Source organism: Kribbella kalugense (assembly GCF_004365875.1).
Taxonomy (GTDB): domain Bacteria; phylum Actinomycetota; class Actinomycetes; order Propionibacteriales; family Kribbellaceae; genus Kribbella; species Kribbella kalugense.
Window position 1 is genome coordinate 1,738,971 of the sequence record NZ_SODF01000002.1, and the last position, 57,069, is coordinate 1,796,039.

The 57,069-nt window shown below is 67.6% G+C and carries 51 protein-coding genes (1 of these 51 cut by a window edge); 26 read left to right on the forward strand and 25 right to left on the reverse strand.

Features of this window, described 5'->3' with window-relative positions:
- Positions 1-379: 379 nt before the first annotated feature.
- Positions 380-1,870, reverse strand: a complete 1,491-nt coding sequence (locus tag EV650_RS26275) for a class I SAM-dependent methyltransferase (protein WP_134121661.1) — start codon at positions 1,868-1,870, stop codon at positions 380-382.
- Between the two features lie 63 nt (positions 1,871-1,933).
- Between EV650_RS26275 and EV650_RS26280 the strand changes: the two genes are divergently transcribed.
- A complete protein-coding gene (locus EV650_RS26280) occupies positions 1,934-2,719 on the forward strand; it encodes a hypothetical protein (RefSeq protein ID WP_134121662.1) in 786 nt (261 codons plus the stop codon).
- Here the strand turns inward: EV650_RS26280 and pseI are convergent.
- Together pseI and EV650_RS26290 are read right to left on the reverse strand one after the other, a co-directional pair.
- Positions 2,716-3,765 carry a pseudaminic acid synthase gene (gene pseI / locus EV650_RS26285; protein WP_134121663.1) on the reverse strand — a complete coding sequence of 350 codons (1,050 nt, stop codon included), beginning with the start codon at positions 3,763-3,765 and terminating at the stop codon, positions 2,716-2,718. The two genes, EV650_RS26280 and pseI, sit on opposite strands and share 4 nt — an antisense overlap.
- On the reverse strand, positions 3,762-4,274 hold the full coding sequence (locus tag EV650_RS26290; protein WP_134121664.1) for a GNAT family N-acetyltransferase: 513 nt from the start codon (positions 4,272-4,274) through the stop codon (positions 3,762-3,764). The genes pseI and EV650_RS26290 overlap by 4 nt, the downstream gene beginning before the upstream one ends.
- An 84-nt stretch (positions 4,275-4,358) precedes the next feature.
- Between EV650_RS26290 and EV650_RS26295 the strand changes: the two genes are divergently transcribed.
- On the forward strand, positions 4,359-5,936 hold the full coding sequence (locus EV650_RS26295; protein ID WP_134121665.1) for a glycoside hydrolase family 10-like protein: 1,578 nt from the start codon (positions 4,359-4,361) through the stop codon (positions 5,934-5,936).
- Positions 5,937-6,191: 255 nt separating this feature from the next.
- Here the strand turns inward: EV650_RS26295 and EV650_RS26300 are convergent, their stop codons facing one another.
- Positions 6,192-8,660 (reverse strand): hypothetical protein, encoded by a 2,469-nt coding sequence (locus tag EV650_RS26300; protein WP_202874913.1) that lies wholly within the window; start codon positions 8,658-8,660, stop codon positions 6,192-6,194.
- Positions 8,661-8,775: 115 nt separating this feature from the next.
- On the opposite strand from EV650_RS26300, the gene EV650_RS26305 reads away from it, so the two are divergent.
- The 4 genes from EV650_RS26305 to EV650_RS26320 are packed head-to-tail and all read left to right on the forward strand — an operon-like array spanning position 8,776 to position 11,197.
- Positions 8,776-9,015 (forward strand): hypothetical protein, encoded by a 240-nt coding sequence (locus EV650_RS26305; protein ID WP_134121666.1) that lies wholly within the window; start codon positions 8,776-8,778, stop codon positions 9,013-9,015.
- A gap of 4 nt (positions 9,016-9,019) precedes the next feature.
- On the forward strand, positions 9,020-9,223 hold the full coding sequence (locus EV650_RS26310) for an acyl carrier protein (RefSeq protein WP_238174459.1): 204 nt from the start codon (positions 9,020-9,022) through the stop codon (positions 9,221-9,223).
- Positions 9,220-10,461: an AMP-binding protein gene (locus EV650_RS26315; RefSeq protein ID WP_134121668.1), complete on the forward strand. Its 1,242-nt coding sequence runs from the start codon at positions 9,220-9,222 to the stop codon at positions 10,459-10,461. Before EV650_RS26310 ends, EV650_RS26315 begins: the two co-directional genes overlap by 4 nt.
- A complete protein-coding gene (locus EV650_RS26320) occupies positions 10,451-11,197 on the forward strand; it encodes an SDR family NAD(P)-dependent oxidoreductase (protein ID WP_134121669.1) in 747 nt (248 codons plus the stop codon). Before EV650_RS26315 ends, EV650_RS26320 begins: the two co-directional genes overlap by 11 nt.
- Here the strand turns inward: EV650_RS26320 and EV650_RS26325 are convergent.
- Entirely contained in the window at positions 11,194-12,570 is a 1,377-nt protein-coding gene (locus tag EV650_RS26325) for an FAD-binding oxidoreductase (protein ID WP_134121670.1), read from the reverse strand. The two genes, EV650_RS26320 and EV650_RS26325, sit on opposite strands and share 4 nt — an antisense overlap.
- Before the next feature lie 154 nt (positions 12,571-12,724).
- On the opposite strand from EV650_RS26325, the gene EV650_RS26330 reads away from it, so the two are divergent.
- Positions 12,725-13,930: a DUF2786 domain-containing protein gene (locus tag EV650_RS26330; RefSeq protein WP_238174460.1), complete on the forward strand. Its 1,206-nt coding sequence runs from the start codon at positions 12,725-12,727 to the stop codon at positions 13,928-13,930.
- Positions 13,927-14,451 (forward strand): dTDP-4-dehydrorhamnose 3,5-epimerase family protein, encoded by a 525-nt coding sequence (locus EV650_RS26335; protein WP_134121672.1) that lies wholly within the window; start codon positions 13,927-13,929, stop codon positions 14,449-14,451. Before EV650_RS26330 ends, EV650_RS26335 begins: the two co-directional genes overlap by 4 nt.
- Here EV650_RS26335 and EV650_RS26340 read toward each other — a convergent pair.
- A complete protein-coding gene (locus EV650_RS26340) occupies positions 14,432-15,010 on the reverse strand; it encodes a TetR/AcrR family transcriptional regulator (protein ID WP_134121673.1) in 579 nt (192 codons plus the stop codon). The two genes, EV650_RS26335 and EV650_RS26340, sit on opposite strands and share 20 nt — an antisense overlap.
- A 124-nt stretch (positions 15,011-15,134) precedes the next feature.
- On the opposite strand from EV650_RS26340, the gene EV650_RS26345 reads away from it, so the two are divergent.
- Complete coding sequence (locus EV650_RS26345; protein ID WP_134121674.1) at positions 15,135-16,613, forward strand: MFS transporter; 1,479 nt, start codon at positions 15,135-15,137, stop codon at positions 16,611-16,613.
- On the opposite strand, the gene EV650_RS26350 is transcribed toward EV650_RS26345, so the two are convergent.
- The 4 genes from EV650_RS26350 to EV650_RS26365 form a co-directional block, all read right to left on the reverse strand.
- A complete protein-coding gene (locus tag EV650_RS26350; protein ID WP_134121675.1) occupies positions 16,602-17,582 on the reverse strand; it encodes a GNAT family N-acetyltransferase in 981 nt (326 codons plus the stop codon). The two genes, EV650_RS26345 and EV650_RS26350, sit on opposite strands and share 12 nt — an antisense overlap.
- 40 nt (positions 17,583-17,622) lie before the next feature.
- Entirely contained in the window at positions 17,623-18,651 is a 1,029-nt protein-coding gene (locus tag EV650_RS26355) for an alpha/beta hydrolase (RefSeq protein ID WP_134121676.1), read from the reverse strand.
- A 12-nt stretch (positions 18,652-18,663) separates the two neighbouring features.
- Positions 18,664-20,346, reverse strand: coding sequence for an arginine--tRNA ligase (argS, locus tag EV650_RS26360; protein WP_439648801.1), 1,683 nt, complete (start codon positions 20,344-20,346; stop codon positions 18,664-18,666).
- 117 nt (positions 20,347-20,463) lie between these two features.
- Positions 20,464-22,701 (reverse strand): bifunctional glycosyltransferase/CDP-glycerol:glycerophosphate glycerophosphotransferase, encoded by a 2,238-nt coding sequence (locus EV650_RS26365; protein ID WP_134121677.1) that lies wholly within the window; start codon positions 22,699-22,701, stop codon positions 20,464-20,466.
- Between the two features lie 24 nt (positions 22,702-22,725).
- Here EV650_RS26365 and EV650_RS26370 point away from each other — a divergent pair, with 24 nt between their 5' ends.
- Complete coding sequence (locus EV650_RS26370; protein WP_134121678.1) at positions 22,726-23,499, forward strand: Fic family protein; 774 nt, start codon at positions 22,726-22,728, stop codon at positions 23,497-23,499.
- Between the two features lie 269 nt (positions 23,500-23,768).
- Here the strand turns inward: EV650_RS26370 and EV650_RS26375 are convergent, their stop codons facing one another.
- On the reverse strand, positions 23,769-24,563 hold the full coding sequence (locus EV650_RS26375) for an HAD family hydrolase (RefSeq protein ID WP_238174461.1): 795 nt from the start codon (positions 24,561-24,563) through the stop codon (positions 23,769-23,771).
- A 416-nt stretch (positions 24,564-24,979) separates the two neighbouring features.
- On the opposite strand from EV650_RS26375, the gene EV650_RS26380 reads away from it, so the two are divergent.
- Positions 24,980-26,659 carry a chitinase gene (locus tag EV650_RS26380; protein ID WP_134121680.1) on the forward strand — a complete coding sequence of 560 codons (1,680 nt, stop codon included), beginning with the start codon at positions 24,980-24,982 and terminating at the stop codon, positions 26,657-26,659.
- Between the two features lie 2 nt (positions 26,660-26,661).
- Positions 26,662-27,570 carry a helix-turn-helix transcriptional regulator gene (locus EV650_RS26385; RefSeq protein WP_134121681.1) on the forward strand — a complete coding sequence of 303 codons (909 nt, stop codon included), beginning with the start codon at positions 26,662-26,664 and terminating at the stop codon, positions 27,568-27,570.
- On the opposite strand, the gene EV650_RS26390 is transcribed toward EV650_RS26385, so the two are convergent.
- Both EV650_RS26390 and EV650_RS26395 read right to left on the reverse strand, forming a co-directional pair.
- Positions 27,567-28,016 (reverse strand): aminoacyl-tRNA deacylase, encoded by a 450-nt coding sequence (locus EV650_RS26390; protein WP_134121682.1) that lies wholly within the window; start codon positions 28,014-28,016, stop codon positions 27,567-27,569. The genes EV650_RS26385 and EV650_RS26390 overlap by 4 nt on opposite strands.
- Complete coding sequence (locus EV650_RS26395) at positions 28,017-29,225, reverse strand: MFS transporter (RefSeq protein ID WP_166678274.1); 1,209 nt, start codon at positions 29,223-29,225, stop codon at positions 28,017-28,019. It lies immediately after the preceding gene.
- A 71-nt stretch (positions 29,226-29,296) separates the two neighbouring features.
- Here EV650_RS26395 and EV650_RS26400 point away from each other — a divergent pair, with 71 nt between their 5' ends.
- Complete coding sequence (locus EV650_RS26400) at positions 29,297-30,184, forward strand: LysR family transcriptional regulator (protein WP_134121683.1); 888 nt, start codon at positions 29,297-29,299, stop codon at positions 30,182-30,184.
- Positions 30,185-30,272: 88 nt separating this feature from the next.
- Entirely contained in the window at positions 30,273-31,058 is a 786-nt protein-coding gene (locus tag EV650_RS26405) for an SGNH/GDSL hydrolase family protein (RefSeq protein WP_238174462.1), read from the forward strand.
- Positions 31,059-31,093: 35 nt separating this feature from the next.
- Here the strand turns inward: EV650_RS26405 and EV650_RS26410 are convergent, their stop codons facing one another.
- On the reverse strand, positions 31,094-32,641 hold the full coding sequence (locus EV650_RS26410) for a cellulose binding domain-containing protein (RefSeq protein ID WP_134121684.1): 1,548 nt from the start codon (positions 32,639-32,641) through the stop codon (positions 31,094-31,096).
- Between the two features lie 28 nt (positions 32,642-32,669).
- Positions 32,670-34,409 carry a glycosyl hydrolase family 18 protein gene (locus EV650_RS26415; RefSeq protein ID WP_134121685.1) on the reverse strand — a complete coding sequence of 580 codons (1,740 nt, stop codon included), beginning with the start codon at positions 34,407-34,409 and terminating at the stop codon, positions 32,670-32,672.
- A 205-nt stretch (positions 34,410-34,614) separates the two neighbouring features.
- Between EV650_RS26415 and ssd the strand changes: the two genes are divergently transcribed.
- From ssd to EV650_RS26450, 8 genes are all read left to right on the forward strand, one after another.
- Positions 34,615-35,682, forward strand: a complete 1,068-nt coding sequence (gene ssd / locus EV650_RS26420; RefSeq protein WP_134121686.1) for a septum site-determining protein Ssd — start codon at positions 34,615-34,617, stop codon at positions 35,680-35,682.
- 34 nt (positions 35,683-35,716) lie between these two features.
- Entirely contained in the window at positions 35,717-36,961 is a 1,245-nt protein-coding gene (locus EV650_RS26425; protein WP_134121687.1) for a TadA family conjugal transfer-associated ATPase, read from the forward strand.
- Complete coding sequence (locus tag EV650_RS26430) at positions 36,958-37,773, forward strand: type II secretion system F family protein (protein WP_134121688.1); 816 nt, start codon at positions 36,958-36,960, stop codon at positions 37,771-37,773. The genes EV650_RS26425 and EV650_RS26430 overlap by 4 nt, the downstream gene beginning before the upstream one ends.
- A 24-nt stretch (positions 37,774-37,797) precedes the next feature.
- A complete protein-coding gene (locus EV650_RS26435; protein ID WP_238174463.1) occupies positions 37,798-38,514 on the forward strand; it encodes a type II secretion system F family protein in 717 nt (238 codons plus the stop codon).
- A gap of 108 nt (positions 38,515-38,622) precedes the next feature.
- Positions 38,623-38,841 (forward strand): DUF4244 domain-containing protein, encoded by a 219-nt coding sequence (locus EV650_RS26440; RefSeq protein WP_134121689.1) that lies wholly within the window; start codon positions 38,623-38,625, stop codon positions 38,839-38,841.
- Positions 38,842-38,902: 61 nt separating this feature from the next.
- Positions 38,903-39,361 (forward strand): TadE family type IV pilus minor pilin, encoded by a 459-nt coding sequence (locus tag EV650_RS26445; RefSeq protein WP_134121690.1) that lies wholly within the window; start codon positions 38,903-38,905, stop codon positions 39,359-39,361.
- Positions 39,358-40,137 carry a pilus assembly protein TadG-related protein gene (locus EV650_RS40460; RefSeq protein WP_166678275.1) on the forward strand — a complete coding sequence of 260 codons (780 nt, stop codon included), beginning with the start codon at positions 39,358-39,360 and terminating at the stop codon, positions 40,135-40,137. The genes EV650_RS26445 and EV650_RS40460 overlap by 4 nt, the downstream gene beginning before the upstream one ends.
- Before the next feature lie 276 nt (positions 40,138-40,413).
- The gene (locus EV650_RS26450) at positions 40,414-41,034 is read left to right on the forward strand and encodes a response regulator transcription factor (RefSeq protein ID WP_238174464.1); all 621 of its coding nucleotides are present in this window, start codon (positions 40,414-40,416) and stop codon (positions 41,032-41,034) included.
- A 66-nt stretch (positions 41,035-41,100) separates the two neighbouring features.
- On the opposite strand, the gene EV650_RS26455 is transcribed toward EV650_RS26450, so the two are convergent.
- The 10 genes from EV650_RS26455 to EV650_RS26500 all read right to left on the reverse strand — a co-directional run bounded on the left by EV650_RS26455 (position 41,101) and on the right by EV650_RS26500 (position 52,228).
- Positions 41,101-41,493: a hypothetical protein gene (locus EV650_RS26455; protein WP_134121692.1), complete on the reverse strand. Its 393-nt coding sequence runs from the start codon at positions 41,491-41,493 to the stop codon at positions 41,101-41,103.
- 86 nt (positions 41,494-41,579) lie between these two features.
- A complete protein-coding gene (locus tag EV650_RS26460; protein WP_134121693.1) occupies positions 41,580-41,990 on the reverse strand; it encodes a hypothetical protein in 411 nt (136 codons plus the stop codon).
- Between the two features lie 247 nt (positions 41,991-42,237).
- Entirely contained in the window at positions 42,238-43,485 is a 1,248-nt protein-coding gene (locus EV650_RS26465) for a CehA/McbA family metallohydrolase (protein WP_134121694.1), read from the reverse strand.
- Between the two features lie 52 nt (positions 43,486-43,537).
- On the reverse strand, positions 43,538-44,644 hold the full coding sequence (locus tag EV650_RS26470; RefSeq protein WP_134121695.1) for an ABC transporter ATP-binding protein: 1,107 nt from the start codon (positions 44,642-44,644) through the stop codon (positions 43,538-43,540).
- Complete coding sequence (locus tag EV650_RS26475) at positions 44,644-45,465, reverse strand: carbohydrate ABC transporter permease (protein ID WP_134121696.1); 822 nt, start codon at positions 45,463-45,465, stop codon at positions 44,644-44,646. The genes EV650_RS26470 and EV650_RS26475 overlap by 1 nt, the downstream gene beginning before the upstream one ends.
- Positions 45,462-46,388, reverse strand: coding sequence for a carbohydrate ABC transporter permease (locus EV650_RS26480; RefSeq protein ID WP_134121697.1), 927 nt, complete (start codon positions 46,386-46,388; stop codon positions 45,462-45,464). The genes EV650_RS26475 and EV650_RS26480 overlap by 4 nt, the downstream gene beginning before the upstream one ends.
- Positions 46,388-47,818: an extracellular solute-binding protein gene (locus EV650_RS26485; RefSeq protein WP_134121698.1), complete on the reverse strand. Its 1,431-nt coding sequence runs from the start codon at positions 47,816-47,818 to the stop codon at positions 46,388-46,390. The genes EV650_RS26480 and EV650_RS26485 overlap by 1 nt, the downstream gene beginning before the upstream one ends.
- A gap of 578 nt (positions 47,819-48,396) precedes the next feature.
- Complete coding sequence (locus EV650_RS26490) at positions 48,397-49,164, reverse strand: ricin-type beta-trefoil lectin domain protein (RefSeq protein ID WP_166678276.1); 768 nt, start codon at positions 49,162-49,164, stop codon at positions 48,397-48,399.
- Between the two features lie 316 nt (positions 49,165-49,480).
- Positions 49,481-49,882 carry a hypothetical protein gene (locus tag EV650_RS26495; RefSeq protein WP_134121700.1) on the reverse strand — a complete coding sequence of 134 codons (402 nt, stop codon included), beginning with the start codon at positions 49,880-49,882 and terminating at the stop codon, positions 49,481-49,483.
- Positions 49,883-49,918: 36 nt separating this feature from the next.
- Positions 49,919-52,228, reverse strand: coding sequence for a DEAD/DEAH box helicase (locus EV650_RS26500; RefSeq protein ID WP_134121701.1), 2,310 nt, complete (start codon positions 52,226-52,228; stop codon positions 49,919-49,921).
- A gap of 176 nt (positions 52,229-52,404) precedes the next feature.
- Here EV650_RS26500 and EV650_RS26505 point away from each other — a divergent pair, with 176 nt between their 5' ends.
- From EV650_RS26505 to EV650_RS26520, 4 genes are all read left to right on the forward strand, one after another.
- On the forward strand, positions 52,405-52,764 hold the full coding sequence (locus tag EV650_RS26505) for an STAS domain-containing protein (RefSeq protein ID WP_439648802.1): 360 nt from the start codon (positions 52,405-52,407) through the stop codon (positions 52,762-52,764).
- A 225-nt stretch (positions 52,765-52,989) separates the two neighbouring features.
- A complete protein-coding gene (locus EV650_RS26510) occupies positions 52,990-55,293 on the forward strand; it encodes a sodium-translocating pyrophosphatase (protein ID WP_134121702.1) in 2,304 nt (767 codons plus the stop codon).
- 126 nt (positions 55,294-55,419) lie between these two features.
- Positions 55,420-56,622: a DUF4142 domain-containing protein gene (locus EV650_RS26515; protein ID WP_134121703.1), complete on the forward strand. Its 1,203-nt coding sequence runs from the start codon at positions 55,420-55,422 to the stop codon at positions 56,620-56,622.
- A 270-nt stretch (positions 56,623-56,892) separates the two neighbouring features.
- Positions 56,893-57,069: the 5' end (the start) of an ABC transporter ATP-binding protein gene (locus EV650_RS26520; protein WP_134121704.1), read on the forward strand. Its footprint extends 816 nt past the window's final position; the window shows 177 of its 993 coding nt (coding positions 1-177); its start codon is at positions 56,893-56,895; the stop codon falls past the right edge of the window.

The following is a 57,069-nucleotide window of genomic DNA, read 5'->3' on the forward strand; positions in this document are numbered from 1 at the left end:
CCGCGCCGCCTCGTGCCGCGCCGCCTCGTGCCGCGCCGCCTCGTGCCGCGCCGCCTCGTGCCGCGCCGCCTCGTGCCGCGCCGCCTCGTGCCGCGCCGCCTCGTGCCGCGCCGCGCTGCCCCGCGCCGCGTCGTGTCACTTTGTGCACCAGTGCCGCATTGCCGGCGCTGAAATGTACGGCGCCGGTGCACAAAGTCGGCCTGGGTGGGGTGGTGAGGCGCTCGAGCGACCCGTGCAGCGGCAGGAGGGTGGTTGGCCCCTGGGGCGGTCGGTTGCGGAGGCAGATTCTGGGCGGCCAACTGTCCAACCCGGGGGTTGACCCCTGGGAGGGACGGGTTAGCGGCGTGCGACCCGGGGGTTGACCCCTGAGAGGGGCGGGTTAGCGGCGGGCGACCAGGAGTTGGTGGGTGATGGGCCAGTCGACGGGGGTGCCGGTGGGGGTGGTTATTGCGGCTACGGGGCTGATTCGGTTGGTGATGAGCCAGTCGTTGCGCCAGGCGGTTGAGGCTGGGTCGATGGTGAAGCCGGCGCGTTCGGCGACGGCGGTCCAGCCGGCGAAGTTCAGGCCGCAGAACTGTTCGTGGGTCTCGCTCAGCCAGTTGTCGACGTAGTCCTTCCGGGTGAGGAAGTCCATCGCGTCGGCCAGCCGGAGTACGAGGCCGTCGCCGCGTACGTCGTACTTGAACGGGACCTTCGCGTTCCGCCGGAAGTCGTGGGCGAACTGGAAGAACCGGGCTCGCGTCGACAACTTCCCGACGTACGCCGCGGGGTCGTCGAGCGCCTCGAGTTCGGCGACGGTGGACGGGTTCTCGCCGTCGCTGTCGTCCAGCCGCAGTACGACGGGGCGGTCGGGCTCGTCGGGTCCGCAGACGTCGGAGTTGATCCAGACGCCATGCGGTGCGGTGTGCGCGAAGAGCGCGTCGGCGAACCGTTGGACCGTGTCGGGGCGCGAGCCGTCGGCGTACGACCAGATCTCGTGGGTGAGCGCGAGGGTCAGCGTTGTGTCGATCGATCGCGGCGGGAAGACGGCCGAGCCGAGCATGTTGCGCTGGTAGAAGTAGACGTTCGGGTTGGTGAAGAGACCCTGCTCCTTCTTGTGGACGCACTCGGCGTACAAGTGCCGCGCGACCTCGACGCCGATCAGATCCGACTCGTGAAAGCGCGGATCCGCATCGATCAGTTGCAGGGTCGCTCCGGTCGCGCAGCCGATGTCGAGAATCCGGCCGGGACGGACAAACCCCTTGATTTGTTGCCATTTCCGGTCGGCGGCGGTCTCGAAGGCATCGGCGTACGTCTTGTAGTCGCGGGTCGTGGTGAGCCCGCCGTCGTCGCCGACCACCGGGTCGTTCACGCACCGCGCGACGTGCGCGTCCAGGGCGTACCGCTCGAACACATCGACCGTCGCCGGGTGCGCCAGCTCCTTCCACTGCTCGTTGCCGGCAGCAATCATCAGCAGGACGTCCCACGGCCGCGCCGTACCTTCGGGCTCGACGCCGATCACGTCGAACCCCAGCTGCTCGTACAGTTTGCTCACCTCCGGCGTCGAGCAGGCGACCACGGTGTTTGCCGGCGTCAACCGAACGAGATCGTCGGTCCCGGCCTCGATCGCCTTCACCGTTACCTCGGCGAACTCGTCCGTCGGCGGCGTATCCACCACCCCGACCACCAGCGACCGGATCCCGTTCGCCACGCTGAACCGCTCGATCGCCGCCTCCCGCCGATCGAACGCCACCGGATTCCGCTTCGTCGTCTGATGATTGGCCGACGTCACCGCCCACACCACGGTCCGGTCCGCAAACTTCCGCAGAAACTCGCCCTGGAACCGCGTCAAGACATGATGCCGCCCCGGAAACAACAAATACTCGGCCACGTCCCGAACCTTCCCTGCGTAGCATGCATCAGACAGAACATGATCCCAGGGGGAGGGGCTGCGGTGAGTCGGTGGGCGGTCGTGACGGGGTGTCTGGTGCTGGCGCTGGCCGGTTGTACGACGTCGGACAAGGCAACGGATCAGGTGGCGCCGCCCACCACGCCTCCCTCGAAGCCTGCAGCCACCCCGTCGGGATCGACGTACACCCTGGTCCCGCGGGTGAAGACGACCCCGACGCCGGCCAAGTTCCGGTACCTGGCCGGCGATCTGCTGTTGGCGCTTCCGACGGTGTACGGGACGCACACGCTGGAGACGTCGCTGTACATCTATCCGCCGGGGCCCGACCCGACCCGGCGGCCGGACCCGTTGGCCGTCTGGAAGGTCGAGCCGGCGATCTGCCGGGACGTCATCCGGTACTCGGGCGTCCCCGGAATACCCGGCGACTTCATCGCACCGACCACACCGTCGGCCGTCGCGAAAGATTCCCTCGGGCAGGGGATCGGCAATGAGCAGCCGTTCGTCAGCGCCAACGTCGTCGAACTGGCCGGCGCCCTAGGCGACAGACTCCTCGACCAGCGCCTACCGACGCCGCCCGAGTGCGCGCACATCCTGATCGACGGCAAGGATCGTGCCTCGGTGGTCGAGCGTTCGCTCCCCGGGTTCGGTGCCCGTTCTCGTTACATCGTCCGCACCTATCCGGTCGGCACCCAGACCTACACCGAGCGGACGCTTCAGTACCGCACCGCGACGTACGTCGTCCTCGTCCGCCTGGACGCCTTCGCCAACCCGGAAGCGTCTTTCCTGGCCTTCGCGGCGAAGACCCGGGACGGACTGAAAACGCTGGGCTAGAGCAGGTCCCAGGTCAGGGGCGTGCCGGCCTTCGCATCCACCCGGAACGGGCGGCCTTCCACCTGCGTGAAGAGGTCCGGCGCCAGGCCGCCGGCTGGGCGGATGGAGCGGACGTTTTCGAAGGTGATGGGGTCGCCGGCCCGGACGTCCTGGGTGACGAAGAGGGAGCGACGGAAGCGGAGGACGTTTTGTTCGGCCTGCTTCGGGCCGATGACCGGTTTGCCCAGGGCCAGTTGGGCTACCCGGGTGCTCTCGACGAGCATCTCCAGCTCCCATGGCTCGAGGGAGAACGCGGAGTCGACGCCGCCGTCGACGCGCTTCAGCGTCACGTGCTTCTCGATGACCGTCGCGCCGAGAGCCACCGCGGCCACGGCGGCGCCGATGCCCATGGTGTGGTCGGACAGGCCGACCTGTACGCCGAGGGCATCACGCAGGACCGGGATCCCGCGCAGGTTCGACTCCTCCGGCGGCGCCGGGTAGCTCGCGGTGCAGGACAGCACGATGATCTGCTCGTTCCCGGTCGAACGCGCGGCCCGAACCGCGGCGTCGATGTCGGTGAGCGTCGCGGAGCCGGTGGAGATGATGATCGGCTTGCCGGTCTCGGCCATTCCGCGGACCAGCGGCAGGTCGCCGATCTCGTTCGACGCGACCTTGTACGCCGGGACGTTGAGCTTCTCCAGGAAGTCGATCGCGGTCTGGTCGAACGCGGACGAGAACGCGACCATCCCGAGCGAGTTCGCCAGCTCGAAGATCGGCTCGTGCCACGCCCACGGCGTGTGCGCCTCCTGGTAGAGGTCGTACAGCCGCGCCTCGCTCCACAGCTCGTGCTCCACCGGCAGCCGGAACGCCGGCAGGTCGAGGTCGAGCGTCATCGTTTCCGCGGTGTACGTCTGCAGCTTCAGCGCGTGCGCGCCGGTCTCCGCGACCGCGCGGACGATGTCCAGCGCTCGCGTGAGATCGCCGTTGTGGTTCCCGGACATCTCGGCGATGACGAACGGCTGGTGATCCGGCCCGACCTTCACGCCGCCGATCTCGATCGTGCTCATGACTTCTTCCCTTGGGCTCTACGGTCCTGCTTGCGCAGGCTGATCGGAATCACGGTGAGCTCGCGGCCATCGGCGTACCGGACCTCCGGCGTACCCTCGACGAACCGGAAGCGGCGGTTCATCTGCCGTACGACGGTGTTGTGCTCCAGCACCTCGCCGGTGAGGCCCTCGAGGCCGAGCTCGTCGAACGCGTACGCCGTCGCCTCGCGCATCACCTCGATCCACGCCGGCAGTGTCTCGCCACGCTCGGCGAGTCCGTCGGCGTCGAGGAAGAATCCCCAGGCGCCGGTCGGTCCTTCGAGGTCGAAGAAGTTGACGACGCCGGCCGTCGTACCGCCGCGTTCGTAGATCAGCACCCGCCGGGTCGGGTCGACCGAGGTCTTCGCCCACCACCCCGCGTGCTCGTCGGCGGTGATCTCGTGCGAGTTGATGCTCACGTCGCGATTGGCCCGCTGGTTCCGCAGCCGCCGGATGATGTCGACGTCGTCGTCAGTCGCAGCGCGCAGCATGTACCTAACCTAGCGTCTTCTCTTAGGGTGCCTGAATGTGTAAACATCTTTCGACTTCACCTTGAACCACGGTCGGAGAGTGACATGAGAGTCTGGCGAGTCATGGGTGTCCTGGGTGCGACGGCAGGTCTGTTGCTGAGCGGTGTCTCCGGTACGGCGTCTGCCGCGCAGACGCAGTCCGATCAGCAGAACTGCGCGCCCAACGCGTCCACTCCGCTGCGGCAGTTCCGGGCGAGCTGGATCTCGTCGGTGGTGAACATCGACTGGCCGTCGAAGACCGGTCTGAGCGCCGCACAGCAGCAGGCCGAGCTGATCGGCTGGCTCGACGACGCGGTCCGGCAGCACCACAACGCGGTCGTCCTCCAGGTCCGTCCGACCGCCGATGCCTTCTGGCCGTCCAAGGTCGAGCCCTGGTCGCAGTACCTGACCGGCACGCAGGGCGGCGACCCCGGCTACGACCCGCTGGCCTTCGCGGTCACCGAGGCGCACAAGCGCAACCTCGAACTGCACGCCTGGTTCAACCCGTACCGCCTGTCGATGGGCACGGACCTCAACGCCCTCATCCCGACGCACCCGGCGCGCCTGCACCCCGACTGGGTCGTCACATACGGCGGGAAGCTCTACTACAACCCCGGTATCCCGGCCGCTCGTCAGTTGGTCGAGGACGCGATCATGGACGCGGTCTCGCGGTACGACATCGACGGCGTGCACTTCGACGACTACTTCTACCCGTACCCGGTGGCCGGCCAGACGTTCGACGACGCCGCGACGTTCGCGCAGTACGCCGACGGCTACACCGACCTGCAGGCGTGGCGGCGGCACAACATCGACCTGCTGATCCACGAGCTGAGCCAGAAGATGCACGCGATCAAGCCGTGGATCAAGTTCGGCATCTCGCCGTTCGCGGTCTGGCGGAACAAGGCGACCGACCCGGAGGGCACCGACACCACCGCCGGCGTGCAGACGTACGACGACCTGGCGGCGGACACCCGGAAGTGGGTCCGCGAGGAGTGGATCGACTACATCGTCCCGCAGGTTTACTGGGCCGGTGGGTTCGCGGCCGCCGACTACAACAAGATCGTGCCGTGGTGGGCGGACCAGGTCCGCGGTACGCACGTCCACCTCTACATCGGCGAAGCGACGTACAAGGTCGGTACGTCGACACAGTCGCCGGACTGGTCGGACCCTGCTGAGCTGAGTGACCACCTGGCGTTCGACAGCGCGATCCCCGAGGTGAAGGGCAACATCTACTTCTCCGCGAAGGACGTCCGCGCGGACCGGCTCGGTGCGACCACGCTGCTCAACAACAACTGGTACACAAGGCCGGCGCTGATCCCCGCAATGCCGGCCCTCGACTCCCGGCCGCCCCTTCCGGTGCACGCGACCCGTGCGAAGCGCACTGCGGGCGGCGTACAGCTCACCTGGTCGCGGACCTCGAAGGACACCACGTCGTACGCCGTCTACCGTCGTGAACTCCTCGGCGGCGACCACTGCCCCGACAACGACGCCCGCAACCTGATCACCACCCTCCGCTCGACCGGCACCACCCAGTCGTACGTCGACCCCACCGCAACGCCCGGCAAGACCTACATCTACACAGTCACCGCCCTGGACCGCCTCGCCAACCAAAGCATCGGCATCCCGGCAGTCGCCTTGCGGTAAGTCGTCGGGGTCGGCACACCCCGGTTGCATTTGGACAGGAGGTGTCGGGCGGCCGGGTAGTACACCTGAGCGTGATCGCGTACGCGCGTACGGCGTATCGCGGGTGTACTACCTGTCCAGCTGCCGACCATGTGCCCACCCGACTCCCCAACCAGCCCCTCCGAGCCGGTCCCATGGCGGGATATTTCAGCGGTGTCGTCCTGTAACCCGCCACGAACTACATAACCCGCCAGCCCTCAACGCGACCCCACGACCTCAAGGGGTCCTGAGGCTCGGCGTGGTGGTCAGCTGCGTCGGGATCGGGCTCGTGGGGAAGGTCGGCGACGGGAGACTCGAGGTCTGGGTCGGGAAGGTGCCGGTGGGGAGACTGCTGGTCGGGAGGCTGCCGGTTGGGAAGGGCTGGGTTGGTTGGGTCTGGCCTGAGGAGTCAGTGGGTGTTGGGAAGCTCGGCGTGCTGGTCGGGAAGCTCGACGTCTGGGTGGGGAGGCCCGTAGTCGGAGTGCCCGTCGGGGATGGCGTCTGCGTGGGGAAGGGGTTCTCTGGGGGCGGCGGATAGATCTGGTAGACGCGGACGCTGCCCAGCTGGAATCTGAGTTCGGTGAGTTTGTCCAGGTTCGTCGGGGGTGCGCTGACTCGTTCGTCGAGCAGCAGCCACTGGACGTCGTACTTCGTTCGTAGCGTTTCGATCAGCTGGCGGGTCGGGTTGCTGAAGACCTCGTCGTTCAGCTGGAGCTGTTCCTGGTTCCAGTACGGCCCTTGGGCCTGGTCCGGGTACGTGTCGTCGACGCGGGCCTGGTACGACCACCCCTCGACCAGCACGCGCCGCTCCGCGTACCCGGCGATCCAGTACGAGCCGGCCTGGCAATGTGACGCTCGCGCCTGGTGACAGTGCACGTTGGTGGCGATCCGGTCGTCCTGCCCGGAGTTCCGCCGGATGAACCGGGCCGCCTCGATCCCGCCCGGTGCGATCGACTCGTACGACGTCAGCGGCGGCTCGGCGAACTTCCGGATCGACGCCAGCGTCGGCGACACCGTCGTACCCACCAGCACTGCCACCGCGATGACAGCCCAGGTACGCCGTGAGCCCCGCAACACCAACCCGAACACACCGATGCCGAGAGCCGCGATCGCCAGAGCAACAACCAGTCCCTGTCCGAAGCAGCTGCTCGACGTACACGAACGATCCGAGCGATAACGACCCCAGTAGATGGCCGCCACCCCGATCGCGAGCGCGACCGCGGCGATCCAGTACTGCCGCCGCTCCAGCGACCCAAGCCCCCACGTCGCGAGCAGCACCCCGAACACGAACCCGGTCCGGATAAAGAACAGTTGCGTGTCACCGCGGTCAGCCAACAGCGACGCACCCAGGACGGCCGCGACGAAACCGGCCACCAGGAAGACCACCATCGGGTCCCGCCTGAAGCGTCGCTTGATCAGCAACGCGCCGACCACCGGCATGACCCACCCGACCACGACCACCGCCGCGATCACCGCGACAGCGGACCCGCCACCCATCCGATCCGCCAGGCTGTCGAACGCCGCCCCCGGATCGAACCGCACACTCGACGCGGCCCCACGCAGTACGAAGAAGAACGTCAGCGCATAAGCCGCCGCAACCCCGACACCCAGCACCAGCGCACGCAGATTCAGCCGCCCAGCCCGGACCGTCAGATAGATCCAGGCAACCGCCAGCCCGGTCGCGTAGACAGGTAGTGCAGTCGCTTTCGTCAACGCCAGCGCGGCAACCAGCACACCGGCCGCGATGAAGAGTCGCAGCAACTCGGCCCGCGTGGTACCCGGTCGTCGCCGCAGCAGCAACGCAGTGACCGCGATCAGCGGCAACAGCAACACCGTCGAGAACGCCTGCGGCGGATTGGTCAGCTGCCCCAGCGAAAACGGCCCGTCCGCGAACACCCGATCGGACACCGCCCACGGCCAAGCAACCAGATCGCCTCCCGCGACCACGAGCCCAGCAGCGATCGGAGCGGCAACCGCCCGACCGGTCAGCACCATCCCGACCGCGGCCGCACCCAGCACCGTCAACAGGATCCAGGCGAACGGCACCATCCGCTGCGTGAGTACGTCGAGCGGCACGCTAGTGATCCAGTGCACCGACGCGATGTGGTCGTACGCCGCCCAGTGGCTCGTCAGCCAGCCACCATCGGCGTACGGAACCCGCGGTGGGAAGTGGTGCGTCAGCTCACCCGCCAACGCAAGGTTGTGCGGGGCGTCCGAATTCGGCCGCAACGCCTCCGGACCGTCCAGCGGAATGAGCCGCGAGCCGACCCGCACGAACCACGCGGCCGCGACTCCGACCGCGACCATCACGCCGGCCGTCGACCACCACGGCGTCGGCCGTTCGACCGGCTTGTGGCGCGGCAACGCCCGCCACATCCCGAACGCCAGCGCCGGCATCAGCAACGCCGCGAACGGCATGTCGAAGAGCATCCCGAGCGGATAGAGCACAGCCTCGCCGGCCAGCCCGAACGCGGTCCCCAGGACCACATCCGCCGAGAACCACCCGACCCCGCCGGTCAGCCGCCGCCAGAACATCGTGCCCGGTACGACGATCACGACCAGGAGATAACCGAGGTACACAGCAGGCATCCACGGCGGATGATCCTGCAGCGCAACGAACCAGGCCAGCGGCAGCACCGGCAGACTCGCCAGCGCAGCAGTCCGCTTACCGCGCCCGGCAGCACGGCGCTTCCCCGGTCTGATCATCGCGCAAGTGTATGAGTCCGACGAGTCGGGTTCGGGGCCGGTGAGCCGTTTACCATCGTGAACTTCGCCTTTACACTCTGTAATCTCCCAGACCCCGCAGTCTTCGGGAGGTCCGATGGTTGTCCAGCACATCGCCGGGCTGCCGGTCGAGGAGGTCCTGCTGGCGGCACTGGCCGCAGCAGCCCCGGTGATCGCACTGGCCGGCCTGGAGATCCGCAGCCGGATCAAACGACTGAAAGCCTGGGTACGCCGTCGCGGCAATCCACCAGACCCCGATGCGAGCCTCGAAGAGGACGCTAGGCTGCGTGGTTATGAGTTCGGTGGCGCGGGGTCGGGTCAGGGAGTTGATGGGTGAGGTGATGACCGCTCAAGGCCGGTCGTTGCCGGCCGACGACACGGTGGACCTACGCGAGATCGGGTTCAGATCGCTGGACTTCTCCGAGCTGGCCCTCCGGGTGGAGGACGAGCTCGGCGACGAGTTGAACTTCGATGCCCCAGGGCTGCGCCGGATCGCAACGGTCGGCGACGTACTCGACTTCATCGAGCAACTCCAGTCGGCGTGAACGCCCGCCGCAAGACCACCGCCTTGATCGGCGACGACAACACCGTGGTCGTTGCCGGCAAGCGCCTGACCTGGCGGACCCTGCACAAGCTGCCGCAGCTGCCCTCGCCCGCGGCGGTCCTGGTCGACAACGGTGCCGACGCACTCGCTGCTCTCCGTCATCACGCCGTACACGGCACTGAGCTCCTGGTCGCCACCGATTCACGGGTCGATCAACACATGCGCGAGGAACTCGGCGAGTCCGGTTTCGCGGTCGTCCTGCCCGATGGGGCAGTGACTCCGGCCAAACTGAAGCGGGTCGAGGAGTCCGGCCGGGCCTGGCTGCTCACCTCCGGATCGACCGGTCGCCCGAAGCGCATCGGCCACACGCTGGAGACCCTGACCACTGTCACCGCCGACCAGCCGCCACGCACCTGGCTGCTGCCGTACTCACCCGGGACCTACGCCTGGTGGCAGGTCGTCACGCTCTCGCTGACCCAGCCCGACCAGGGCCTGGTCGTGATCGAGCCCGACGAGTTGGACGACTGGCCGGCGATCGCGGCCGAGCACGGCGTGACAGCAGCCTCGGGTACGCCGACATTCTGGCGGCAGGCCATCTACCGCAACGCCGACGCGCTCGGCGCCGTACCGCTGGAGCAGATCACGCTCGGCGGCGAGCCCGTCGACCAGGCGATCCTCGATCAGCTCCGGGAGATCTTCCCGAAGGCCCGGATCTCCTGGATCTACGCGTCCTCCGAGGTCGGTGCGTCGATCGTGGTGCACGACGGCAAGGCGGGGTTCCCGAAGGACTGGCTGGACCGCCAGCCCGATCCGGACCGTCCGATGCTGACCGTCGAGGGCGACGAGCTCGTGATCCGCTCGCCGCACCACGGCGCCGGCCTGGTCGGTGCGGTCCACACCGGCGACCGGATTGAGTACGACGGCGATCGCGTGCTGATCACCGGTCGGCTGGACACCGACGAGATCAACGTCGGCGGGTCCAAGGTGTCGGCCGGCCTGGTCCGCAACGTGCTGATGGGTCACCCGGGTGTCGCCTGGGCGCGGGTGTTCGCGCGCAAGGCGCCGCTGGTCGGCCGGATGGTCGCGGCCGAGGTGGTTCCGAACCGGGCACTCGGCCCGATCACGGACGCCGACCTGGTGCAGTGGTGCTCGACCCGGCTGCCGGACTACGGCGTACCCCGGAGGATCAAGTTCCTCGACGAGATCCCGCAGAAGGAAACCCTGAAGAGTGACGTCTGAAGTCAGTGTCCCCCCGGCCTCCGTCGTTCTGGTCTCGGGCGGCTCCCGCGGCCTCGGCCTGGCGATCGTCAGTGACCTGCTCGCCGCGGGGGTGAAGGTCGCGGCCTTTGCCAGAACAGTGACGCCCGAGCTGACCGCCCTCGGCGAGAAGTACCCGGACCAGCTGTACTACGGCTCTGTCGACATCAACGACGCCGCCGCCGGGCAGGCGTTCGTCAAGAAGGTCGAGACGACCCTCGGCCCGATCGATGCCTTGGTCAACAATGCCGCGATCGGCCAGGACTCCTTGCACGTCCACACGTCCGCCGATCACCTTGCCGAGATCATCCAGACCAACCTGACCTCGCCGCTGGTCCTGACCCGCTTCGTCCTGCGCCGGATGCTCGCCAAAGGACTGAAGGGCCGGATCGTCAACATCACCTCGATCTGCGCCCAACGCGGCTACCCCGGGCTGGTTGCCTACTCGGCCACCAAGGGCGGAATGGACGCGGCCACCCGTTCACTGGCTCGTGAACTCGGTGGCCGCATCCTCGCCAACGCGATCGCCCCGGGCTTCTTCGCCTCGGAGATGTCCGCCGTCCTCGGCCCGACCCAGCTCGACCAGATCGTCCGCCGTACCCCGACCGGTCAACTGACCGAGCCCGACGACGTCCTCCCGATCGTCCGCATGCTCCTACTCGAGAACACGAACATCAACGGCCAGGTCCTGGTCGTGGACGGCGCAGCCTCGATCTAAGGCTTGATGTTCTGGTTGCGGTGGAAGACGTTGTCCGGGTCGTACTTCCGCTTGATCTCGACCAGTCGCTCGTACTTGTCGCCGTACGCCGCCCGCAGTCGGGCCTCGTCCGCCTCGACCATGCCATTCACGTAGCTGCCGATGTTGACCGCGTGCGGCTGGATGGCGTCCCAGAACGTGCGCACCCAGGCGCGCTCCGGCTCGAGCGCTTCCAGCACGGGCGCGGTCCCGATGATGAACATCGAGTACTGCGGGATCCGCTGCCCGCCGAACGCGGTGGCCTCGTCCGCGGTCTCGACGTAGCCCTGGTCCAGGCGGTAGATCATCGTGACCGACATCGGCGACGTCTTCTGCGCCACCTGGGTGGTGATCACGTCGATCGCCCCGTCGGACAGAGTCTCGAGGTACGCGCCCTTCTCGTAGTGATACGTGCCCGCGGCGTTCGCCTCGTCGAGCAGGCCCTGTACGGCGGTGTACGGCATCGGCGTGACGACCTCGAACAACGGCGGCAGCGTTCCCCGGAGCCGTTCCAGCGCGTCGGCATGCTGTTCGGGCGAGCCGAAACCGACCACAACCAAGGCGAAGCCGGGCTTGAAGTGATGCTCCGCCGGGACGAACGGCGCCGGCGGCGCGTTCAGCGCGGCGATCACGACGTTGACCTCGCGCGGCAGCTCCGGAATCACCTCGAGGGCGGCGCGCAGCAGCTCGCCGCCCTGGTCCTGACCCCAGAAGGCCAGCGCGAAGTTCACGATCGGCCCGACCGGGTGCAGCCGGAACTCGAACTCGGTGACCACACCGAAGTTGCCGCCACCGCCGCGCACGGCCCAGAACAGGTCCGCGTTCTCGTCCTCGGCGGCACGCAGGATGCTGCCGTCCGCGGTGACGAGCTGGACCGACTCCAGGTTGTCGATGCTGAGTCCGTGCATCCGGGTCAGCCAGCCCATACCGCCGCCGAGCGTGAGCCCGCCGACGCCGGTGTGACCGATCAGCCCAGCTGGTACGGCGAGACCGTGCTCCTGGGCGGCACCGTCGAGATCGCGCAGTAGCGCGCCACCGCCGACGCGAGCCCGGCGGGTCTCCGGATCGACCGTCACCCGGTTCAGCCGGCTCAGGTCGATCATCAGCCCGCCGTCGACCGACGACATGCCGGCGATGCTGTGGCCCCCGCCGCGGACAGCGATCTCGAGTCCCTCGGCCACCGCGTACCGGACGGCCGCCTGGACGTCCTCGGCCGAATGAACCTGGGCGATCACAGCCGGCTCCCGGACGTGCTCTGCGTTCCACAGCCGGCGTGCCGCGTCGTACCCGTCGTCTTCTGGTGCGAGCACGGCCCCGCTCACTGCCGTGCGCAGTTCCCCCACAGTCTGCGTCATTCCAGTCCCCTCCCCGATGTGTTGCCGCCAGGCTAGGTGCCCGGCTCCGCTTCGTCAGCGTCCTTTCGGGCAGCCTGCAGACTCGCAGGGTTTATCCACAAGGGAACGGATTCCCGTTTGGGCAGGAACTTCGCTGGGTGTCAGACTCGACGGCGTGAGTGACGAGGAAATCCTGCGATTGCTACCGATGACGGCAGCTGTCGTTGCTGTGCGCGACGATCGCGCCGACGAGCATTTGGCCCGCCTGGGTGCGTACGACGAACGCGACCAGGCGCAGGTGGACCGTTGCGTGCAGGCGTTCCTCACCGGTCTGCTCCGCGCCACCTGGGAGCGTGGCTGGGCGCCGACCGACGTCGTCCAGCACGGCCGTCGCATCTTGGACCCGGGCGTCGAGCCGTTGCTGCTGGCCGCGATCTCGGCGGAGCACCGGGGATACCGAGCCACCACGATCGACCCTCGCTGGCTCGATCAGCTGACCGATCTCGGCGTACCGCAGCCCTTCACCGAGCTGAGCCTGACCGCCTGGGCAGCAGGCGCTCGCGTCGGTCGCTACCTCACCCTGCATCACGCTCTGTCTCTAGGCGGTTTCCTTCAGACTCTGCCGGTCCTGGCGCGGCTCTACCCCTTGCCCGGTACGACGGTCCGCCGGCAGCACTCCGCCGTACCGGCTGACGGGAAGATGCTGGCGCGGATCCGCGCTCTGCTCGCGAAGGCGGAGGCGACCGAGTTCCCGGACGAGGCGGAAGCCCTGTCGGGTAAGGCGCAGGAGTTGATGGCGAAGTTCTCGCTGGACCTGGCTCTGGTGGAGGCGGAGGTGGAGATCCCGGACGATTCCGCGGGCCGGCGGCTGTGGGTCGAGACGCCGTACGTCTCGGCCAAGGCGCAGCTGGTCGGAGCGGTGGCCGCGGCGAATCGGTGCCGTACGGTCGTGATCGATGACCTGGCCGTCGTCACCATCGTGGGCGCGGAGGTCGATCTGCAGCACACCGAGATCCTCAGCACTTCTCTTCTGGTGCAGGCGAATCGAGCGATGCTTGCCGCTGGCAAACACATCGGTCATCGAGGCGAGTCCCGGACGCGGTCGTTCCGGCAGTCGTTCCTGATGGCCTACGCGCAGCGGATCGGCGAGCGGCTGGAGCAGACCACGGCCGCGGCCCAGGCCGCCGTACCGGAAGCTGATGCCGGCCGCCTGCTGCCGGTGCTGGCCAAACGGGAGGAGCAGGTGGACGCTCTGTTCGCCCAACTGTTCCCAAACACGACGACCAGACGGACCCGCATCACCAACGGCGCCGGGTGGAACGCGGGCCTGACCGCCGCCGACCAGGCCCAGCTCGACGCCCGCCAGCAGGTACGTCGGTGAGGATCGAGGAGACCGCGATCCCCGGGCTGCTGCGGATCGGGCTGGACGTGAAGCCCAACGACGACGGCTGGTTCAAGGAGAACTTCCATCGCGAGAAGCTCGCCGACCTCGGGATGGACGTCGTCCAGCACAACGTCGCGTACTTCGCCGAACTGGGGATCGTCCGCGGGATCCACGCCGAGCCGTGGGACAAATACTTGTCTCCGTCGTCGGGTCGAGTGTTCGTCGCGATCGTGGATCTGCGCGACAACGAGACGTTCGGCCGGGTGGAGACGTTCGAGTTCGGTCCAGAGCAGGCGCTCTACGTGCCGCGTGGCGTCGGGAACTCGTTCTGCACGCTGACGCCGCACACGACGTACAACTTCCTGGTGAACGAGTACTGGTCGCCGGAGCGCGTCACCGTCGACCTCTTCGATCCCGCGTTGGCGATCGACTGGCCGTTTCCGCGCGCGGAGCTGAGCTACACCGAGCGGGACGCGGCGAACCCGTCGCTCGACCAGGTCAGGACGCAGCGGGCCTGAGCCCGCAGAGCACGATGTCGAGCAGGCGGTTCGCCTGCTCAGGCTCGATGTCACGGCCCATGTTGATGCCGCCGACCAGCCGCATCACGTCCATCAGCTCAAGCTCCGACCTGACCTCACCGGCCGCTTTCGCCTTGTCCAGCAGGAGTTTCCCGGCTTCCTGCACATTGACCTTGCAGACCTGGAAGAACGGCGAGTCTTTGCCCAGGGCAACCGTAAGCTCGCTGGCCAGGCTGCCCTTGGACAGCCCGTAGCCGAGGAAGCTGCGCAACCAGGCGGCCAGCGCGTCGAACGGCTCCAGCTCCCGGTCGAAGTCGTACGCGCGGTCGCAGACGGACTGGATCTCGTCGACGTAGACCGCCTCGAGCAGCGCGGTCCGGCTCGGGAACCGGCGGTACAGCGTGCCGATGCCGACGCCGGCGCGGCGGGCGATCTCCTCGAGTGAGGTGTCGGTGCCGTGCTGGGCGAACGTTTCGCGGGCGGCCGTCACCAGGCGGTCGTAGTTCCGCGCCGCGTCCGCACGGGTCGGCCGTGTGCACGGCAGAGGTTGCGGCGCCATCCGGCCTCCTCGCACGAGTTCGCCAACAATATCGCTTGCAAAGCGGAGGAGGCCTCCGTATCGTATCCGGAGGAGCGCTCCGCTTTCCTCTCACAACTGTAGCCCCTCTGGGGTAAGGAGCAATATGTCGGCAACAGCCGCGGCGCCGGCCGGCGCCAGATCCGGCACGCCCGCTCGGCGGCCGGGGGTAGTTCTCGCAGTCATCCTGGTCACCCAACTGATGGTGATCCTCGACGGCACCGTGGTGAACATCGCGATGCCGCACATCCAGCAGGCCCTGCACTTCACCCCGTCCAGCCTGTCGTGGGTGCAGAACGCCTACGCGCTCGCGTTCGGCGGTCTGCTGCTGCTCGGTGCGCGCGCCGGTGACCTGCTCGGTCGCCGCCGGGTGTTCGTCACCGGTATCAGCATCTTCACGCTCGCCTCGCTGCTCGGCGGTCTCGCGCCGAACGCGGAACTGCTGCTCGCTGCCCGCGTCCTGCAGGGCATCGGCGGTGCGATCGCCGCTCCGGCCGCGCTGACGCTACTCATGCTTACGTACCGCGAAGGCCCCGAGCGGATGAAGGCGCTCGGCTACTACAGCCTGATCTCGTCCGGCGGCGGCAGCGTCGGCCTGGTGCTCGGCGGCATGCTGACCGACTGGGTGTCCTGGCGCTGGGGTCTGTTCATCAACGTCCCGATCGGTATCGCGCTGGTCTTCGCGGCTCGCCGGGTGCTGACCGAGACCGAGCCGGAGACCGGCCGGTTCGACGTGGCCGGTGCGCTCACCTCGACGCTCGGCATCACCTCGCTCGTGTTCGGCTTCATCCGGGTCGCCGAGGAGGGCTGGTCGTCACCGCAGGTGCTGACCGCGTTCGCGGCCGGCGTCGTACTGCTGGTCTCGTTCGTGCTGATCGAGCGCCGGGTCAGCCACCCGATCGTCCCGCTCCGGCTGTTCAAGTCCGCTCAGCGGTCGGCGTCGTACCTGACCATGCTGCTGGTGGTCGGGACGATGTTCGGGATGTTCTTCTTCCTGACGCAGTACCTGCAGGGCGTGCTCGAACTGAACCCGCTGGCGGCCGGTCTGGCCTTCCTGCCGATGACCGGTCTGCTGTTCACCGCGTCGCGCATCGTTCCGAAGTTGGTTGCCCGGATCGACGGCGGCAAGCTCTTGCTGGCAGGGTCCACGCTGGTCACGCTCGGCACGATCTGGCTGACCCGGCTCGGCTCGCACAGCACGTACCTGCACGACGTGGTCGGTCCGCTGCTGCTGTTCGGTGCGGGTGCCGGGATGATCTTCATCCCGCTGGTCGGCCGGGCGATCTCGGGCGTCGCGCCGGAGGACTCGGGTGCCGCGTCCGGCATGCTGAACGTGGTCCAGCAGGTCGGTGGCGCACTCGGCCTGGGCATCCTGGTCACGATCTTCGGTACGGCGAGCCGGAACTCGACGTCGACCGTGCCCCGTGAGGTGCTGGTCGACGGCGTTCATGCCGCGTTCGTCGGGTCGCTGATCTACGCGGCGGTGAGCCTGGTGATGATCATCGTCACGGTCCGCCCGTGGAACTGGTTCCGCTCGGCGCCGGAGCCAGTGGAGGCTCCGGTCGTCGTCGACTCACACGTCTGACGTGATCGGCAGCTTGTAGCTGACGTACTTGCTGTGAACCGTGAAGCCGAGGGACTCGTACAGGCCGAGTGCTCCGGTGGGGTTGTCGGCGTCGACGCCGAGTGACGACCGCTGGTAGCCGGCCTGTGCGGCCTCGGTGAGCACCTTCGCCAGGGCCGCACGGGCCAGGCCGCGGCCGCGGTACGCACGCCGGCTGCCGACCTGGCCGATGTACAGCTCCCGGATCCCGGTCGCCTCGGTGTCCGCTTCCCACTCGTAGCCGTTGACGTACGCCGCGACGGTGCCGCCATCCAGGACGCAGTACGACTGATCGCCGCGGAACGCCCGTGATCCGACGTTCCGGGATCTCCACGCCTCCGTGGTGGGCGGCGTCCAGCCCCAGTGGTCGGAGAAGGCCTCGAAGTGAGCCTCCCGCAACGCATCCTCGTACGACCCGTCGTACGACCTGAGCTGAAGCCCGTCGACCAACGGCGCGTCCGGGACCGGCTGGTCCAGCGGCCGGCGCATTTCGAAGAAGTACCGCTCCTCCTCGAAGCCGAGGTTGCGGAGCATCCGGTTCGCGCCGGCGTTGGCGCTGTTCGCTCCGGCGCTGACCTGACCCGGGGCCTCCGGGTGAGTGGCCGCGTGCAGTTCGCCTGCGCGGTGGATCATCCAGCGCATCACCGCCGTGCCGAGGCCCTGCCGGCGCCACTCCGGGTCGATGCAGCCCTCGGTGTTGACCCGGTCCACGTCCACCACAGCGGTCTTCACGTGCGCGATGCCGTAGCCGATCATCCGGCCGCCGGACCACAGGCTGATGCTGTCCTTGGCCAGATCGAGCTCCGGCCGGTCCAGTTGCTCGGCGAGGTCCTCGGCGCTGTAGTTCTCGCCCTCCTGGTCGACCTTCTCCGTGGCGGCCAACAGCGCCGCCCACACCTCGACGTCGCCCGTGGTCATCGGGCGCGTCTCGATCCCTTCCGGCCAGCTCATGGAACGAAAGTACGGGGTCTGCTGCTCGACTGCATGCCAATTAGCCGAGTTGCTCGGCGAGCCAGCGCACGGCCATCGGATAGCGGTACTCGATGCCGCCGTGCGTACCCTCGAACAGCTCGAAGTGCATCCGCTCATCGGGTACGCCGACCTGCTGGGCGGCCCGGTGGAACGCGGTCGCGCCGAGGTCCAGGAAGTACTCGTCCTGCCGGCCCGCGTCGATCCAGACCGCGCGCAGCGAGCGGAGCGCCTCGGCGTACTGCGGTTCCTTCACCATCTCGACCGGGTCGCGGGACAGCCAGCGGGCCCAGACCTCGGGGACGGTCGCCCCGAGATCGTCGAACGGCAGCAGTACGGTGCCGTCGGCCTCGGCGGAGTACGCCGACGCGTAGCCGTACATCTCCAGGATGTGCAGATCCTCGTTGGTGGTCCGGCCGCGCTTGGTCTCGAGCACCTCGAAGTACTTCTCGTAGCTGCCGTCGTACTTGTCCCGCAGGATCCGGGCGGTCTCGCCGAACCCCGACCGGTAGCAGACGTCGAACAGGGCGTCACCGGCATGCGTCGCGAGTGCGCCGAACACGTCCGGCCGCAGCAACGGCGTCACCATCGCGGTGTACCCGCCGCTCGACTTGCCAGTGACAGCACGATGATCGCGGTCGGCGATCGTCCGGTACTTCGCGTCGACCCACGGCACGATCTCGTCGCACAAGTACGACTGGTACTGCCCGGTCCCCGGCGAGTCGAGGCACTGGCTCCCGCCGTACTTCGTCCACGAGTCGACGAAGACCACGACAGCCCGCGGCACGCTCTCGTCCTGGAACATGGCGTCCAGCAGCTCCGGGTACGGCTGCCGGAACGGCGCCCGGTTGAACCACATTCCGACATGCCCGGTGTAGCCCATCGTCACGTAGATGGATGGGTACCGCTGATCCGAGTCGTCGTACCCCGGCGGCAGGTAGACCAGCACCGGTCGCTCGTGCGGGTCGCCGAGCGGGTTCCCCCGCAGCAGCTCACTGGTGTACGTCGTCTGGTCGATCCGGCCGGCGAGCTCCGCGGACCACGGCAACATGGGCAACCTCCGTCACATGGCGTCCGGGGCCTGGATCCCCAGCAGACTGAGTCCATCCTGCAACACCTTCCGGGTTGCCGTGCAGAGGGCGATCCGGCTTGCTCTGGTCGCGCCTTCACTGCTCAGCACCGGGCACTGCTCGTAGAAGGTGGAGAGGGCTGACGCGACGTCGTACAGGTAGGTGCAGAGTCTGTGCGGCTGGAGCGTCTCTGCGACCTGGGCGACCGTGTCGGCGAAGTCGGTGAGGAGGAGGGCGAGCTGCTGCTCGGCCGGGTCCTTCAGGTCGGTGACCTCACCTGGGGTGCCGGCCTTGCTGAGGAGCCGGGTGAGCCGGGCGTGGGCGTACTGGAGGTAGGGGCCGGTGTTGCCGGTCATCGCGACCATCCGGTCCAGGTCGAACACGTAGTCGTTGCCCCGGTCGCTCGACAGGTCGGCGTACTTGACGGCGCCGATCCCCACCGCCCGCGCGGTCGCCTCCCGATCGACGCCCTCCCGGCCTTCCAGTAGCGAGTCAGCCCGCGCGACCGCGCTGTTGAGGAGCTCGGCCAGCTTCACCGTGCCGCCTGCCCTTGTTTTGAAGGGTTTTCCGGTCGGTCCGAGTACGGTGCCGAACGAGACATGCTCCGCCGGTGTTGTCGATGGCAACCAACCGGCGGTCCGCGCCAGAGTGAAGATCATGTCGAAGTGCAGTGCCTGCCGATGGTCCACGACGTACACGATCCGGTCGGCGTGCAGCGTGCTCACCCGATGCCGTACTGCGGCCAGGTCCGTTGCGCTGTAGCCGAACCCGCCGTCGGACTTCCGCACGATCACCGGCAACGGGCTCCCGTCCCTGCCGGCGTACCCGGGCAGGAACGCGCACATCGCGCCCTCGGACTCGGTCAGCAGACCCTGCTGCTCCAGCTCTGCAACCACTCTCGGCAGGTCGTCGTTGTATGCGCTTTCGCCCACGACATCCGACCGTTGGAGCTTGGATCCGAGCAGTGCGTAGACCTTCTCGAAGTCGTCCATCGAGACGTCGACCATGTGCCGCCAGCTGGCCCGCGTCTCCGGATCACCCGACTGCAGCTTGACTACCCGCAGCCTGGACTTGTCGGCAAAGGTGCCATCGGCATCGAAGTGCTTCCGGCTCCGCTCGTAGAGGTGCTGCAATCCCTCCAGATCAAGGGATTCCGCCGTGATGCCCTCCTCGAGCAGTTGCTCGATCATCATCCCGTACTGCGTGCCCCAGTCGCCGACGTGGTTCTGCCGGATCACCTCGTACCCGACGTACTCGAGCACGTTGCAGAGTGCGTCGCCGATCACGGTCGACCGGAGATGGCCGACGTGCATCTGCTTGGCCACGTTCGGCTGCGAGTAGTCGACGACGACCCGCAGACCGTTGCTACTAAAGGATTGCGGCTCGTTGACGGCCTTGGCCAGGGTTGCCGGCAGCAACGTCAGGTTGATGAATCCCGGGCCGGCGATGGACGGCTTCTCGCACAAGTCGTCTACCTGCAAGGCGTCGACCAGGCGTGCGGCGATGTCCCGCGGCGGTTGGCCGAGGGCGTTGCCGAGCCGGAGTGCGAGATTGCTCTGGTAGTGGCCGAACTCGGGCTTGGTCGCCGCCCGCAACTCGGCGTCGTAGAGCGTACCGAAGGCCGCCTCGGCGGCAGCGGACAGTCTGGTGGCAAGGACAGGCAGAACTGCGGACATGACAGGGTCCTTCAAAGAGACGCGACTGGAACAGGCTGAGGTGTTCAGACAGTGCGTCGTCGTCGCAGGCTGAAGCTCACGCGCAGAGCGTGGGTGGGCTTCCGGCTGATCGACATGTCAGCCATTATGCACGAAGTACGCCGACGGTGCCGGTGACCGGTCCGCCGGCGGCACGATCGCCGGTACGTCGGTCTCGCCCAGGAACACCCGCCGTACCACTCGCTCGGCCGCCTGCCCGTCGTCGAACTCGCAGAACTTCTCCCGGTACAGATGCCGGTGCTTGGCCGCCTCAGGCGAGGCGAACGTGCCGTTCCGCAACGCGGCGAACAGCTCCTCGGACGACCGCGCCACCACCCCGGGCGGGAAGTCGGTGACGTCGAAGTACGTGCCGCGGCGGTCGTTGTAGAAGCCCTGGTCCTCGACGTGCAGCATGATCGGCCGGTCGAGGTTCGCGTAGTCGAAGGTGATCGACGAGTAGTCCGAGATCAGGACGTCGGCCGCCAGCATCAGGTCCTCGACCCGCGGGTGCCGGGATGCGTCGACCACCTTGCTGGACTGGGATTCCGGTGCCTTCGACAACGAGTAGTGGGTCCGCACCAGCACCCGGCCGTGGTCGCCGGCCGCGTTCGCCAGCTGGTCCAGATCGAGCCGGACGCCGGTCCCGCCGAGGTCCTTCAGACCGGTCGGCAGCCGGACCGAGTCGACGCCGTCGCGGAAGGTCGGCGCGTACAGGATGACCAGGTGCGAGTCGTCGTACCCGAACCCGGCCCGGATCGCCCGGACCTCGTCGAGGGTCGCGGTCAGCAGCCGGTCGTTGCGCGGGTAGCCGTACTCGAGCTCCTCGAAGTACGCCGGGTAGGTGCGCTCCCAGATCTCCGAGGAGTACCGGTTCGAGGACAGGTTGTAGTCCCAGCGGTCGACCTGCTGCATCAGCTCCTCGAGGTCGAGACCCTGGCCGGCCAGCGGGAACTTCCGCAGATCGGTGCCCATCGTCTTCAGCGGCGTACCGTGCTGGGTCTGCAGGTGGATCTGGCCCTCGCGCTTGTCCAGCTCCTTCGGCCAGTTCATGTTGCTGACGAAGTACGTCGCCTTGCCGAGCAGCTTCTCGTACGCCGGGGAGTCCGCGACGACGTACTCGACGCCCTCCGGGATCGCGCTCAGGTGATCGTTGTCGACTACCCAGACCCCGCGCAGATGCGGCGCCAGCTCGGCCGCCTTCTCGTAGATCGCCCGGGGATTGCAGGCGTACTGCTTGAACCAGTAGGCCGTGTAGGCCGCCAGGTTCGGGTCGAGCTTGGCGCGGTGCATCAGCCTGCCGACCGTCTTGCGCGCGTTCTGTGCGCGCAGCACCCGGGCGCTCAGTTTGAGTGTCGAGTAGGTGGCGTAGTCGTCGTGGATCAGCAACCAACGCTTGAACCCCCGCGCGGTCCGGTCGCTGCCGTAGCCCTCCGGCTTCCAGCGCTTCGCGAACGCATGCGCCGCGTGGAAGAAGTCGGCCCGGTCGTCGGTATCGATCCGCTCGGGCTTGGCGAGTACGGCGATGATGTGGTCCAGCGAACGGTCGAACGCGAACCGCCGCCAGCCGGCCAGCTCCGGGTCGGACTGGATGAACGCGTGCACCCGGTCGTACTGGTCGAAGATGTCCCACTGCCGGCGACCGCCGGTGGCATGGATGTTGCCGCCGGTCCGGTGCTGCCGGTAGTGCACGACGACCCGGTCCAGGGTGGCGATCCGCTCGGCGGTCAGCATCGTCGAGTAGGTCCAGGGCGCGTCCTCGTAGAAGCCGGACGTGAACGCGAACCCGTGCCGGGTGAGGAACCCGCGCCGGTACGCCTTGTTCCAGACCACCTCGAGGAAGGTCAGGAAGATCGGCCGCTCGGCCGCGGTGAACACACCCGCACCGTCCCGGCCGAACGCGTCGTGCCGCTGACTGCCGACCACCCGGCCGTCCCAGAAGATCCGCTCGTAGTCGAACATCACGATGTCAGCCCCCACGTCATCGATCCGCGCGGTGTTGTCGATCCGGCCGGCGATCGCCTCCAGCGAGCCGGGCAGCCAGAGGTCGTCGGCGTCCAGGAACAGCACGTACTCGCCGCGGCACTCCTTCAGCCCGGCGTTCCGGGCCGGTCCGTGGCCGACGTTCTCCTCCAGGTGCAGCGCCCGTACCCGCGGGTCGGCGGCCGCGTACTCGTCCAGGATCCGGCCGGACCCGTCCGGCGAGGCGTCGTCGACCCCGATCACCTCGAAGTCAGCGAACGACTGGCTCAGCACCGAGTCCAGACACGGCCGCAGCCACGCCCGCGAGGCATGGCAGGGGACCACGATGCTGAACCTGGGGACGGTGCCGAGCGCCATACGACGTCATCCTAGGGTGCAGTCATGAGTACTGACGTGTTCGAGCCGTTGGCCGGTCTGGAAGGGGTCGGGTCGGCGGCGCGGGCGGCCCGGGACGCGGTCGACGTACTGCTCCGCGACCGTGGTCTGCGCCGGGTCGGTTCGGACATGACCGCCGAGGCCCTGCTGCGCGGCGCCCACGCGTCCGCCGCCCTGGCTGGCAGTACAGCGACGCCGGACGAGGTACGCCGTGGTGCCGCCGACGGACTCGCCGCCGGTGCGGTCCGGATGACCGGCGAATTGATGGCGCTGGCGCCCCAGGTGGACAAGGCCCCCGTGCAGGTCTGGACCAGACTGCACCAGTTGGCCGCGGTAGACCTGGGTCCGGCGGCCGAGCTGGGCCACCTGCGGACCGCCGCCGAGCCGGTCCCGGACGACATTCCCGGACTGCCGCCGGCGCCTGGCGCCGACGAGATGTGGGAGCGGTTGAGCGCTCTCGCGCGCAGCCTCACCCGTCCGACCAAGGCGCCCGGTCTGGTCGTCGCGGCGATCGTGCATGCAGAGCTGGCCGTCCTGCGACCGTTCCCGCATGCCAACGGACTCGTTGCCCGAGCCGCCGAACGCTGCCTGTTGGTTGCCCGGGGCATCGATCCGGTCTCGGTCACAGTGCCGGAAGGCGGTCACTATCTGTTGCAGGCGTCCTATGCCAGCGGGCTTTCCGACTACACAGCGCGAGGACTGACCGGCGTTCGTGATTGGTTGCTGCGGTCCTGCGAGGTAGTGACAAAAGGTGCCGAGCTCTCGCCACTTGTGTCCTGAAACCATGCGAACGGCGTTCTCGGATGAGAACGCCGTCGCTGGCACAACCTCCTGGTTACCATGCGTGCACCGGTTTGCCGCCACAGGCCGGAGCCTGGGTCGCGCTGCCCGTTTGGGATGGGCTGGTCGCCGCGTGGGTGCCTGGTTGCCGTGCAATCTCTACTGGATCCGAAGATCCTTTGTGGTTCCTTTGTACTCCTGAAACCCCTTTCTGGGAAGGGGATGCGGAGCCTTCATGGAGTTGAGAACAATGAAGCTATCTTCAGCTTTCAAGCAGTCCGGGAGCGTCGGCGCGACGCCAGCAACAGGGCTCCCGCGGCAACGGCCGCGACCACGCCGACGGCTACAGCAGGTCGTCGTACGCCGCTCCGGTTGGGCTGCTGCGGTTCGGCGAACTCCAGCACCGGCCAGCCTCGCTCGACCGCGATCCGCCGCAACGCCTTGTCCGGGTTGACCGCGAACGGGTGCCCGACCGCGGCCAGCAACGGCTCGTCGGTGATGGAATCCGAGTAACCGTAGGAGGTTGACAGGTCGTAGCCCTCGGTCGCGGCCAAGGCCTCGATCGCGGTCACCTTGTTCGGACCGTACGCATACTCGGCGATCTCGCCGGTGTACTTGCCGTCGGCAACTACCATCCGGGTGGCGATCACCTTGTCCGCACCGAGGATCGCGCCGATCGGCTCGACCACCTCGGCACCGGACGACGACACGATCACCACGTCCCGGCCGGCCGCGTGGTGCTGCGCGATCAGCTCGACCGCCTCGGTGTGGATCATCGGCCGGACGATGTGGTCCAGGGTGTCGGCGACGATCGCCTTGACCGTCGCGACGTCCCAGCCGGCGCACATCGCGGAGATGTACTCGCGCATCCGCTCCATCTGGTCGTGGTCCGCGCCGCCGAGCAGGTAGACGAACTGGGCGTACGCGCTACGCAGTACCGTCCGGCGGTTGATCAGCCCGCCGGCGTAGAACGGGCGGGAGAACGCGAGCGTGCTCGAGCGCGCCAGAATGGTCTTGTCCAGATCGAAGAAAGCCGCCGATCGAGCGGTCCCGGGGTGCGCCATGGGACCGAGCATAGGCAGCTGGGAGAAACGCCGAGGGACCCGGGCTTTTGCCTGGGCCGGTATCCCGTTAGACTGGTCGGCAGTGTGACAGTGACACTGGCTGGAAGCGCCTGATCGGGTGCGTTCAGCGCCTGGCCGAAACGCAGTCAGTCGCAACTGAACTGAGATGTGTGAAGCCTGGAATCGGGGGGTACATACTCCCTGACAGTGGCAGACTGTCGCCTCCTGAACGGCCCCCGGCTCCTCCCCCCGAGCCCGTGGCCGAAGACGGCCCCCGGTCACCCCCCCGCCGGGGGCCGTCGCCTTTCTACCCTTCGCCAAGTACTGGTAAAGATTCTCGCTTTTCTGCGCGTGGGAGCGTTCTCACTTTATGCAGGGTCTTGACAATGTAATTGCCTGGTCACAGGTTGTAGAACATGAAACCGCCTGCACACCGCCCCCAGGCAGCGGTCGTCATCAGCCTGCTCGCCGTTCTCATGGGCTTTTTGGCCCCTTCCGCCGCCTCCGCGGCGACCAATCTCGTCACGAACGCCGGCTTCGAGTCCGGCACGCTCTCCGGCTGGTCCTGTCCGGCCGGCGGCGTCACGACGTCCGCCCCGCACTCCGGCTCATTCGCGCTCCAGGCGACACCGAGCGGGAGCGATATCGCCCAGTGCTCGCAGTCGATAGCGGTCCAGCCCAATACGGCGTACACGCTGTCGGCGTGGGTCAAAGGATCGAATGTTTACCTTGGTGTGGATGGTGGTCCCAGCACGTGGACGACTAGTTCCGGTTGGAGCCAACTGACCGTTCCGTTCACCACGGGTGCTTCGGCCACGTCGGTGTCGATCTACGTCCACAGTTGGTACGCGCTCCCGGCGTACCAGGTCGATGACGTCGTACTGGATGGTCCGGGTGGGACTCCGGACACCACGGCGCCGTCGACGCCAGGTGGTCTGGCGGTCGGCAGTCCGACCGCGAGCTCGCTGAAGCTGAACTGGTCCGCCGCGTCCGACGCGAACGGCATCGACCACTACGACGTCGTCCGCGGGACCGGAGCCGCGCAGAGCGTCGGCAACGTGACCAGCTGGACCGCGACCGGCCTCAGTGCGGCAACGACGTACTCCTTCAAGGTGCGGGCCTGTGACCCGAGTGGCAACTGCTCGGCGTACGGCGCTGCAGTGTCGGGCACCACGTCCGACGGTGGGACCAACCCGCCGCTCAGCGACCTGCCGGCGCACGTGCTCACCGGGTACTGGCAGAACTTCAACAACGGCGCGACGGTGCAGAAGATCTCCGATGTGCCGGCGGCGTACGACCTGATCGCAGTCGCCTTCGCGGATGCGGACACGTCGCGGCCGGGTGCCATCACGTTCAACCTGGACAGCGCCGGGCTCGGTGGCTACACGGTCGCGCAGTTCAAGGCCGACATCGCGGCGAAGCAGGCGGCCGGCAAGAAGGTCATCCTGTCCGTCGGCGGCCAGAACGGCACCATCTCGGTCGCGGACCCGACTGCCGCATCGAACTTCGCCAGCAGTGCGCTCTCGGTACTACGTGAGTACGGGTTCGACGGGATCGACATCGACCTGGAGAACGGCGTCAACGCGCAGTACATGGGTCAGGCGCTGACCAGTCTGCAGAGTCAGTTCGGTAGCGGACTGGTGATCACGATGGCGCCGCAGACGATCGACATGCAGGCCACCTCGTTCGAGTACTTCAAGCTGGCGCTGGCGATCAAGAGCATCCTGACCATCGTCAACGTGCAGTACTACAACTCCGGCTCGATGAACGGCTGCGACGGTCAGGTGTACTCGCAGGGCTCGGTCGACTTCATCACGGCCCAGGCCTGCATCATGCTGCAGAACGGACTGCGTCCCGACCAGGTCGGCCTCGGCCTGCCGGCGTCGTCCCAGGCGGCAGGCAGCGGGTACGTCTCGCCGACTGTCGTCAACAACGCGCTGGACTGCCTGTCCAAGGGCACCGGCTGCGGCAACTACAAGCCGAGCTCACCGTGGCCCTCGCTGCGTGGGGCGATGACTTGGTCGACCAACTGGGACGCGTCGAACGGCAACCAGTTCGCGAACCAGGTCGGTAGCCACGTGCACTCACTGCCCTGATCATGCACAGCTATCGACCGGCTCCGGTGCTGGAGGCGCTCGGTGTCTGCTCGGAGGACGAGCAGCTCTACCGGGCGCTTCTGGCCCGCCCAGAGTCCACGGCGACTCACCTGGCCGCGTTCGTCGACTGGCCCGCCAACCGGGTCGGCCGACACCTTAGGTCCCTACTGTCCCTCGGTCTGGCGTCCCGAACCCCAGGACGTCCGGCCCGCTACGTACCCGCAGTACCAGAGGCTGCGGTCGAGCTGCTTGCGCTTCGGAGACAGGCGGCGATTGTCGAGGCTCGGCTCGGAGCTGCTGTGCTCACGGCCGAGTTCCGGCAGCCGGATGCGTTCACGGTGGTCCGGGGAGCCGAGGCGATCGCGCAGCGGTTCTATCAGGCTCAGCAGTGCGCGCAGGGCGAAGTACTCGTGCTGGATCGGTTGCCGTACGCCGTGGAGCCTCGTCGGGTGCAAGGGGTGACCTATCGAACGATCTACGACATGGCGTCGTTGTCGGAGCCAGGTGACCTCGTCGCGGCCCGATCGGCGGGCTGCTGCCGGATGCTTCGCGACGTACCGCTCAAGCTGGTCGTCGTCGACCGGCGTACTGCGTTGCTTCCAACCGCACCCGATGTTGTCGTAGAGCTGGGGTCGTCGAGTCTCCTGGATGCCCTGGTCCGCCTGTTTGATCTCTTGTGGCAGCAGGCGAGTCCACTGACTCCATCTGGCTCCGACGGGCCGTTGAGCTTCGACGACCAGCAGCTGCTCTCACTGGCCGCCGCAGGCCTCACCGACCAAGCCATCGCCCGTCGTCTGGGAGTGGCTCAGCGAACCGTAGAACGCCGCATGCAACGCATTCTGAAAGCCCTCGACGCCACCACCCGCTTCCAGGCGGGTCTCCGCGCCGGCCAACGCGGTCTGCTCGTTTAGTCGGTGACGTCAGCCACCGTTGCGTTCAGGGCCTTGGAGAGTGCCTGGGCATCGACTGTGATGCCGACCCCGTGATCCCCACCGCCGATGGAGATAGTGCCGGTGATCCGCTCGTCCGCGATCACCGGCCAGGCGTGCGTGCTCCCGAGCGGCGTGATCGTCCCGCGTACGTATCCGGTGACGTCGTACGCCGTGTCCTTGTCCGGCATCGAGATCCGGTTCACGCCGAGCAGCGCCCGCAGCTTGGGCCACGCGATCTCGCGGTCGCCAGGTACCAGCACGAACCGATAGTCGTCGTCCGACAGCCGGACCACGATCGTCTTGATCAGCTTGGCCGGCTCGATACCTCGTGCCGCGGCAGCCTCTTCCAGCGAGTTCACCCGGCCGTGCTTGGTCACCTCGTAGGTGAGGCCCAACTGATCAGCTGCGTCGGTCGCCTTGGTCACCTAGTTAGTTTGCACCCGGCTCGGAACGTTCTTGAGCAAGACCGCCAGGATGAGGGTGACCAGGAACAGTGCTCCGGCCTCCACTGCGACACCAGTCCACCCGCCGCGGCTCCACGCCGTACCTGCGAGGCCTCCGAAGACGGAGGAGCCGAGGTAGAAGGAGAACAGGTACATGCTGGACGCCTGAGCGGTGCCGACTCCGCTCGCGTGCGCCCGGGCGGGGACCCAGCCGCTGGCCACTCCGTGCACCGCGAAGAAGCCGGCCGTCATCACCGCCAACCCCAGCACGATGAATGGCAGCGGAGCGGCCAGCGTGATCGCCACACCGGCCAGTGTGATCAGACAGCCGATCGGTACGACGGCACGCCGTCCGAAGCGGTCTGCCAGCGAACCTGCCGTCGCAGAACCCGCCGAGCCGAGCAGATAGACGCAGAAGACCAGTCCGGCGGCGCCTGCGCTCAGGTGGTACGGCGCACCGGACAGCCGGAAGACCGCTCCGTTGTACACGGCGACGAACGCGCCCACAGCCGTCGCTGCGATGCCGTAGAGCGCGAGTAATGCCGGGTCGCGTAGTACCCGGGCCGACGGGCGGGCCGGGCTTGGCCGGAAGTTTCTGGACGCGGGCAGGAGGAGCCAGACCACCGCTGCGCACAGCACGCCGACCGCGGCGATCCCGCCGGTCGCGAATCGCCAACCGCCGAGGTCCGACAACCCACCGGCGATCAGACGTCCCGCCATGCCGCCAACCGCCGTACCCGCGATGTAGAGCCCGCTGGCCCGCGCGTGGCTGTCCGGGTGCACCTCTTCGCGCAGATAGGCCATCGCGACCGCTGGCAGTCCAGCCATCGCGATTCCCTGCAGGCCGCGGAGTGCGAGCAGCGTGTGCCACGTCGGGGCGAACGCGCTGAGCAATGCGAAGAGGGAGGTCGCGGCGACCGACCAGCGCATCAGATTGGTCCGGCCGAGGACCTCCGATGCCGGACCGGCGACCAGCAGCGCCAGACCGAGACCGAATGTGGCGAAGGACACGCTGAACGCGCTCTGACTAGGAGAGACGTGGAACGCGTCGACGAGCTCAGGCAGCAGCGGCTGCGTGCTGTAGAGCAGAGCGAACGTCGCCAGCCCCGCCGCGAACAGTGCGATGGAGAGCTTGCGGTACTCCGGGTCCCCGGGCAGGTACCCGGTCTGGAGAGCGACGGACTGGTGCATGTCTTCGACGGTCGCACGCCTTGTGCGATACGTAAAATGTCGATCTCAGCAGAAATCGATACGCTTTCAGTATGCATGTCGACGATCTGCGGTGGTTCGCCGTACTCGCGGAGACCGAGCACCTGACCGAGGCGGCCACGGCGCTGGGCACCAGCCAGCCGAATCTGTCCCGGTCGCTGCAGCGGGTGGAGCGGGCTTTCGGGGTGCCGTTGTTCGAGCGTGAGCGACGCGGCGTGCGGCTGAATCCGTACGGCCGCCTGGTTCTGGAGGCCGCGCGGGCCGGGACGGCGGCGGTCGACACCGCGAAGCGCCGGATCGACGCGCTCGTCGACCCGGACTCCGGCACCGTGCGGCTCGCGTTCCTGCACTCGGTCGCCACCAGCCTGATGCCCGATCTGCTGAAGGCTTTCCGCGCGGAGGCGCCGAACGTCGGGTTCGCGCTGCGGCAGGAGCCGGCGCACGACATCGTCCAGGACCTCGAGACCGGAGAGGCCGAGATCGCGATCGTCGCGCCCCGGCCGGACCCTGCCCGCTTCGGTTGGCATCTGCTCGAGCGGCAGCGGTTGTATCTGCACGTGCCGCCCGGGCATGCCCTTGCGTCCCGGCAGCGGGTTGAGCTTGAGGCAGCTCGGGACGAGCCGTTCATAGGGCTGCAGCCCGGCTTCGGGTTCCGCCGAGTGACCGACGAACTGTTCCGGACTGCCGGCTTCATTCCACGGTTGGCGTTCGAGGCGACCGACCTGGCGACGATCGACAGCCTGGTCGGTGCGGGCCTCGGTGTGGCGATCCTGCCGGCCGGGGCGGTTCGTGGGAACGACAGCGGTGCCGTGTCGGTCCCGCTCGCGGGTGTTCAGGCCCGGCGGGAGATCGGGATGTCCTGGCGGCTGAGTGCGCCGTTGACGCCTGCGGCCGAGCGATTCCGGACGTTTGTCCGGTCCCTGCCGGCGACGTCCAGCTGACTGCCGAGACAACGACTTTCGTAGCGTTCGTCCAATTTTCCAGGTGTCGACTTGCAGAGAGAGGCCTTTCCACCGCACTCTTTCCTGCGTGGGGAAGCGTCTGGGATCGTTCCGGCCGAGTCGCCGGCTGCTGTTCGCAGCCGGGACGGCGGCAGCTGCGTCGACGGTTGCTTCGGCGGCCGCTGCCGAGGCGGTTCCGGTCTCCCCGCAGAGCCCGGCCGATGCTGCCGGCGGACTGCTGACGCTGGGCAACTACGGCTCCGGAGTGCTCGGCGCCTGGGATCGCCAGGCCCGCGCGATCTCGAACGAGGCGCAGATCCGCCGGACCCGCGAGAACGACGGCGTCTTCATGTTCGGCGACAGCATCGGCGTCCAGGACGGACCGGCGTTGGCCCGGCAGCTGTCGAAGCTCGGGATCATGGTCGCCGTGCACAACTGGGCCGGCCGGCCGGTGACTCCCGCGGTCGACGCGCTGGACACCTGGGCGCAGGACTACGGCCTGCCGCACCGGATCCTGATGTCGGTCGGCTCCAACGACATCTTCACGCCGCCGGCAGTCGCGGCCCAGGTCGACCGAACCATGCAGATCGTCGGCGAGGAGCGGACGGTCTACTGGGTCAACGTCCAGGCGGCCCGCACCGCGTTCGGTGCGGACATCAAGGTGTCGGACCAGCGCAACAGCGCCTGGATCAACCTGCAGCTCGCCGAGGCCCAGCGCCGCTACGACAACCTTCGGATCGTGCACTGGGCCGAGCACCTGGCCTCCAGCCCGAATCGGCTGGCCCGCTACCTCCGCGACGGCCTGCATCCGTCGAAGCCGCTCGGGCAGAACGCCCGCAACAGCCTGATCGTCGACGCGATCAAGGCCGGCTGAGTGCGGCCGACAGCCGCACCCAGCCGGAACTTGTTCTAGAACCCTGCGGTGATGCGGGTGAAGTCCCAGTCGCCCTGGGCGATACCGCTGCAGTTGGACACCACGCCGCCGCCGGCGCAACCGCGGTCGCGGTTCACGCCCCAGAACGACAGCCGGCCGAGCCCGTTGCTCTTGGCCCAGTTGGTGATGCTCTGCCAGGTCGCGGTGGTGGTCATCTCCTGCTGATCGGACAGACCGTTCATGCCGGAGATGCCCTGGTGGGCGTAGGCCTCGGCGCTGGACCAGCCGAAGGTGGACATCAGCTTGCTGTTCAGGCCCTGCTCCGCACCGACCGTGTCGTTGTAGATGTTCGAGCTGCCGAAGTCGAACGGCATCAGCGTGAAGATGTCGATATTCGCGCCGAGTGCCTTGGACTGGTCGATCAGCCGGTTCCCGTAGTACGTCGGACCGGTCGTCGACGTACCGAACGTGACGATGGTCTGGATACCGGGGTTGTTCTGCTTGACGATCTTCAGCGCGTTCAGGATGCGGTCCTGCACGGCCTCGTTCTCGAACTCGTCGGTGTTCTCGATGTCGATGTCGATCGCCTTCAGGCCGTAGGCGCTGATCACCTGCTGGTACGCGCCGGCCAGCGCCGCGGGAGTGCTGCAGTTCGGGCCCAGCTTGTTGCCCTGCCAGCCGCCGAACGACGGTACGACGTCGCCGCCGGCCGCACGGATCGCGGCGATGGCGTTGGCGTCAGTGCTGCCCTGCAGCGGACGGCTGCCGTCCCAGGCCGGGTTGCAGCCACCGGACGAGAGGACGAACGCCATGGTGAACCACTTGATCCCGGTGGCGTTCATGACGGTCGCCGGTGCCGGCGGGTCGCCCCAGCCCATGAACAGGTACGGCGCGGCCTGCTTGGTCCCAGTGTTCCCGCCGCCACCGGTGCCGGTCTTGACGGAGATGCTGCCGCTCTTCGCTCCTTCGCCGGCGCTGTTCGACGCACTGACCTGGTAGCTGTACGACGTGTTCGCGCTCAGTCCGGAATCGGTGTACGACGTCCCGGTCGGGCTACCGACCTTCGAGCCGTTCCGATAGACGTTGTAGCTGGTTGCTCCGGACGGCGCCGACCAGGAGAGGCTCACTGACGACGCGGTCGACGTACCGGCGAGGCCTGTGGGTGCGCCGGGGACGGTGCCGCCTCCGCCGCCACCTGAGCAGGAGCCGCCGTTCAAGCGGCAGGCGGCGAGGCCGGCGAAGTTACCCGGGCTGCCGTTGAAGCCGAAGCTGACGGTCGCGCCGGGTGCGAGTGGTCCGGCCCAGCTCGGCGGGGTGAACGTGTGCGTCTGTCCACTGCTGGTGTTGGTCGCGTCCCAGGCGCTGGTGACTGTGTATCCGGACGGGAAGTCCAGCGCGACCGACCAGGTGCTGAGGGAGCTGGTGGTGCCGTTGGTGACGGTCACCTTGCCCTCGAAGCCGGAACCCCAGTCGGACACTTTGGTGAAGGTGGCAGAGACTCCTGCCGCGTTGGCTGCCTGTGCGGTCAGCAGGGCGATGAACACCGCGATGATGGCCGCTACGGCCACAGTGATGCGTTTCATGATGCTCCGATCAGTGGGCGGTACGTGATCAGACCTGGCCCCAGAGTGCGGGGACGTTCGGTGGCTCCCAGCCGACCAAGGAGGTGTGTCCCTGGATGCACTTGTAGGTGACGCCGTTGTAGGTCACGAGCGCACCGGTCGCGTACGTCGTGTTCGCCGCCCACGGGGTGGCCGTGCCTGGCGGTGTCGTCGGCGGTGTGGTTGGCGGGGTCGTCGGGGGCGTGGTCGGGGGAGTCGTGGGCGGAGTGGTCGGCGGCGTAGTAGGCGGGGTGGTGGGCGGCGTCGTGGGTGGGCCGCTGCATCCTGCGGTGCCGGAGTTGACCGCGTCGACCACGTTGTTGAAGAGGGTGACTGCGGGGTCGAGTGCCTCGAGCGAATACATCATCGCGCCGGCCAGACCGTTGCAGTGCTGGTAGTCGGCCTTGGCCTTGATCGACTGCGCGTTGTCGCCGGACCAGAACGTGCCATTGCTGTAGAACCACGAGGACTTCGTTGCGTCGTCGAAGTACGACATGGACGGGTTGTCGACGAAGCCGGTCAGTTCCTTGTAGAACGAGACACCTGGCACATTGCCACTCATCGCGTGCCCGTCGGCCGGTCCGGTCGCCGTCTGGTACTTGCCGTTGTCGGTGGCTGGCACACCCTTCCATCCCCTGTAGTAGAAGGGGTATCCGATGCTCAGCTTGTTCGCCGGGAATCCACCGGGGATGCCGTACGCCGAGTCACCTGTGGTCCATGCCTTCACCGCGGCGTCGATCGAGTACTTGCCCTGACCCGGTGGGATGGGGCTGCTCGGGTCGTTCGGTGCGGTGTAGAGCGGGTCCTGGAAGTTGGTCGGTCCGGTGGCCTCCCAGCCGCCGTGCATGTCGTACGTCATCACGTTGTTGTAGTCGAGGTACTGACCGACCTTGTTGGTCTCGATGGTGGCGATCTTGTCCTGTCCGGCCGGGGTGGCGGCGGTCAGGTAGTACCGCTTGCCGGTCTGGCTGCCGTACGCGTCGAGCTGGGCACGGAACTCGGCCAGCAGCAGCGTGAAGTTCTGCTTGTCGGCGGCGCTGTAGTGGTTGCCGGTGTGACCGTTCGGCGAGCCTGGGTACTCCCAGTCGATGTCGACACCGTCGAAGATCCCGGCTGCCGAACCGGCGCCGCCGAAGCCGTCGATGACCGGCAGGTCGCCCTTGAGGAACATGTTCACGCAGGAGCTGACGAAGGCCTTGCGCTTGGCGTCGGTGGATGCGGCGTCGGAGAAGTACTTCGAGTAGGTCCAGCCGCCGATCGAGATCAGGATCTTCAGGTTCGGCGCCTTCGCCTTGAGCTTCTTGAGCTGGTTGAAGTTCCCCTGGATCGGCTGGTTCCAGACGTCACCGACGCCGTCGACGCTGATGTCCGCGCCGTACGACTTGCCGTAGTCGGCGAACGCGTCACCGGCGCCGTCTCCGGCGTTCGGGTTGCTCTCGTCCTGCGACGCGGCCTTGTTGGCCATGAAGCAGGTGTGGTTGGTCGGGTCGATGTTCGCGAACGCGTAGTTCAGGAAGTCCAGCTTCCCGGCGACACCGGTGGTGACCATGTTCTTGGGGTAGAAGCCGTTGGCGTAGATACCCCACTGGGCGAAGTACGCCGTCTTGACGCCACCGCTGGTGGCCTGTGGAGCCGTGGTGGCTGCGTTGGCCGCGGTGGCGTCCGGGGTCGCGAGAGAGACGCCGGCGGCGGTGATCAGGGCAGTGGCCGCGACGGCGGCCGTGGCGGCGAGCATGCGCAATCGACTCATCAGAGATCCTCCGGAGCGATGGGACGGAAGCGGTCCGGTGAAATTTAGTTAAAGACGCTTCGAAAGGAACCGTAACCTTTCACGGCGGGTTGGTCGCGGGCTCGTCGTGGCGGGTTCCCGCTGCTGACGGAAAGCCGACAACGCTTTGTCCACAGGGGATCCTCTCGTCTGTCCGCAGCAGGTCCGACAACGGCATGTTCTAAGCATGGACACGAACTCACCCAGCACTTCGGTGCTCATGGCAACTACTGACGAAGCCTTGCTCGACGATCTGCTGCGGCTGTCCGCGGCCGCGTCGATCACACCGCTGATCGAGCCGGACCTCCTCGGCCTCCGGCGCAGCTGGCACTCCTGCTCACTGGTCGTGATCGGCCGCGACCTGGCCGAGCCTCTGGCCCGCGTTCAGCCTGCCCACCGACCAGGGGTCGTCGTGGTCGGCTCAGCTCTCGACGGCGACGACCTCTACCGCTCTGCCTTCGACGTCGGCGCGGACGAGGTGTTTCGCTTACCCACGGACGAATCCGCGCTGGCCGGGAAGCTGGCGGATGCGGTGGACGGCGCCGTCCGGACTGCCTTCACGCTCGCCTTCGTCGGCGGCTGCGGGGGAGCGGGCGCCACCACACTCGCGTCCGCTGTGGCGGTCTTCGGCAATCGGCGTGGCTTCCGCACGATGCTGATCGATGGCGATCCGTTGGGCGGCGGCATCGAATTGGCGCTCGGTATCGAACGCGATCCCGGTGACCGTTGGCCCAAGCTTCTCAACGCGTCCGGCCGGGTGAGTGCCGCGGCTCTGCGTTCCGCCCTGCCATCCGTCGACGGACTCGGGGTCCTGTCCTGGGATCAGTCCGACGTGACCGTCCTGCCACCCGAAACGATGGGCTCGGTGCTCAGCGCGGCCCAACGCAGCAGCGACCTCGTCGTGGTCGACCTTCCCCGACGGGCGGACCCGGCAGTCGAGGAGGGATTCGTCCGGGCCGCCGCGACCCTCCTCGTCGTGCCGTGCGACGTCCGCTCGGTCGCTGCGGCCAAACGCCTCGTGGGTCCATTGCGTGCGGTCGCCGGCGATCTCCGGGTGGTCGCCCGCGAGTCCCGCCCGCACGGACTGTCCGCGGATGACGTCGCCGCACACCTGTCCTTGCCCTTAGCAACAAAATTCGGAACCGAACGCGATCTCCCCGCGGCGATGGACCAAGGCCGCTTCGACCCACGCCCCCGCGGCCGCCTGGCCCGAGCCGCCACCGACATCCTCAACCTCTTCACCTCCGCCCCATGACCCTTCGCACTTAAGCCCCCGGATCGGAAACCGCATGAACGCTCGCCCACCCGCACCCGCAAGGGCCGCCGCACCCGCCGCCGCAGCGGCAGCCGCAGCCGCGCGCGACAGCGCGCCGGTGTCCGCCGAAGTCCTGCAACGCGTCCGCGGCACGCTCGCGCTCACTGGCGCCAAACCAACCCCCGCCCACGTCGCGGCCGCCCTCCGCGCCGACGGCACTGTCTTCGGCGACGCCATGGTGCTGGCCGTCGTCACCGCCCTCCGCCGCGAAGCCCTCGGCGCAGGCCCGCTCGACACCTTGCTCGCCGAGCCAGGCATCACCGACATCCTGGTCAACGGCCCCGACGAGGTCTACATCGACCGCGGTCGCGGTCTCGAACGCGTCTTCGTCCGCACCGGCGACGAACCCGCCATCCGCCGCCTCGCCACCCGTCTCGCCGCCGCAGCAGGCCGTCGCCTCGACGACTCCACGCCGTACGTCGACGTCCGCCTCTCCGACGGCACCCGATTCCACGCCGTACTCGCCCCGATCGCGGCACCAGGCACCTGCCTGTCCCTCCGCGTACCGTCCCGCCACGTCTTCACCCTCGACGACCTGGTCGCCGCAGGCGCCCTCCCACCAGCAGGTACGCCGATCCTCCGCGACCTGCTCGAATCACGCCTCGCGTTCCTCATCAGCGGAGGTACCGGCACAGGCAAGACAACCCTGCTCAACTCGCTGCTCACCGTGGCCGATCCATCGGAGCGCCTCGTCCTGGTCGAGGACGCGAGCGAGCTCCGCCCCGACCATCCGCATGTCGTGAGACTCGAGGCAAGACCGCCCAACGTCGAAGGCAGCGGCGAGATCTCCCTACGCGATCTCGTCCGCCAGGCACTGCGCATGCGGCCCGATCGCCTGGTCGTCGGCGAGGTCCGTGGCGCCGAAGTCGTCGATCTCCTGACTGCCCTCAACACCGGCCACGAAGGCGGCTGCGGCACCATCCACGCCAACTCCGCCGCCGACGTACCGGCCCGACTCGAGGCCCTCGGCGCACTGGCAGGTCTCACCCGAGAGGCCGTCCACAGCCAGGTGGCCTCCGCCCTGCACGCCATCATCCACCTGACCCGAGGTTCAGACGGCGTACGCCGGATCGCCGAGATCCGCACGATTGATCGCCACCCCGACGGTCACGTCATCACTCAACCAGCCATCGAGTTCCACCCCAACGGCACCATCGCCCGACTACCCGCATCCGACCGCTTCACCAATCCCCAGCCAGGCCTCGTCGGTGCGGCATGAGTTCCGCCTTCCTGGCCGGCCTGATGGCGTTCCTCGCCTGCGCGCTGATCCTTCCGAAGCCAGGTCGCGGGCTGCACCGATTGACCGCTCCGATCCCACGCCGCGACAAACCTGATGGGCGATCACTGCCGCGGCTGCCTTCTCTGGCTCGGCTCTCGCTGGTCGTTTCGGCCGCCGCGACCGTCCTTCTCCTCCTCGGGGTACAAGTCCTGGTCTCGGCCGCCGCGATCGGCGTCGTCCTCGCGCTCGCCGCCGTACAACGAGCCCAACAGCAACGCCGTACAGCGGCCGCAGCTCGCCGTGCTCAGATCATCGAGGCCCTCGACGTACTGGCCGCCGACCTGACCGCGGGCCGTCCGCCTATCGCCGCGTTGGAGGGCGCAGCATCCATCAGCCCGGACTTCCAGGTCGCTCACGCAGCAGCCAAGCTCGGCGGCGACGTCGCCGGCGCACTCGAACTGGCAGCCGAATCACCGGGCGGCGCAGGCCTCCGCGCGTTGGCCGCGGCCTGGCGCGTGACCGAGGAGTCCGGCGCCGCCTTCGCCGCTCTGACCGAACGTCTTTCGAGCTCGCTACGAGCCGACGAGACCATCCACCGGCAAACCGAGGCCAGCCTCGCCGGCGCACGCTCCACCGCCCGCATCCTCGCCGCCCTCCCGATCTTCGGCATCGCCCTCGGCTACTCCCTGGGCGCCGATCCCTTGACCTTCCTGACCGCGACCCCCACCGGCTGGCTCTGCCTCACCGCTGGGCTGTCGCTCACCACCCTCGGCCTCCACTGGACCGCCCGACTGTCCGAGGTCGCCCGATGACTACCAAGCCTCCCGAGGTTTCTCATGTCCTCCACGCTCTCCGCAGCAACGGCCATGGCGATCACCACCTACCTGCTGACCCCGCCACATCCCAATCTCCGCAGGCTGTCCCCACCATCGCGTCGCCCGCGTGCCGAAGTACCACGGGCGCATCGTCTGACCGCGGTCGTCGCCGCCATCGGCGTCCTACTCCTGATCGGAATCCCGTGGGGCGTCCTACCGGCTGCCGTCGCCTTCGTCCTGATCCCGCGTGCCCTCTCGCGGCTCGAACCCGCCGCAGTAAGACAACGCACAGCCCACATCACCCGCGATCTCCCGCTGGCGGTCGATCTCCTGAGCGCCTGCCTCCGCGCCGGCCGTCCACCCCAACAAGCCCTCACTCTCGTCGCGACCGCCGTCCGCGGGCCGCTCAGCAGTCTCCTCACCAAGGTCGCCCACCACCTCGCGCTCGGCGCAGAGCCGGCCGACGCCTGGGCGCTACTGCGTTCCGAACCGGCCTGCGCCCCTGTTGCCCGCGCCATCGACCGCTCGATCCGTTCGGGCGCACCACTGTCGAAGACTCTCGAGCTTCTCGCCGACGACACTCGCCAGTCGTATCACCACGCGGCAGACCAACGGGCCCGCGCCGCGGAGTCCCGCTCGGCGTTGCCGCTCGGCCTCTGCTTCCTGCCGGCGTTCATCCTGCTCTCGATCGTCCCGACCATCGCCGACGTCCTGATCCCGTACCTGATCAAGCCCTGATCGCCGTCATCCACAGCCCCGAAACTCCTTGTAAAAAAGGGCATCCGACGACGGCATGTTGTCAGTAAGCGATCCGGACCCGCCGCATCGCGACCCCCGGAGGTACCAATGTCCAAGGCACTAGTAGCCGTCCGCAACCAACTCCGCACTCGCACCCGCACCCAGCTGGGAGCCGCCACCGCCGAGTACGCCATCAGCGTCGTAGCGGCCTGCGGCTTCGGCGGCATCCTCGTAGCCCTCCTCAAGTCCGACGTAATGCAAAACGCCCTCAAGGCCCTCATCAACTACGCCCTCAAACTAGCCGGCGTAGAAGGCGTCCAGCTCTAACCCCCCATCCGGCGGCCGGTCGACCCACCCCTCCCCTCGACCGGCCGCCCAAGGAGTATCAATGCCCTCGACGAACCAACCCGGCCCGCCCACCGCCTCCGGCGCACCCGCCCCGCAGTCCGCTGCCTCAGACGTCGCCACCTCCGCTGCGCGAGACAAACGGCCGGACCGCGGCGCTGTGACCGCCGAGCTGGCGATCACCCTTCCAGTCCTGTTTTCCCTGCTCCTACTAGGCATCTGGTCGATCGGCCTGGTCATCCTCAACATCCAATGCATCGACGCCGCCCGAGACGTAGCCCGCGCAGTAGCCCGAGGCGAAACCCCCGACCAAGCCAAAGCCATCGGTCACCGCACGATCCCCACCGGCACCATCACCATCTCCCGCGAAGGCTCCGACATCCACGTAACAGTCACAGCCACCCCGACCCACAACCCCCCACTCCTGTCCGCCCTAGCCCCGGCCAACCTCACCGCACAAGCCACCCTCCAGTCCGAGCCCACCCAGGACGAAACCCCATGACCCACAACCAAAAAGGCAGCGCCACCCTCCACACCCTCTTCGCCGCCGTACTACTCCTAACAGCCCTATCCGCCGCCATCCTCTGGTCCACCATCTCCACAGCACGTCACAAACTCGCCGCCGCAGCAGACCTAACAGCCCTCAGCGCCGCCCAATCCCTAACCACCCCACCCGCCACAACAAGTGCGGGTACGACGCCCCCAGGAGCGACCACCTCCGACGCCACCACCCCGGCCCTCACCGCTCCAGACATCGGAACTACAGACGCCACCGCCCCGGACGCGAGAGCCTCGGACGCGACCGCCCCGGACGCCACTACTCCGGACACCGCAGCTTCGGGCGTCACCGCTCCAGACGTCGGGCTTGCGGACGCCGCCGCCACGGACGCGCCCGGCACGGCCGCCACCGCCCCGGGCGCCGTACCTCCAGACGCCGTACCTCCGGGCGCCGTACCTCCAGACGCCGTACCTCCGGGCGCCGTACCTCCAGACGCCGTACCTCCAGACGCCGTACCTCCAGACGCCGTACCTCCGGGCGCCGTACCTCCGGACGTGACGGCGCCGGGCGCTACCGCTCCGGTGGCCACCGCCCGAGGCGGCGGCGTTGCCGACTCGGCTGCTTGCGCTACCGCGGCGCGCGTAGCAGCTCTGTACGAAGTCGACCTGGTTGCCTGCCAACCCACGCCGACCTCGGTGACGATCCAGGTCGCTCTCGACCTGCGCCTCCCGTTCGCCCACCCAACCCTGACCGCCACTGCACGAGCCGGCCCGCTCTGACCCCTCCGGCCGGAATGCCGAGCTGGCCCGGCCACCCGCTGGCAACGCCCTCTGCGTCGTCGTCATGCGGCACTCTGACTCAGACGAACCGCCGGTGTCGGGCTTTGGTGGGTTTGGGTGGTTCTGGTGGGGTCGCGATCTGGTCGCAATCTGGTAGAGATGCCGCGTTGATGTGGACGGGGCGTGCGAGAGCGCTGCATGATCTCGAACCGAGTCCCTGCTCGTTCCTCCCGGACGCACTTCCCCGGCGCCCGGACGGCTATCTCGGAGGCCCGTTTGCCCGACCGCATCCGGCTGTTGCTGGTCGATGACCAGATCCTCAGCCGAGGCTTGCTCCGCAACGGGCTGGAACGTGAGCGCGATCTGGAGATCGTTGCCGAGCTCAACAGAACCGACGACGTGGTGGCGGCCGCAAAACGACACCGCGCGAACGTCGCGCTGCTCGACACGGCCGGCCCCGGGCACGACAGCCTCACTGTCACCACTGAACTGCGGACGTCGATGCCGGAGTGTCGGGTCGTGATGCTGACGACGTACGGTCGGCCGATGCATCTGCGCCGGGGGCTCAACGCCGGTGCGAAGGGGTTCGCACTGAAGGGCAGTCCGGCGCCGCAGCTGGCGGATGCGGTACGACGGGTGCACCTCGGGCTGCGCGTGGTCGACGCGAACTTGGCGGCCGAGACACTCGGATACTCGGAGACACCACTCAACGAAGACGAAACCGACACCCTGCGAGCAGCCCGAGCCGGCGGTTCGGTCACGCTGATGGCGCGGAAGCTGGATGTCTCCGAGCGAGTCGTACGTACCCGCCTCTGGTCGGCGATCGGAAAGACCGGCGCCCGCACCCGCTCCGACGCAATCCAAATAGCCGAACAAAACGGCTGGCTCCTCGACTAACCACAGCAGGTTGTGGCGAGTTGCTGGAGATCAGTGACAGCTGCGGGATGGCCTGGAGATCTCTGCTTATCTGGTCAGCGGCATGAGCCTGTGTAATGCCGCAGTCACGCGGCCAAGCCACGGCGCCACGTCGTCGGTAGGTGTGAGCGTGCGGTGGTGGATCCAGTCGTACAGGCGGATGGTGCCGAAGTCGTCGACCCGCGCGGCGTACCCGAAGATCGGGTCCAGTGGTTCGATTGATCGGGCGATTGGCAGGCCATGTGAGAGGGCAGCTGACTCCAGTGCCATGCCTTGTTCGATGCGTGTCCACCATGGCGGGTTCTCGAGGCCCCACAGCCGTTTGACGAGGTAGTCGGCTGAGGCTGTCCGGAGGCGCCAGGTTTCGAAGCTGGTGTGCTGGACGGGCGTCAGAGGCGCGACCGGCTGGCTGAGTCCGAACGCCTTGGCAATGGAGTCCACGTGTACCAAACCTTTGCTGTCGACGACCGCGTGCTCGGCGAGGTGAACCTGTCGCTCGACCCGGCGACCGGTGAGGTAATCCGGCGTCAGGACTCGAGCTGGTCTAGGAGCCAGCTGGGGCCGACTGCGGTGGCGCCGGTGGGGTCCGTTCGCTGGCGGAGGCCGCGGTCGGCGGTGACCACGGTGACCTCGGGGCTGTGGGGTTGGGCTGCGGACTCGGCCGTGACGGCGGCGATGGTGTCGTCGCCGGAGCCTGGGGCGAGTACGACGCGGAGGGTGCCGGTGTCCGGAGCGTCGGGGCCGGAGACCGCAGCCCGGGCGGCGCCTTCGAGGATCACGACGATGTCGGTTGTGTCCTGGAGGCGTTGCTGGAGTACGGCGAGCTTCGTGAGGAGACGCCGGGCCGCGCCGGACCGGTCACGCCACCAGCCGTCGGGACGGGACCCGACAACGTTCGCAGCGTCCACCACAATCACCTGAGCCCGCTCGCTCGTCATGAGGTCAGTCTGCATGACACCGGGTCAGGCGCATGCCGAGACGAAGTCTCCGGCGATCACCTGAGGCTGCTCGCTCGTCAGTCTGTACGAAGGCGGTCTGTCGTACGTCGAGTGGAACTCTCCGGCGCGGTCATGTGGGGCCGGGTCGCTTGTCAGTCTGTACGAGCGCGGGTCTGGCGCAGGTCGAGTGGAACTCTCCGGCGCGATCACATGAGACCGCTTGCTCGTCAGTCCGCACGAACGCGGGTTAGGCGCAGGTTGAGAGGAACTGGCCGGTGTGGGTGACTAGGAGGTGGGGGCCGGGTGTGGCGGGGATGCGTTCGGCGGAGGAGCGGACGGCGTGGCGGGTGCCGTCGGGGGAGATGACGAGGGTGTTGGCGGCGTCCAGGGCGATGAGTTCGTCGTCGGCGCGGACCAGGACGGGAGCGGTGTAGGACCAGGAGAGGGCGGTCCGGCAGGCGGACAGGCCGGCTAGTACGGCGGCCACCAGTTCGTTGGGTCCTTCGGCGGCGGCGTCCACGGCGACCCAGGTGGTGGGAGTGCCGGGTGGCGTGATGGACGTCGGGTTGTGCCAGTCGCTGCCGCCGATGGGAGTCGTGCCTTCCAGACCCCAGGCCTGCCACCAGGCGATCGGCCCGCCCCAGGCGTGATCCAGCCAGGAGGAGTGCCAGATCTCTGCCAGCGGGGGGTGTTCGGGGAGCGGTTGACGCCAGGAGCAGTCGCCGCCGAGAGGGTGGTTGATCGAGAGCAGACCACCGCGGCGGGCGACCTCGGTGACCCAGGTCGCGGCTGGCTGGCGGAAGTCGATGACGCCGATTTCGCCGAACGCGTTGGCGTGACCGGTGTCGGTGGTGACCTCCTGGCCTGGGACGAGGCCGATGCCGAAGCGGTTGCCGAGCGACGGGAGTTCGGCGTGGTGGGCGACGGTGTTGTGCTCGGTGACCGCGAGTACGTCGAGGCCGGCCGAGAGGCCGAGCGCGGCGAGATTGGCGATCGGGGTGGAGCCGTCGGAGTGGAGTGAATGAGCGTGGAAGTCGCCCGCGATCCACTTGAGTCCGGAGGATGCGGGCAGCGAACGGCGCGGCGGACGAGGCGGTACGGCGATGGCTGCCGAGGCGTCGGCGTACTCCGTGAGGCCGGGGATGTTGTCGACCGGGCCAGTGACGGCCTCGACGAGGAGCTCGACGCCTTCCACGGGTACTCGGTGGAGGCCGAGTACGACCCACCAGGTGCCTGGCTCGAGTTCGCCGGCCAGGTAGCCGGGCGTGGCGGCGGTGGGGGTGATGGCGAAGGTCTGGCGGGCGCCGCCGGACCAGCCGCGCCAGCCGGCCGCGCCTTCGCAGCCGATGTCGATGACTGCGCCTGGGACCGGCGGGACGGTGAGGGTGACGAGGAGGCCGGGGCAGTCGGGTGGGACGTCGACCGGGAGCGAGTGCCAGACCGACTCGGCCCGGTCGTCCAACGTCCAACGCCTGCGGTAAGAGGTAACAGCCATCAGCCGACCTCCCGACTGTCCGGGGACGAGTGGTGGTGGGTCGGGGTGAGCGTCATGAGGCGACTGGGGTGGGTTGGCGGGCTAGGAGTTCGCCGGAGTCGCGGTCGTAGAGGAGGACTCGGGAGGCGGGGGCGGTGAGGACGACTGCGGTGCCGGGGGAGGGCTCGGTTTCTTCGGGGACGGTGACGCCGACGAGGGTGCCGTCGCAGTCGACGGTGACCAGCGACTGGGTGCCGAGGTTCTCGGCGACGACGACAACGCCGCGGAGGGCAGGCCCGGTGACATCACCCGAGGCGACAGTGAGGTACTCGGGTCGGATGCCGACCGTCACCTCGGCGTCGGCGGGAACGGAAACGGTTGTAGCAGGCAACGAACCGCCCGCCACCGAGACTGCCCCGACCTCGCCAGTCGCCGCGGCGACTGTGCCGGGGAGGAGGTTCATGGGGGTGGAGCCGATGAAGTTGGCGACGAAGGTGTTGGCTGGGCGCGCGAAGACCTCGCGGGGCGAGCCGAGTTGGCGGAGTTTGCCGGACTCCATTACCGCGATGCGGTCGGCCAGTGCGAGGGCCTCTGCCTGGTCGTGGGTGACGAAGACGGTGGTGATGCCCAGGTCGCGCTGGAGTTTCTTGAGGAACGTGCGTGCCTCCAGCCGCAGTCGCGCGTCGAGGTTCGACAAGGGCTCGTCGAGTAGGAGCACCTTGCCCTGGGAGGCGATCGCACGCGCCAGAGCGACCCGTTGCTGCTGACCACCCGACAACTGGGCGGGCTTGCGCTCCAGCAATCCCTGCAGAGACAGCTCACCCGCGGTCCGCTCCGCTGTCGCCGTACGAGTAGCCATGGCAACCCGGCGTACCTTCAGTGGGTAGGTGATGTTCTCGGACACGTTCATGTGGGGGAACAGCGCGTAGTCCTGGAAGACCATCGCGACGCCGCGCTTGCCCGGCTCGGTCCGGGTTACGTCGGCCGCGTCGATGCGGACGGTGCCCTCGGTCGCGGGTTCCAGGCCGGCGATCGTCCGGAGGAGTGTGGTCTTGCCGCAGCCGGAAGGGCCGAGCAGGGCGAAGAACTCGCCGTCGGCGACGTGCAGGTCCAGCCCGTCGACAGCGCGTACGCCGTTCGGGTAGACGGTCGCCAGGCCTTCGATGTCGATGCCCGCCATCAGCTCTTGATCCCTCCATGGAAGCGGAACCCGTAGCGCGAGTTCACCAACAGATACAGCACGACGACCGGGATCGAGAACAGCAGCGAGAACACCGGCAGCACCTGCAGGTTCACGCTGCCGCCTTCGTCGGTGAGGGTCTGCATCAGCACCGCACCGGGTTGCTTGTCGATCGACCGGAGAAGCAGGAAGGGCACCAGGAAGTTGCCCCAGGAGTTGACGAACGCCCAGACCATGATGGTCGCCAGCCCGGGCCGTGCGACCGGGAGTACGACGTCGCGCAGGATCTGGCCCGTGGACGCGCCGAAGACCCGCGCCGACTCCTCGTACGATTTCGGCACCGCGTCGACGAAGTCCTTCAGGATGAAGATTGCCGCCGGCAGCAACCCGCCGGTCATCACCAGCGCGACCCCGAACCGGGAGTCGATCAGGCCGAGCTGGAACATCATCACGAAGATCGGCACCATCGCGGCCGTCCCGGTTACCACCGACGACAGCAGGAGGAGCCCGTACAGCAAGGCGTCCCGGCCCGGGATCCGTACCCGCGACAAGGCGTACGACGCCAACGCCGCGAACAAGGTCACCGCCACTGCCGTCGTCACGCAGATCAGCAGCGAGTTGACCATCGAGTGCATCGCATAGGGATGCTCGAGCGTCTTCCGGAAGTTCTCCAGCGTCCAGTCCGGCCAGTGCACACCGAGACCCGGCGACGAGTCGAATGGCGCCGACGCGATCCACAGCATGGGTACGGCGAAGAACAGCGTGATCGCGCAGATCAGCACGTAGAAGCCGATCCGGCGCAGAACGAACCCTGGCGTCATGAACGCCTCCGAAGCAGCCGCAAGTAGACCAATGAGACCAGGAGGTTCGCGATCAGCAGCAGGAACGAGATCGCCGACGAGTACCCGAGCTCACCGCCCTGCAGCGCGACGTTGTAGATGTAGACCGGCACCGTCTCGGACTCGTGGTTCGGTCCGCCCTTGGTCAGCAGGAACGGCGAGAAGTCGTTCGCCGTCCACAGCGAGATCAGCAGCGTGTTCGTCAGCACGTGTCCGCGGATGTGCGGGAACACCACATCCCGCAGCGTCTGCCAGCCCGATGCGCCGAACATGCGGGCGGACTCGAGCTGCGACGGCGGGACGGCCTGCAGCGCCGACGAGTAGAGCATCATCGAGAACGCCGTACCCCGCCAGGTGTTGAACACCACGAGGCAAGCCATCGGGTAGTCGATCAGCCAGGCGGTCCCCTGCGTACCCAGCAAACTATTCAAAGTGCCGCCGTCGCGGTCGTAGAAGGCGACCCACAGGTACGCGACCACGGTCGACGGCAGGATCCAGGCGAGCAGGACGAAGGCCTCGACGGTACGCCGTACTGCGGGACGCGTACGCCGCATGATCCAGGCCAGCGTGAACCCGAGGATGTTCTGGCCGATGATCGCCGAGCCGAGGACGAACACCAGTGTCAGCCACAACGCGTTGTGGAACAGCGCGTCGTTCAAGGCCTTCGTGTAGTTCGACAGCCCGACCACCGACGGCGACACGGCCTCGACGCCGGTCAGCCGGTAGTTGGTGATGCCGATGTAGATCGTCCAGAGCGCGGGGAAGATCAGGAACGCGCCGATCAGCAGGAACGCGGGCGCGACGAAGCCGAAGGCCCGGCCGACGCCGAGCCCGGCGACATCCCGCGCGGGGCCACGACCCCGCGCGGGTGCGACGCCCTCGACAGGTGCGGAGGGGGAAGCCATCAGTTCGTGGTGACCTTGTCCTTGCTACCGGCCGCGGTCTCGACCGCCTTCTCGTACGCCGTCGCGGCGGCGTCGGTGCTCTTACCAGCAACCACGTCCGCGGTCGCCTGCTGGAGCGCCGCCGAGACCTTCGGGTACTCCGCCAGCCCCGGACGGAACTGCGTGATCGGCAGCACCTTGTCCGCGATGAAGCTCAGCATCGGGTCCCCGGACAGTACTTCGCTGTTGACGTCGGACCGCTGGGTGATCTTGGCCGCGCCGTCCAGCGACTCCTTGACCATGTCGGCCGAGTTCATGAACTGCATCAGCTCCCACGCCTGCTGGGGGAACTTGGTGTTCGGGTTGATCACGGTCGCGCCGCCACCCGACATCGAGACGAAGTCCTGGCCCTTAACGCCCGCGCCCGGCTTCATGGCCGGGATCAGCGCCCAGCCCACCGCAGAGTCGCGGTCGGCCATCTTCGCGACACCCTCCTTGGGCTCCACCACGCTGCGCCAGAAGTAGTCGCTCTCGCCCAGGACGCCGATCTTGTTCGCCGCGAACTCGGCGAACGACTTGTCCCGGCCCTTGGCCTCCTTCTGCAGCACAGGGTCGCCGAGACCGGTGCTGTAGATCTGGTGGTAGAAGTCCAGCACCTGCCGCAGCTGCGGGGTGTTGCCCAGCCACTTGCCGTCGGAGTTGATGGTGGCGCCGGTGCCGACCAGCAGCGGCAGAATGCCCTGCATGGTGGTCGCCTCGCCCATCGCCGTCCCGGCGTTGATCTGGATCGGGGTGACGCCGGGGAGCTTCTTCAGCGCCTGACCGGCCGAGATGATGTCGTCCCACGACTTCGGCTGCCAGTCGGCGGGTAGGCCGGCCTGCTGGAACAGTTTCTTGTTGAAGTACAGCACCCGGCCGTCGGTGCCGCCGGGGACGCCGTACCGCTGGCCGTTGTAGCTGCCGAGCGCCTGGACCGACTCCGGGATCTGCTTCCAGCCGTCCCAGTCGTTCACCTTGGCGGCGTCGCCGACGGTGTCGGTCAGCGGCTTGATGTAGCCGGCCTGGGCGAACTCGCCGACCCAGATGCCGTCGATCTGGAACAGGTCCGGTCCGGACTTGTTCGACAGGTCGAGGGACAGCTTCTGCTTGTAGACCTCGTCGTCGGAGCCGTCGCCCTGGAACTTGACCGTGACGTCGACGCCCTTGCCCTTCTGGTCGGCGACGAACTTCGGGATCAGGACGTCTTCGAGGAAGGTCGCGCCGGCGCTGCTCTTACCGCCCTTGACCGAGTTCGAGCCGATGGTCAGCTCGACCTTCTTGGCGTCGGCGTTGCGGTTCGCGTCCTGGCCGCCGCTGTCGCCGGAATCGGACGAGCCGAGGCATCCGGTGAGCAGGGCGAGGGCCGCGGCGCCGAGGACGCCGACGGTGGTCAACCGCGAGAGAGATCGCATCAGGGCTCCTAGCGAAAGTGGTCCAGCGAGACGTGCCGGTCAAAGATTGGCACTCTCGGGCGACTATGTGAAGACTTTTTTCCAACCCGAGGGCGAACGTTGTCAGGTGCTGTAGGCAACCAACCGTGAACTGTCAAGCCGGGATCCCGCCGCACGCATTGCGGAAGAGTTAAAGGATGCTCAAGGTTATGTGGCAACCGGTAGTTGAGTAGATACAGACCGTGAGCATCGGGCTACTGTCTTGCCGACCGGTTCACTGGATCGGAGGTGAATGACATGGGACTGCTCCACGGAGTTGCTTGCCTTCTCGACGACCTGCTTGGTCACTGCCACCACTGGTGCTGGTGGTGACCGTGGCCGCCTGGTGACGGCTAGGGACCAGACGCACGAACGGTGACGACGACGCAGGCCTCCCGCTGACGCGCAAGCAGCGGGGAGACCGAAGTCATCCCCGAGCACCGATCGGCCGATGGTCGACTCACCAGACACAACTGAATGCCCAGTCGAACCGAAGGAGAGAAAACGGCCGGCCCCGACAATGTCGGGGCCGGCCGTCTGTCTGGCTGGAACCTCCTAGGTCAGCTCTGCGCCAGCTGCATCATCTGCTTCGGCAGAGTCGTCATCTGGGCCGGGATCGGCAGCTGTGGCTGCAGCAGCGACAACAGGCTGGCTGCCGCGCCCGCGATCGGCAGCGGCAGGGCCAGGCCCAGCGATGCCAGCAGCGCGTTCACGAGGGCCAGCACCGCACCCAGGATGTCCAGGCTCGGCACCGGGAGTCCGGCCCAGGCCTGGATCGGCGTGCCGGCAGCGTTCATGCTGCCGGTCGGTTGCGCCTGCTTGGCCTTCCCCTTGCCAAGCAGCGATGTCAGGGCGAGGCCGCTGGCGGCGTTCACGAACGTGCCCGCGCCCTTGTCGTAGCTCCACTTCTGCCCGCTGCCGTCACGGCAGGGCAGCACCAGCAGCGGCGCGGCGGTGGGTACCTTCGCCAGGTCCGCACCGCTGTCCAGGCAGGCTCCGGTCGTAGCAAGGGCGCCACCGACGCTCTTGCTCATCGCGACCTGCAGCTGGCCGGACTCGGTGTAGATCCACTCCTGGGTCTTGCCCTCCTTGCCCGGAGCGCACGCCATCATGACCGCCATCGGGACCTTGTCGGCCGTGACGAACGTCAGGCAGTAGCGCGTGTCGGAACGGGTGGCGATCTGTTGGGCCACGCCGATCGAAACGCCTGGCGCCGTCGAGCCACCGGAGACGGGGTTCGCGGCCTGGGCCGGTACGGCGGTGGCGAGTGCGACGCTGACTGCGAGCACCACCACGCCGGTACGGCTGAACAGCTTTCGGATGATCAAGACAACCTCCAGAGGTCGTGCCATCTCACAGCGTCAGGTCGTCGGGACCCCGTGGCGCGCCGGTATGCCGGCAGTGACTCAGCGCGACGTTGACGCCACAACCAGTAAGGCACAGGTCCGACCGAGGGGGTTATGCCGATGTCCCGAAACTTGATGCCAATGGCAACTAACTGCCAGCCGAATCTCGTTGCGCAAGGCATCGAAATCCGGCTGCCGGGTCGCCGTGCGACCGCTGTGAGCTGTTCGAGATGTTACGGCAATCCAGCGATATTCCGGGCGATTGCTGGGTTAGTTGATGCCGTAGGCAACAGAGTGGTCAGTGCGGCTGTTTGGTGTCACTGGGATCCGGCGCGAGCTCCTGCTCGGTCGCCAGCCGCTCGTCGGAGGGGCTGTCGTCGCGGGTCTCGATGGCCGCAGGGGTGTCACTTTCCGTGATCTCCCCGCCGACAGTGTTACTCGGCGTGGTGGTCGTCGCCTGGGCGCGCAGCTCGCGCATCTCCTTGCGCCGGCGGTAGCCGCGGCCGAGTCCCTTCTTCAGCAGCCACAGGCCGACCACGAGGGCCGCACCCGCTAGGGCGCCCAGGAAGAACACAGTCGGCACCGAGACGCCGAAGTCGACTCCGAACACCTCGAGCTTGGTGGACGCGGTCGACGACACCGAAACACCCAGGCCGAACAACAGCGCGAGAGCGATCAGGACAATTCCGAGGACGGCCATGGCAAGCTGCCTTTCCGCCGGCGCTGGACCGGCCCTTCAGGCCTCACTGCTCAGTAATGCGGAGAGCAGCGCCACTGCGCCGCTTTTGTCGAGTGGGTTGTTCTGGTTCCCACACTTGGGTGACTGTACGCACGACGGGCATCCATCCGTGCATTCACAGTGTGCAATCGCCTCACGTGTCGCGGTCAACCACTCACGCGCAGCGGCGTACCCGTGTTCGGCGAATCCAGCCCCGCCCGGATGGCCGTCGTACACGAAGACGGTGAGGCAGCCGGTGTCGGCGTGCCGGGCTGTGGACACTCCACCGATGTCCCAGCGGTCGCAGGTGGCGAAGAGTGGCAGTAGTCCGATCGACGCGTGCTCGGCGGCATGCGCCGCTCCGGGTATGTCGGCCAGCCCGAGTCCGGCGACCACGGTGTCGGGCATCGTCCACCAGACCGCCTTGGTCCGCAGAGTGCGCTCGGGCAGGTTGAGCGGTTGCTCGTCGAGTACGTCGCCGGTCGCGATCAGCTTGCGCTGGTACGAGATGACTTGGCTGGTCACCTGGACCCAGCCGCGCGACAACTCCGCCGTACCCCAGGCGCACGTCTCCTCGGTCGCCAGGATGCTGATCTCCGTCACGTCCCGCGCGAACGTCGTGTAGTCCGGCGAGGCTGGCTCGACCACGGCAGCGTGCTCCTCGAGGTCCAGCGTCCGCACCAGGTAGGACTCGCCGGCGTGCACATAGACAGCGCCCTCGTGGACTGAAGCATGCGCCGACCCGCCGTCGACCGTGCCGAGCAACCGACCTGTCTGGTCCTCGACGATCTGAACGGTCTTCCCGCCGGCCGACCGGATGTCGATTGCATCCACGGCCCGCTCCCGCCGCGTCCAGAACCATCCATGCGGCCGCTCCCGCAGCAGCCCTTGCCGGACCAATTGAGCGATCACCGACGATGTCGTACTGCCGAAGATGTCGAAGTCGTCGGCAGTCAGCGGGATCTCCTGCGCGGCCGCGCACAGCTGCGGTCCGAGCACATAAGGGTTCTCCGGGTTGAACACCGTCGCCTCGACCGGCCGGCCGAAGATGGCGCGTGGGTGACGGACCAGATAGGTGTCAAGCGGATCGTCGCGCGCGATCAGCAACGCGAGCGCATCCCCACCTGCTCGACCTGCGCGCCCGGCCTGCTGCCACAGCGATGCGCGCGTGCCAGGCCAACCAGACAGCAGTACTGCGTCCAGTCCGGCGATGTCGATGCCCAACTCGAGGGCGTTGGTGGCGGCAACGCCGGTCAGCTCACCGCTCTGCAGCATCCCCTCGAGCCGTCGACGTTCCTCGGGCAGATAGCCGGCCCGGTACGCCGACACCTGGTCGATCAGAGTCGGGTCGACCTCGGCCAGGTTCTCCCGGGCTGTCATCGCAACCGACTCCGCACCGCGTCGCGAGCGGACGAACGCGACAGTCCGGACACCTGAGACGACCAGATCGGTCAGCAAGTCGGCCACTTCGGCCGTGGCAGAACGTCGTACCGGAGCGCCGTTCTCACCATGCAGAGAGGTCAGTGGCGGCTCCCAGAGACCGAAGGAGATGCCACCGCGCGGAGAGCCGTCCTCGACCACCTCCACCATCGGCAGACCGGTCAGGCGTTCACCGGACACAGCCGGCTCCGCAACCGTGGCCGAAGCACAGATGAAGATCGGATGAGCGCCGTACTGCGCGCAGACGCGCCGCAGCCGCCGCAGCACGCCGGCGACATGCGCACCGAACACACCGCGGTAGTGGTGACACTCGTCGACCACGACGTACTGCAGGCAGCCCAGAAAGCGTGCCCAGCGTTGGTGATTCGGCAGGACCGACCGGTGCAGCATGTCCGGGTTGCTGAGCACGTACGTCGCATGATCGCGGGCCCAGTCGCGTTCGCTGCGCTCCGAGTCCCCGTCCAGCGTCGTCGCGCGCAGACCAGGCACGGTGTACGACGAGACCGCGCGGAGCTGGTCGTGGGCCAGAGCCTTGGTCGGCGACAGGTACAACAAGGAGGCGGTCCGTCGATGCGGTGACGCGGCCTGCGCGATGCTCAACGTGGCAAAGGCCGGCAGCAGGTAGCCGAGCGACTTGCCCGATGCTGTCCCGGTTGCGACGACGACATGCTTCCCTCCGTACGCCGCTTCGGCCGTCGCGACCTGATGCGTCCAAGGCGCGGTGATCCCGGCGTCGTGCAATTGGCCGAGCACTTCGTCGGGGACCCAGCGCGGCCAATCGCACGTTTGTCCCAGTCGCGGCGGCACGGATTCGACATGCGTCAACCGCTCGTCGCGACCGGCGGCGAGGCGCTTCAGGACAGCCTCGGCCTCACCACCTGCACGCATACGCCGAGCCTAGTGCGAGCCACGGACAGTGAGTCCCGCTGAGAACGAGCTGAGAATGCACGAGTCGCGTGCACGGTCTGATGCACGCGGCTTTTTCCGGACGGGAATCGACTTCGGTCGGACGAGATGAAAGAGTTTTCGGTAGCGGGTCTCACTCACGGTCCGTACATGGTTGAATGCAGCAGTTCACGGGATCGGAGGCCGAAGTGAGTCTGTCGCTGACCGCGCGCGCCGAGGGCGGGCGGACCGTCATCGAGGCGACCGGGGAGATCGATGTCGAGACCGCACCGCAGCTCGGCGACAAGATCGCCGCGTTGGTCGACGAGGGTGTCTACGACCTCGTGCTCGACCTGGAACGCGTGGAGTTCCTGGACTCCACCGGCCTCGGGGCACTGATCGGCGGACTCAAACGAGTGCGTAGCCACGACGGATCACTGTCTCTGGTCTGCACCCGGGAACGGCTGCTGAAGTTGTTCCGGATCACCGGCCTGAACAAGGTCTTCGACATCCATCCGGACATCGACTCGGCGATCTGACCGGAGCCGGCCCAAGCGAAAAGGTGTCCACCCTGCTACGAAGAGTGAGCTGCTTGCTCAGACACCGGAGTATGGCGTAGACCACCCTGTCGTCAGGTCTGGTCGGGAACCCGTTAGAGTAGCCCACCGCGCCAGCCCGTTGGCGCGGTGTCGTATTTCCCCAACCCTTCGGTTGCGGCAGACGGGGGCCGTCAAGCCTGGATGGGTTGCCTACAAGGAGGACGGATGTCCGCACGGCTTGTGCCACAAGCGGTGGATCTTTCGTCGAGCAACACCACACTGGTGATCGTCGTCGGGGTGATCGCGATCCTCGCGGTCGCCATTGCGATGGTCTTCCGTGGCCAGGTGCTTGCCGCGAACGATGGCACCGAGAACATGAAGACGATCGCCGCTGCGGTCCAGGAAGGCGCTTCGGCATTTCTGAGCCGGCAGTTCCGGACATTGTCGATCTTCGCCGTGGTCGCGTTCCTGTTGCTGTTCCTGCTGCCGGCTCACACCGACGGCGGTAACGAGACGACGCTGAAGATCTTCCGCTCCGTGTTCTTCCTGGTCGGTGCGGGCTTCTCCGCTCTGATCGGCTACCTGGGCATGTGGCTGGCGACGCGGGCCAACGTCCGGGTCGCTGCCGCGGCCCGTGACCGGGGTCGCGAGCCGGCTATGCGGGTCGCGTTCCGCACCGGTGGCACCGTCGGCATGACGACGGTCGGCTTCGGCCTGTTCGGCGCCGCGCTCGTCGTGCTGCTGTTCAAGAGTGACGCCCCGACCGTGCTCGAGGGCTTCGGTTTCGGTGCCGCGATGCTCGCCATGTTCATGCGGGTCGGCGGCGGTATCTTCACCAAGGCTGCCGACGTCGGCGCCGACCTGGTCGGCAAGGTCGAGCAGAACATCCCCGAGGACGACCCGCGGAACGCCGCGACGATCGCCGACAACGTCGGCGACAACGTCGGTGACTGCGCCGGTATGGCGGCCGACCTGTTCGAGTCGTACGCCGTGATGCTGGTGGCCTCGCTGATCCTGGGCAAGGCCGCGTTCGGCGAGCAGGGCCTGATCTTCCCGCTGATCGTGCCGGCCATCGGCGCGCTCACCGCGGTCGTCGGCGTCTTCCTGACCCGCCCGCGGACCGGCGAGAACGGCCTCCGCACGATCAACCGGGCGTTCTACATCTCCGCCCTGATCTCGGCGATCCTGTGCACGGTGGCGGCGTTCGTCTACCTGCCGAGCAGCTTCAAGGACCTGACCGGCGCGACCGACACGATCGCCGCGTACGACGGCGACCCGCGGCTGATCGCCACTGTCTCGGTGATCATCGGCATCGTGCTGGCCGCGATCATCCTGGCCCTGACCGGTTACTACACCGGCACCGAGGACAAGCCGGTCCAGGACGTCGGCAAGACCTCGCTGACCGGCGCCGCCACCGTGATCCTGTCCGGTATCTCGGTCGGCTTCGAGTCCGCCGTCTACACCGCTGTGGTGATCGCCGCTGCTGTGTACGGCGCCTTCCTGGTCGGTGGTTCCGGTGTGGTCGCGCTGTTCGCGATCGCGCTGGCCGGTTGTGGTCTGCTCACCACTGTCGGCGTGATCGTGGCGATGGACACCTTCGGTCCGGTCTCCGACAATGCGCAGGGCATCGCCGAGATGTCCGGTGACGTGGACGGCGAGGCGGCCCAGATCCTGACCGAGCTGGACGCCGTCGGCAACACCACCAAGGCCATCACCAAGGGCATCGCGATCGCGACCGCCGTACTGGCCGCGACGGCGCTGTTCGGTTCCTACACCGACTCGATCCGAACCTCGCTGGGCAACAACTACGCCAAGTTCGAGGCGGACGCGCTGGTGTTCAACCCGGGCACCCTGGTCGGCATCATCCTCGGTGCGGCCGTGGTGTTCATGTTCTCCGGTCTCGCCATCAACGCCGTCGGCCGCGCCGCCGGTGCGGTGGTCTACGAGGTACGTCGCCAGTTCCGCGACATCCCCGGGATCATGGAGGGCACCGGCAAGCCGGAGTACGGCAAGGTCGTCGACATCTGCACCCGCGACTCGCTGCGGGAGCTGGCCACGCCGGGTCTGCTCGCCCTGACCGCGCCGATCGCCGTCGGCTTCGGCCTCGGTGCCGCGGCGCTGGCCGGCTACCTGGCCGGTGCGATCGGTGCAGGCACGCTGATGGCGGTCTTCCTGGCCAACTCCGGTGGAGCCTGGGACAACGCCAAGAAGCTCGTCGAGGACGGTAACCACGGCGGCAAGGGTTCGCCCGCGCACGAGGCCACCGTCATCGGTGACACCGTCGGTGACCCGTTCAAGGACACCGCCGGTCCGGCCATCAACCCGCTGATCAAGGTGATGAACCTGGTCTCGGTGCTGATCGCTCCGGCCGTCGTCGGGATGTCCTCGATCGGCAACGACACCAACACCGCACTGCGGATCATCATCGCGCTGGTCGCCGTGGTGATCCTGGCCGCGGCGGTCATCGTCTCCAAGCGTCGCGAGTCGGTCATCTCCGACACGCCCGCCGAGGTGAACGCAGCCGCGTAGTACGCAGTAGTTGCTCACCGAAACGGCCCGCCGGCTCTCCGGCGGGCCGTTTCGCATGGACCGGTACGGTCCGTCACCTTTACCCTCGACGTACGACGCAGCGTCCGTTGGGAGGTGGCTCGGTCGATGTCTCTCCGGCGGGCGATCGCTTTGCTGCTCCTGGCCCTGGCGGGCCTGGTGGCGACGGCGCTGCCGGCGAACGCCGCAACGCCGGACGCCAACTACCTCAACGCGGCCCACGAGCTCAATCTGACGATCATCGATGCCGCCCATGCGGCGACGTCGCAGGGCCACAGCTCGTGCGTGCGAACAGTCGCCGCCCAGATCGAGCGTGATCATCGCAAGCTGAGTGCGCAGGAGGCCCAGCTCGCCACTCGCTTCGGCATCAAGCTGGTGACACTGCCTTCACCGGCGCAGCGCAAGCAGCTCGACGCGGTCGGAGCCAAGTCCGGGACCTCTGGGTACGACGCCGCATGGCTTGCCCTCCAGCGGGCGCAGCACCAGCAGTACCTGACGTTGATCGACGGCGACCTGCCGAAGGCCGCCTCGCCCGCGGTCGAGTCGGTGGCCGACGGAGCCAAGCCCGTGGTCCAGATGGATCTGCGGATGGTGGCCGGCCCCTGTCGTACCAGTACCACCAAGCCGGTCGTCCCCACAGGCGACGGTGGTCAGGTGGCCGACGCGCAAAAGGCGCGTTCGCGGGCAGCGTTGGTCCTGCTCGCCATCGGAGCGCTTCTGCTTTTCGTTGGTAAGAAGAAGACGATGCGGCGGCGCCTCCTTGGTGTCGCAGCTTTCGCGGCGGGCCTTGTCATGGTGTTCGGTGGGCACCCCGGCGACAAGGGAAAGGTCCCGCAAGCCGGCAATTCCGCGGAGGAACGTGAGGCTGCCGTTCCGCCCGTCCGGGTGACGCTGCCCGGGGTCAAGAACGCGTCAGTACAGCCGGTGGCGACCAGCAGCAACGGACAACTGGACGTGCCTGCGTCGCCGACCACAGTGGGCTGGTGGGCAGCTGGAGCCGCACCGGGTTCGAAGGGTGGCACCGTGCTGCTTGCCGGCCACGTGGACTCCGCCCGGTACGGACTCGGAGTGTTCTCCGGACTGTCCGAAGTACCTGTCGGTGCGAAGGTCGCGGTGACGGGCGGGGACGGAGACGTGCACCGGTACAAGATCGTGGCTCGCCGCATTTACCCGCAGACCTCGCTGCCCACGGATCTGTTCCAGGGTGCGGGGAAGCCACGACTGGTGCTGGTCACCTGCACCGGCGCGTACGACCACAAGGCGCACCAGTACACCCACAACCTGGTGCTGTACGGCGTCCCGGTGTTCTGAACCGTTTGGTAGTCACTTCCACCTGTTGCCGACCGAAGTACGGCAGGCTGTCGACTTTCGGCTGATGCGCCGGGACCCGTTTCTAGGGGAGGCTCGGGGTCGTGGTCAGGGCGTTAACCGATAGCAGGTGGTTCCGTCCGGACGGCAGAATCAACCCACGGGTGGACACACCGGATCCGCCCCGGGTCCGATGATCTGAGCCCCGGCGACCTCGATACTGATTGCTACACAGTCCACTACCAGGTGCGCCACCGAGCGAGGAGTACGGCGATGATCGAGGCAAAGGGCCTCACCAAGCGATACGGCGCAACCGTTGCCGTTGACAACCTGTCTTTCGAGGTGAAACCCGGCAAGGTGACCGGCTTCCTCGGCCCGAACGGGGCCGGCAAGTCGACCACCATGCGGATGATCCTCGGGCTCGACACCCCGACGTCCGGCGAAGTCACC

Excerpts from the sequence above, each read along its gene's own strand:
- pseI (WP_134121663.1), bottom strand. The coding sequence starts at position 3,765 with ATGAGCACGATCGAGATCGGCGGCGTGAAGGTCGGGCCGGATCACCAG.
- EV650_RS26290 (WP_134121664.1), bottom strand. The coding sequence starts at position 4,274 with ATGCTGCGCGCTGCGACTGACGACGACGTCGACATCATCCGGCGGCTG.
- EV650_RS26295 (WP_134121665.1), top strand. The coding sequence starts at position 4,359 with ATGAGAGTCTGGCGAGTCATGGGTGTCCTGGGTGCGACGGCAGGTCTG.
- EV650_RS26300 (WP_202874913.1), bottom strand. The coding sequence starts at position 8,660 with ATGATCAGACCGGGGAAGCGCCGTGCTGCCGGGCGCGGTAAGCGGACT.
- EV650_RS26305 (WP_134121666.1), top strand. The coding sequence starts at position 8,776 with ATGGTTGTCCAGCACATCGCCGGGCTGCCGGTCGAGGAGGTCCTGCTG.
- EV650_RS26310 (WP_238174459.1), top strand. The coding sequence starts at position 9,020 with ATGACCGCTCAAGGCCGGTCGTTGCCGGCCGACGACACGGTGGACCTA.
- EV650_RS26325 (WP_134121670.1), bottom strand. The coding sequence starts at position 12,570 with ATGACGCAGACTGTGGGGGAACTGCGCACGGCAGTGAGCGGGGCCGTG.
- EV650_RS26340 (WP_134121673.1), bottom strand. The coding sequence starts at position 15,010 with ATGGCGCCGCAACCTCTGCCGTGCACACGGCCGACCCGTGCGGACGCG.
- EV650_RS26345 (WP_134121674.1), top strand. The coding sequence starts at position 15,135 with ATGTCGGCAACAGCCGCGGCGCCGGCCGGCGCCAGATCCGGCACGCCC.
- EV650_RS26350 (WP_134121675.1), bottom strand. The coding sequence starts at position 17,582 with ATGAGCTGGCCGGAAGGGATCGAGACGCGCCCGATGACCACGGGCGAC.
- EV650_RS26355 (WP_134121676.1), bottom strand. The coding sequence starts at position 18,651 with ATGTTGCCGTGGTCCGCGGAGCTCGCCGGCCGGATCGACCAGACGACG.
- argS (WP_439648801.1), bottom strand. The coding sequence starts at position 20,346 with ATGTCCGCAGTTCTGCCTGTCCTTGCCACCAGACTGTCCGCTGCCGCC.
- EV650_RS26365 (WP_134121677.1), bottom strand. The coding sequence starts at position 22,701 with ATGGCGCTCGGCACCGTCCCCAGGTTCAGCATCGTGGTCCCCTGCCAT.
- EV650_RS26370 (WP_134121678.1), top strand. The coding sequence starts at position 22,726 with ATGAGTACTGACGTGTTCGAGCCGTTGGCCGGTCTGGAAGGGGTCGGG.
- EV650_RS26375 (WP_238174461.1), bottom strand. The coding sequence starts at position 24,563 with ATGGCGCACCCCGGGACCGCTCGATCGGCGGCTTTCTTCGATCTGGAC.
- EV650_RS26380 (WP_134121680.1), top strand. The coding sequence starts at position 24,980 with ATGAAACCGCCTGCACACCGCCCCCAGGCAGCGGTCGTCATCAGCCTG.
- EV650_RS26385 (WP_134121681.1), top strand. The coding sequence starts at position 26,662 with ATGCACAGCTATCGACCGGCTCCGGTGCTGGAGGCGCTCGGTGTCTGC.
- EV650_RS26395 (WP_166678274.1), bottom strand. The coding sequence starts at position 29,225 with ATGCACCAGTCCGTCGCTCTCCAGACCGGGTACCTGCCCGGGGACCCG.
- EV650_RS26400 (WP_134121683.1), top strand. The coding sequence starts at position 29,297 with ATGCATGTCGACGATCTGCGGTGGTTCGCCGTACTCGCGGAGACCGAG.
- EV650_RS26410 (WP_134121684.1), bottom strand. The coding sequence starts at position 32,641 with ATGAAACGCATCACTGTGGCCGTAGCGGCCATCATCGCGGTGTTCATC.
- EV650_RS26415 (WP_134121685.1), bottom strand. The coding sequence starts at position 34,409 with ATGAGTCGATTGCGCATGCTCGCCGCCACGGCCGCCGTCGCGGCCACT.
- ssd (WP_134121686.1), top strand. The coding sequence starts at position 34,615 with ATGGACACGAACTCACCCAGCACTTCGGTGCTCATGGCAACTACTGAC.
- EV650_RS26425 (WP_134121687.1), top strand. The coding sequence starts at position 35,717 with ATGAACGCTCGCCCACCCGCACCCGCAAGGGCCGCCGCACCCGCCGCC.
- EV650_RS26430 (WP_134121688.1), top strand. The coding sequence starts at position 36,958 with ATGAGTTCCGCCTTCCTGGCCGGCCTGATGGCGTTCCTCGCCTGCGCG.
- EV650_RS26435 (WP_238174463.1), top strand. The coding sequence starts at position 37,798 with ATGTCCTCCACGCTCTCCGCAGCAACGGCCATGGCGATCACCACCTAC.
- EV650_RS26440 (WP_134121689.1), top strand. The coding sequence starts at position 38,623 with ATGTCCAAGGCACTAGTAGCCGTCCGCAACCAACTCCGCACTCGCACC.
- EV650_RS26445 (WP_134121690.1), top strand. The coding sequence starts at position 38,903 with ATGCCCTCGACGAACCAACCCGGCCCGCCCACCGCCTCCGGCGCACCC.
- EV650_RS40460 (WP_166678275.1), top strand. The coding sequence starts at position 39,358 with ATGACCCACAACCAAAAAGGCAGCGCCACCCTCCACACCCTCTTCGCC.
- EV650_RS26460 (WP_134121693.1), bottom strand. The coding sequence starts at position 41,990 with ATGACGAGCGAGCGGGCTCAGGTGATTGTGGTGGACGCTGCGAACGTT.
- EV650_RS26465 (WP_134121694.1), bottom strand. The coding sequence starts at position 43,485 with ATGGCTGTTACCTCTTACCGCAGGCGTTGGACGTTGGACGACCGGGCC.
- EV650_RS26470 (WP_134121695.1), bottom strand. The coding sequence starts at position 44,644 with ATGGCGGGCATCGACATCGAAGGCCTGGCGACCGTCTACCCGAACGGC.
- EV650_RS26475 (WP_134121696.1), bottom strand. The coding sequence starts at position 45,465 with ATGACGCCAGGGTTCGTTCTGCGCCGGATCGGCTTCTACGTGCTGATC.
- EV650_RS26480 (WP_134121697.1), bottom strand. The coding sequence starts at position 46,388 with ATGGCTTCCCCCTCCGCACCTGTCGAGGGCGTCGCACCCGCGCGGGGT.
- EV650_RS26485 (WP_134121698.1), bottom strand. The coding sequence starts at position 47,818 with ATGCGATCTCTCTCGCGGTTGACCACCGTCGGCGTCCTCGGCGCCGCG.
- EV650_RS26495 (WP_134121700.1), bottom strand. The coding sequence starts at position 49,882 with ATGGCCGTCCTCGGAATTGTCCTGATCGCTCTCGCGCTGTTGTTCGGC.
- EV650_RS26500 (WP_134121701.1), bottom strand. The coding sequence starts at position 52,228 with ATGCGTGCAGGTGGTGAGGCCGAGGCTGTCCTGAAGCGCCTCGCCGCC.
- EV650_RS26505 (WP_439648802.1), top strand. The coding sequence starts at position 52,405 with ATGCAGCAGTTCACGGGATCGGAGGCCGAAGTGAGTCTGTCGCTGACC.
- EV650_RS26510 (WP_134121702.1), top strand. The coding sequence starts at position 52,990 with ATGTCCGCACGGCTTGTGCCACAAGCGGTGGATCTTTCGTCGAGCAAC.
- EV650_RS26515 (WP_134121703.1), top strand. The coding sequence starts at position 55,420 with ATGTCTCTCCGGCGGGCGATCGCTTTGCTGCTCCTGGCCCTGGCGGGC.